Below are 57,671 nucleotides of genomic sequence, written 5' to 3'. Positions count from 1 at the left end.
TACCGAAGCGGCGCTGATCAATGCCGTGGCCATGACCAAGACCGAAGCCGGTACCGCCTTCGGCAACCCGGAAGTGTACATGGAGAAGTACCTGGAAAATCCGCGCCACGTGGAAATCCAGATCCTCGCCGACGAACACAAGAATGCCGTCTGGCTGGGCGAACGCGACTGCTCGATGCAGCGCCGCCACCAGAAGGTGATCGAAGAAGCGCCGGCGCCGGGCATCCCGCGCAAGCTGATCGAAAAGATCGGCGACCGCTGCGCCGAAGCCTGCCGCAAGATCGGCTACCGTGGCGCCGGCACTTTCGAGTTCCTGTATGAAAACGGCGAGTTCTACTTCATCGAGATGAACACCCGCGTCCAGGTCGAACACCCGGTCACCGAAATGATCACCGGCATCGACATCGTGCAGGAACAGATCCGCATCGCCTGCGGCGAGAAGCTGCGCTTCCGCCAGCGCGACGTCATGCTGTCGGGCCACGCCATCGAGTGCCGTATCAACGCCGAGGACGCCTTCAAGTTCACGCCGTCGCCGGGCCGCATCACGTCGTGGCACGTACCCGGTGGTCCTGGCATCCGCGTCGATTCGCACGCCTACGCCGGCTACTACGTGCCGCCACACTACGATTCGATGATCGGCAAGGTCATCTCGTACGGCGCCACCCGCGAGCAGGCGATCCGCCGCATGCAGATCGCGCTGTCGGAAATGGTTGTCGAAGGCATTTCGACCAACATCCCGCTGCACCGCGAGCTGATGATCGACGCCCGTTTCATCGAAGGCGGCACCAATATTCACTACCTCGAGCACAAGCTGGCCGACATGCCTGAATTGAACAAGCTGAGCCTGAACCCGAAAGCGCCACAATGAGCTGGACCGAAATCGTCATTGAAATCGCGCGCGAGCACGCCGAAGCCCTGTCCGAAGCACTGATGGACGTGGGTGCGCTGTCGGTGTCCGTCGAGGACGCCGATGAAGGCACCGACGCCGAGCGTCCGCTGTTTGGCGAACCGGGCATGGAACCGACCGAAGCGGCCTGGGACCACAGCCGCGTGGTGGCCCTGACCGACGAAGCCGACGACCAGGCCGTGATCGTGGCAGCTGCCGCCGGCCAGGCAGGCCTGGCCACGCTGCCCAAGTTCACCACCCGCAAGGTGGAAAACCAGGACTGGGTACGCCTGACGCAATCGCAGTTCGCGCCGATTCACATCGGCAAGAACATCTGGGTCGTGCCGAGCTGGCACGAAGCGCCGGACCCTGACGCACTGATCCTGGAACTCGATCCGGGCCTGGCGTTCGGCACCGGCAGTCACCCGACCACGCGCCTGTGCATGGAATGGCTGGAAGCGCATCCGGCGCCCGGCAAGACCGTGCTCGACTACGGCTGTGGTTCCGGCATCCTGGCCATGGTGGCCAAGAAGGTCGGCGCTGGCGAAGTGGTGGGCGTGGACATCGATCCGCAAGCGATCGAATCGGCGGCCGAGAACGCCCAGCGCAACCACTGCGAGATCACGTACTTCCTGCCCGACACCTTCGCGCAATCGCAGCATGCCGGGCAAAAGTTCGACATCGTGGTGGCCAACATCCTGTCGAGCCCGTTGAAATTGATGGCGCCGATGCTGTCGGGCCGGGTGGCGCCCGGTGGCGCACTAATCCTGTCGGGCGTGCTGGCACGCCAGGCCGAGGAAGTCGCTGCTGCCTACGCACCGTTCATCAAGCTCGGCGTATGGGCCGAACAGGATGGCTGGGTTGCCCTGCACGGTCGCCTCGGCAGTGACGTGGTTCCCGCCGCGCGCTAAGCTAGCCCATGGCGCTTGCCACCAAATGCCCCCACTGCAACACGATATTTCGGGTCGCTCATGACCAGTTGAAATTACGTGGGGGCATAGTGCGCTGTGGCTCCTGCAGTCAAGTCTTCGATGGCAACGCGGCGCTGCTCGAGCCGCTGGCGCCGCCCTCCCCGCCGGTTTTTCCCCAGACTGCGGAACCAAACGATCTCAACCTCGATTTCGACGATCTCGATGACGGTCCGCTGCCGCCATTGCCGGTGACCGCAGCGGCCAATTTACCGGACTCGGTGGCGTCGTTGAGCCTGGAGTTCGATGACGCGCCATTGGCGCCGACAGCGCCAGTGCCGGGGGTGGAATCCGAGCCCTGGCCGGAGCTCCAGCCAGATCCGCTGCCAGCGGTTGCGCAGATCACCGCGCCCGTTCCGGAGCCAACCGCACAAGACCTGCTCAGCGGCGACACCCTGTCCGACGAAGAACTGCAAGCAGCCATCGAAGCCGAACTGGCCGCGCTGGACGCCCGCATGGCTGCCGCCCAGCCGGCGCCGGCCTTGCCGCCCACTCCGGAACCAGCCACGCCACGTGGCGACGAGCGGCGCGAACCAACCCTCGACTTCACCCCGCCGCCGGACGAGCTCGACGAGGAAGACGAGCAGGCGCTGCTGCAACTGGCCGCCGGCGCCGCCAGGCCCTACGACGACATCCCCCCGAGCCACACGCTGCTGCGCACCGTTTCCGCCCCGCCCGCCGGCCACTACGACGAACCGCAATTCCACAGCACCGAGTCGCTGGCCGCCCAACCCGCGGCCGACCGCCATACGTTCGAGCCGGCCACGCCTGCGCCGGTGCAGCGCGACCAAGCCGAAAAAATCGAGGAAACCGACGACGAGCCCGGCTTCGTCAAGCGCGAACGCCACCGCGAGCGCTACGGCCGCACCACCACCATCGCCCTGTGCCTGGGCATCGTGCTGATGCTGGGTGCGCTGGCGGCGCAGGGCCTGACCACGTTCCGCAACCCGCTGGCAGCGGCCATGCCATCGCTGAAACCCACCCTGGTGGCTGCCTGCAACGCCCTCGGCTGCAAGGTCGAGCTGCCGTCGCAAATCGACGAGCTGGCCATCGAACAGGGTGAGCTGCAGGCCCTGAGCGAGAACACGTTCTCGTTTGCCACCGCCCTCAAGAACAGCAGCGGCAGCGCCCAGGCCTGGCCGCACATCGAACTGGTGCTGGACGACGCCAACGACAAGACAGTGTTGCGCCGCGTGTTCGCGCCACGCGATTATCTCGACCGCGAAGTCGATATCGCCCAGGGATTCCCCTCACGCAGCGAACAACCTGTCAAACTCTACTTTGAACTGAAACAGCCCAAGGTATCGGGTTATCACATCGCAGTCTTCTATCCATAAAGAACCATCATGACCCAGACCTCCCTGATTTGCGGCTCGCTCGCGATCGACACCATCCTGCAATTCCCGGGCCGCTTCGACAGCATCCTGCTGGCCGACCAGCTGCACAAGGTTAATGTGTCGTTCCTGGCGCCGACCATGCGCACCGAGTTCGGCGGCTGCGCCGGCAACATCGCCTACAACCTCAAGATGCTCGGTGGCGAGGCCCGCATCGTCGGCGTGATGGGCCAGGACAACGCGGCTTACATGGCACGCTTTGCCAAGCTGGGCATCCCGACCGACAACATCCTGGTCAAGGATGACGCCTACAACGCCCAGTGCTTCGTCACGGCCGACCAGGACGGCAACCAGATCAACGCCTTCCACCCGGGCGCGATGTCGTACGCGCACGAGAACGAGATCGCCAAGGCCGGTCCTGCCGCGCTGGCCATCATCTCGCCGGACGGCCACCTGGGCATGCAAAAGCACGCGGCCGACCTGGTCAAGCTGGAAATTCCGTTCATCTTCGATCCGGGCCAGCAACTGCCGATGTTCAACGGCGAGGAGCTGACCACCTTCATCGACCAGGCCACCTACGTCACCACCAACGATTACGAAATCGAACTGCTGACCGAGCGCACCGGCCTGAGCGTGGCTGACATCGCCAGCCGCGTGGACGCGCTGATCATCACCCGTGGCGAACAGGGTTCGGAAATCTATACCAAGGGCGAGCGCATCGAGATCCCGGCGGTACCCGCCACCGAAGTGCTGGACCCGACCGGTTGCGGCGACGCCTACCGCGCCGGCCTGCTGTTCGGCATCACCAACGGCTGGAAGTGGGACACCACGGGCCGCCTGGCCAGCCTGCTCGGCGCGATCAAGATCGCCAGCAGGGGTGCGCAGAACCACAGCCTGACCGCTGCCGAGATCGCCGACAAGTTCGAGGCGGCGTTCGGTTACCGTTACTAAGCTTTCAGCCAGACGTTAAAAAGCCCGCGCCGGTGGCAAACCGGTCGCGGGCTTTTTTGCGTGCAGTCGGGTCAGCGGCCGTTGAAGGCCAGGCCCAGCATCAACTGCGCGATCTGCAGCAATATCAGCGCCACCAGCACCGACAGATCGAGATTGCCGATCAGCGGCACCACCTTGCGGATCGGACGCAGCAGCGGCTCGTTGAGCGCCCGGATGAACGGCGCCAGCGGCGCATTCGGATTGATCCAGCTGAAGATGACCTCGATCACCAGCAGCGCCATGAAACCGTACAGTATCCAGGACAGGAAGCGCTCGAGCGCCACCAGCAGCACCATTTGCACATTCCAGCCCGCCAGGAAGTACACGCAGGAGGCCAGCAGCACCACCAGGAAAGCGCCGATCAGGCTGGCCCAATCGTAGCCGCCCATGCCCGGCACCACGCGCCGCAGCGGCCGCACCAGCCAGTCCGACAACTGGAACGTAAATTGCGCCACCTGGGCCGGTGGCCGCACCCGGATTGCCTGCATCCAGAAACGCAGCAGTAAAGCCGAACCGAGCAGAACTGCAATGGCGTCGACAATCAACTTCAGTATTGTTACAAGCACGGAGTCCCTCCAATAAAAAAGCCGCTGTGTGATTGTCTCACACAGCGGCTCGATTGCCTCAGCGAACCTTCGGTCAGGAAGGACGGGTGCTGGTTGGGAACGGCCATGCGGCGGCAGGCGACGGCACGGTTTTGGCGGCAGGTGCAGGCGTGGCGACCGGAGCGGCAGCTGGCTTGACGGCAGCTTCCTTCGGTGCCGCAGGCTTTTTAGGCGCTGCTGCTTTTTTCACTGCTGGTGCCGGTGCGGCTGCCGGCGCTGCTGGTGCAGCTACGGCTGGTGCTGGAGCTGCCGTGACAGGCGCTGGTGCTGCTGCCGGTTTGGCGGCTGCTTTGGCGGCTGGCTTGGCTGCTGGTTTGGCGGCGACAGGTTTTGCAGCGGCTGGCTTGGCTTCAACTTTCGCTGCCGGTTTGGCGGCGGCGGTTTTTGCGGCAGGCTTGGCAGCTGGTTTCGCTGCAGCCTTAACCGGCTTTTTTGCTGCTGGCTTAGCCGCGGCCTTTGCAGCCGGTTTGGCTGCTGCTTTTACTGCTGGTTTAGCGGCGACAGCTTTTTTGGCTGCTGGTTTGGCGGCGGCTTTTGGAGCGGCTTTGGCGGCTGGCTTGGCAGAGGCTTTGGCGGCTGGTTTGGCTGCTGCTTTAGGAGCGGCTTTGGCTGCTGGTTTGGCGGCGGCTTTTGGAGCGGCTTTCGCTGCTGGCTTGGCGGCAGCTTTTGGAGCGGCTTTCGCTGCTGGCTTGGCGGCGGCTTTAGGCGCGGCTTTGGCTGCTGGCTTGGCGGCTGCTTTTTTCGCTACTGGTTTGGCTGCTGCCTTAGGGGCGGCTTTTGTAGCGGCTTTCGCTGCTGGCTTGGCAGCGGCTTTCGGAGCGGCTTTCGCTGCTGGCTTGGCGGCGGCTTTTTTCGCTACCGGTTTGGCGGCGACAGCTTTCTTCGCTACTGGCTTGGCTGCTGCCTTAGGTGCTGCCTTAGGTGCTGCCTTAGCTGCTGTTTTAGCTGCTGGCTTGGCGGCTGCTTTTGGAGCTGCCTTCGCTGCTGCTTTTGGAGCTGCCTTCGGTGCTGCTTTAGCTGCTGGCTTGGCGGCTGCCTTCGGTGCTGCTTTCGCTGCTGGCTTGGCGGCTGCCTTCGGTGCGGCTTTCGCTGCCGGCTTGGCGGCAACAGCTTTTTTCGCTACTGGCTTCGCTGCCGGTTTGGCGGCTGCTGCTTTGGCGGCGACAGGCTTTTTGGCTGCGGTGGTGGTCGCGGCGGCTTTAGTAGCCGGCTTTTTTGCTGCTGGTTTTTTTGCGGCGGTTGCCATAACTAGTTCTCCTTCATCGGGGATGGGAAAATTCACATACAAGATTTAAAACCCGTCCGACCCCGGATTGGGCCAGGCGAATTATTCATCGGCGCAAACGATGTCGGTTGCGCTAATGAATTCGGCACTAGCTGAACTGCTGCAACCCCTCACGAGTGCAGCGCTTCAGCCATCGAGCTGTGCGCCGTCCGTGGCCGGCGCGGCGTACAGCATAAAATCTTGTTGCGACGTGTGCGACAGGTCGGGCGTATCCTCAGCTCCATGACCTTCGTCGCAGCCACCATCGCTTTCGCTTCAAACAAAAAACCGCCCGGCCTGAACCCGGTCAGGCAAGACGGCTATTCGAAAACGGTGTGGTCTTGTGCATAGGTGTGAATCAGTGTCCCGGTATTCTGTCTCGCGGTCAGTGTTTACATACACGCTTTTTCATGTTCGTAAAGTACACGAAAACCTTATCGGTGCGCAACCAGCACAGCAGCGAATCGCCGGCTTTTTTACTTCATATGCTCGGCATTTCACATACGTGCCGCGCCGCGCTTCCATCGCGCCGCGCCGTCGCACCGCATCGCGTGCGCTCGACCGCGTGGAGAAGCGCGTCTGCCACGCCGCACGAAACTTGACCGCTTCAAAGCGCACCAGTCTCCGCCTGGGTGTCTGCGTTTGCGACGCGCTCCGCGCACATCGCTCGCCACCCGCTTCCACATCCGCAGCCGCGCGCGCATCGCTTGCGCGCTGTCGCCACATACCGTTTTCAAATTCGTCGCGATTATGAGACAGAGTCCGGCGAATGGCAAGCACAAAGCAGTGGTGCACCGCATGTCTACTGCGTTTGGGAGGTACGCACCGCGCGGCCGCATCATGTAAAACCGCGTTAAGCGATTCGGCGCCGACGACGAAAACCCTTGCAGGCATTGGCGCGCTTCGATGCGGCGTCAACGCCGAACCGCATCGCGAGGGACGTGCGCTTACGCTATGGGTGCACGCCGAATCCATGGTGCTCGGCTATCGCACGATGCGGCCATCTCCACCACGAGAACAAGCCGGCGCCGTCGGGACGAAAAAAAACCCGGCGCAGCTGGCCGGGTTTTTGGTGGAGCGTGGCGGAAGCTTAATCCCAGTTCAGCGCGCCGCCGGTCTGGTATTCGATCACGCGCGTCTCGAAGAAGTTGCGTTCTTTTTTCAGGTCGATCATCTCGCTCATCCACGGGAATGGATTTTCTTCCTGGTCGAACAGCGTCTCGAGGCCGATCTGGGTGGCGCGGCGGTTGGCGATGAAGCGCAGGTAGCCCTTGAACATGGTGGCGTTCAGACCGAGCACGCCGCGTGGCATGGTGTCTTCGGCGTACGCGTATTCGAGGTCCACGGCCTGCAGGAACAGCTGCTTGATCTCTTCCTTGAAGGCCGGAGTCCACAGCAGCGGATTTTCCATCTTGATGGTGTTGATCAGGTCGATGCCGAAATTGCAGTGCATCGATTCGTCGCGCAGGATGTACTGGTACTGCTCGGCGGCGCCCATCATCTTGTTCTGGCGACCCAGCGCCAGGATCTGGGTGAAGCCGACGTAGAAGAACAGGCCTTCCATCAGGCAGGCGAACACGATCAGCGACTTGAGCAGCTTCTGGTCGCTTTCCACGGTGCCGGTGGTGAAGGCGGGGTCGGTCAGGGTCTCGATGAACGGGATCAGGAATTCATCCTTGTCGCGGATCGATTTGACTTCGTTGTAGGCGTTGAAAATCTCGGCTTCGTCCAGGCCCAGCGACTCCACGATGTACTGGTAGGCGTGGGTGTGGATCGCTTCCTCGAAGGCCTGGCGCAGCAGGTACTGGCGGCACTCGGGCGCCGTGATGTGGCGGTAGGTGCCCAGCACGATGTTGTTGGCGGCCAGCGAGTCGGCGGTGACGAAAAAGCCGAGGTTGCGCTTGACCAGGCGACGCTCGTCGTCGGTCAGGCCGTTCGGGTTCTTCCACAGTTCGATGTCGCGCTGCATGTTCACTTCCTGCGGCATCCAGTGGTTGGCGCAGCCGGCCAGGTACTTGTCCCACGCCCACTTGTACTTGAACGGTACCAGCTGGTTGACGTCGGTTTTGCCGTTGATGATGCGTTTATCGTCGGCGTTCACGCGGCGCGCCACCTGCTCGGCGGTGGTGCCTTCGCCTTCCAGCGCGGCAGGGTTGATGGCCGCTGGTGCGGCCGGTGCGGTGTCTTCGTCCCAGGAGAGCGACATGATGTAGTTCCTTGTATATATATGTATGGTCCCGGCAGCCCGGGACGGCGCTTGGGCTAGCGGTGCGCGGTTACGGCGGCGATGGCTTAGCAGTGGCTATAGCGTTCACCGTCACGGCACCGTGGCAAATTATTGGCAGGCTTCGCATTCCTCGAAACCGTCGTCGCCAGGACGCAGGTAGCAGGCTTCGCCATCGGCGTCGTCGGCGGTGGCAGCGACGGCGGACACCGCCGCCACCGTCACACCGGCCGATACCGGCGCGACCGGAGCCGCAGCCTTGGCGCTGGCCGACATGCCGCCATCGACTGCCACAGCGTTCAGGGCGCCGGTCTTGGAGGTCGATTTCTCGGTATGGGTGGCCGAGGTGGTGCGCAGGTAGTACGTGGTTTTCAGGCCGCGCAGCCATGCCAGCTTGTAGGTCTCGTCCAGCTTTTTACCCGAGGCGCCAGCCATGTAGATGTTGAGCGACTGGGCCTGATCGATCCACTTCTGACGACGCGAAGCCGCTTCCACCAGCCAGCTTGGCGACACTTCGAAGGCGGTGGCGTAGATGTCACGCAGGTCGTCCGGGATGCGGTCGATCTTGGTCAGCGAACCGTCGAAGTATTTCAGGTCGGCGATCATGACTTCGTCCCACAGCTCGCGGGCCTTCAGGTCACGCACGAGGTACCCGTTGATCTCGGTGAACTCGCCCGACAGGTTGGACTTCACGTACAGGTTCTGGAAGGTCGGCTCGATGCAGGCCGACACGCCGATGATGTTCGAGATGGTGGCGGTCGGGGCGATCGCCACGCAGTTCGAGTTGCGCATGCCGAACTTGGCGATGCGCTGGCGCACCGGGGTCCAGTCCATGGCCGCCGACAGGTCCTGCTCGAGGTAACCGCCGCGCTCTTCGGCCAGCAGCTTGATCGAGTCTTGCGGCAGGATGCCACGGTCCCACAGCGAACCTTTGTACGACGCGTAGTGGCCGCGCTCTTCGGCCAGCTCGGTCGAGGCCAGGTAGGCGTAGTAGCACACCGCTTCCATCGAGGTATCGGCGAAAGTGACGCACTCCTGCGAGGCGAACGGCACACGCATCATGTGCAGGCAGTCCTGGAAGCCCATCACGCCCAGGCCCACCGGACGGTGGCGCATATTGGCGTTGCGGGCCTTATCGACGGCGTAGTAGTTGATATCGATGACGTTGTCGAGCATGCGCATCGCGGTGCGGATGGTCTTTTGCAGCTTGACATGATCGAGCTTGCCTTCTTTCATGTGCGCCGGCAGGTTGACCGAGCCGAGGTTGCAGACGGCGATTTCGTCCGGACCGGTGTTCAGGGTGATCTCGGTGCACAGGTTGGAGCTGTGGACCATGCCCACGTGCGACTGTGGCGAACGGATGTTGCATGGGTCCTTGAAGGTGATCCATGGGTGGCCGGTTTCGAACAGCATCGACAGCATCTTGCGCCACAGGTCGAGCGCGGCGATTTTCTTGAACACGCGGATTTCGCCGGCGGCAGCTTTGGCTTCGTAAGCGACGTACGCTTTTTCGAAGGCCTTGCCGACCAGGTCGTGCAGGTCCGGAGTGTCCGATGGCGAGAACAGGGTCCAGTCGCCCTTTTCCATCACGCGCTTCATGAACAGGTCGGGAATCCAGTTGGCCGTGTTCATGTCGTGGGTGCGGCGGCGGTCGTCGCCGGTGTTCTTGCGCAGGTCGAGGAATTCTTCGATGTCCATGTGCCAAGTTTCCAGGTAGGCGCAGACCGCGCCCTTGCGCTTGCCGCCCTGGTTGACCGCCACGGCGGTGTCGTTGACCACTTTGAGGAACGGCACCACGCCTTGCGACTTGCCGTTGGTGCCCTTGATGTGGGCGCCCAGGGCGCGCACTGGCGTCCAGTCGTTACCGAGGCCGCCGGCAAACTTGGCCAGCAGCGCGTTTTCCTTGATGGCGTCGTAGATGCCTTCGAGGTCGTCCGACACGGTGGTCAGGTAGCACGACGACAGCTGCGAGCGCAGCGTGCCCGAGTTGAACAGGGTTGGCGTGGACGACATGAAGTCGAACGACGACAGCAGCTGGTAGAACTCGATGGCGCGCGCTTCACGGTCTTGTTCGTTGAGCGACAGGCCCATGGCCACGCGCATGTAGAACGCCTGCGGCATTTCGATGCGCACGTCGCGCACGTGCAGGAAGTAGCGGTCGTACAGGGTTTGCAGGCCGATGTAACCGAATTGCAGGTCGCGGTCGGCGACCAGCGCCTTGGCCAGGCGCTCCAGGTCGAACTCGGCCAGCTTGGCGTCGAGCAGTTCGTTCTTGATGCCGTTGGCGATGTATTGCGGGAAGTACGTGATGTACTCGGCGGCAGCGGCGCCTTGCGCGACTTCCTTGCCGAAGACTTCCTTGCGAATCGTGTGCAGCAGGATGCGGGCCGTCACTTGCGAGTAGGCCGGGTCTTTTTCCATCAGCGCGCGCGCTGCCAGGATGGCCGACTTGTGCAGTTCTTCGACCGGCACGCCGTCGTACAGGTTTTTCAGGGTTTCGGCGACGATGGCGTCGGCATCGACGTGCTTTTCCAGGCCGATGCAGGCGGCGTTGATCAGGCTCGTGACGCGGCTCATTTCCAGCGGCTTGCGTTCGCCGTTTTCCAGCACGTGGATTTGCGGCGCGGTGATGGCGGCGGCGCCACCTTGGGCTTCCTTGGCCAGGCGGCGCTCTTCCATGTGCTTGGCGCGGTACAGCACGTAGGCGCGGGCCACGTCATGCTCGCCCGAGCGCATCAGCGCCAGTTCCACCTGGTCTTGCACGTCTTCGATGTGGAAGGTGCCGCCCGAAGGCTGGCGGCGCACCAGGGCCGAGACCACGCTGGCGGTGAGCTGCTCTACCAATTCGCGGATGCGGGCCGAGGCGGCGCCCTGGCCACCGTTCACGGCCAAAAAGGCCTTGGTCACGGCGATCGCGATTTTCGACGGTTCAAACGCGACGACCGCGCCGTTACGGCGGATGATGCGGTAGTCACCGAGGTCGCTGGCGGCCGTGGACGGGCTGCTGGCGGCGCTCGCAGCGGCTGCTGGGACCAGCGCTGGATTGAAGGTGGTGTCTTGAGTAGATTGCATTAAAGCTCCCCGGTAACAGCGTGCAGCCGATGCTGCGCGATGTATGTTGTAAATAAAAATGGCAAAAATAAAGCATGCAGCCGGGCGAACCAGGCTGGCCGTTGGTGCTCAATGTGTTGCTGAATGTATTACTGAATGTATTACTGAATATAGGGCTGATCAGATGTTGCCCTGGCCCCGAGCCGTACAATTAGGTGAAGAACCAGTGCCTTGAGAACTACTACATCTAGTGGCAAAGCGAATTCCATGCACTGATTGTAGTAGCCGCCAAGTACCCATGCAAGGGTATTTTTTGGCGGTTAAGGCAATTTTTCGATTGACTTTACGGAAGCCCTTTCACCACGCGCAATCCGGGGTTAGCGGGTACTAACGATTCACATGATTCACTATATTTTTGCCAATCAAAAAACGCGCCGGGGTCGGTTTTACGGCCCGGCGCGACGTGTTCGTGCCCTTGTACATCGGTCACCGGGTAGCGCGCCAGCAAGGCCGCAGTCAGGTCCCCCAGCGCCGCGTACTGCGCCGCCTCGAACGGCGTATGGTCGTTGCCTTCGAGCTCGATGCCGATCGAAAAATCGTTGCATTTTGCCCGCCCCCGGAACTGCGAGAAGCCGGCATGCCAGGCCCGGGCGCCGGCCGGGGCGTACTGCACCACGCGGCCGTCGCGCCGGATAAAGAAGTGGCTCGACACCCGCACCCCGCGCAGGTCGGCCAGCGAGGGGTCAACATTATAATCGAGGCGGCCGGTAAACAGGTCCGACACCTGCGGACCGCCGAAGCGCCCGCCGGGCAGACCGATGTTGTGGATGACCAGCAGGGAGATGTCGTCGGGGTCGGGCCGCGCGTCGATGAACGGGCTGTCATAGCGCGCGGCCGCCGGCCACCAGCCGTCGGCGTCGATGGCAGCTACCGCTACTGCTACTGCTTGCTTCATGCTTCAGGTTCCTGGATATTGAGTTTTTGCATTTGATAGCGCAACTGGCGGAAGCTGATGCCCAGCAGTTGCGCGGCCTGGGTGCGGTTGAACTGCGTCTGCGCCAGTGCCCGCACGATGATATCGCGCTCGATGGCGCTCAGGTAGTCGGGCAGGTTGGCCGGCAAGGCGCCGGGCGCTGGCGATGAGGATGACGCAGCGGCAGCAGACGACGGCGCGGCCGGCGCCGCATCATCGCTTGCCGCTCCGCTCAGGCCAGATTTGAGCCCCAGGTCGGCCACTTCGATCACGCCGTCATTGGCAAATGCCAGCGCCCGTTCGAGAATGTTTTCCAGCTCGCGCACATTGCCGGGAAAGCGGTAGCCGGCCAGCGCTTCGAGCACGCCCGGCGCCAGCGCCGCCTTGTGCTGGCCACCGAGGCGCTCCAGGATGGCGTCGGTCAGCGCCGGCAAATCGCCCTGGCGTTCGCGCAGCGACGGCACCGCCAGCTCGATCACGTTGAGGCGGTAGAACAGGTCCTGGCGAAACGCGCCCTGCTCCACGCAGCGCGCCAGGTTTTTATGGGTGGCGCTGATCAGGCGCACATCGACCGGCTCTTCCGACGTGGCGCCGATCTTGCGCACGCGCCGCTCCTGGATCGCCCGCAGCAATTTCACCTGCATCGCCAGCGGCAAATCGGCCACCTCGTCGAGCAGCAGGGTGCCGCCGCTGGCGGCCTGGAAAAAGCCGTCGCGGTCATCGGCGGCGCCCGTGAAAGCTCCTTTGCGATAGCCGAAAAACTCGGCTTCCATCAGCGCCTCGGGGATCGCGCCGCAGTTCACCGCGATGAAGGGCTGGCCGGCGCGCGGACTGCGGGCGTGGATTTCGCGCGCGGCCAATTCCTTGCCGCTGCCCGATTCGCCGTGGATGGCGATCGGCGCCATCGACCGCGCCAGCCGGGCGATCTGCGCACGCAGCGCCACCATCACGGCCGACCCGCCTTTCAGGGGGCCATCGACGTCGTCGACATCGACCGCGCGCGCACCGGGCGCGGCGTCGTGCACGCGCAGCGCCGAGCGCACCAGCAAGCGTAGCTGGTCGAGGGCGACCGGCTTGGCGATGTAATCGAAGGCGCCGGCCTTGAGCGCCACCACCGCGTTGTCGGCGCTGCCAAAGGCGGTGACCACGGCGATCGGCGTGTTCTTGTACGTGGCAGCGACTTCACGCACCAGTTCGAGCCCGAGGCCATCGGGCAGGCGCATGTCGGTGAGGACCAGCTGATAGGGGTGGCGGGCCAGCAGCGCACGCGCCTCGGCCACGGTGGCGGCGCTGTCGACATCGAGCCCCATTTTAACCAGGGTCAGTTCGAGCAGTTCGCGCAGGTCGGCTTCATCGTCGACGACGAGCACGCGGGGAGACCTCACGCCCATGGGCAGCCTTTCGATTACTTTTGCGGTGGTGCGAAAGTGATGACAAAGCGACCGCCGGACCGGCGAGCTGCGCGATGCGTATCGTGGCTGTCCTCGAGACCATCATCGATAGCGGCACTATCGAGGCGGTATTCATAATCGAGCCGCGCTTCATTATTCAAACACATTTCGCGCGCCAGATACAGCCCCAGCCCGGTTCCTTTGCTCGATGTGGTGTAAAACGGTTCAAACAGATGCGCGCGCACCTCGCCGCTGATGCCGGGACCATCGTCCTGCACGTGCAATTCGAGCCAGTTCGGCTGCCGCACCAGGTCCAGCCGCACCGACGCCGGCGCGCCGCTGGCATAGCGCAAGGCATTGCCGACCAGGTTGGCGATCACCTCGCGCAGGTGCAGCGGGTCGAAATGCACGGTGGTCCCGGGCGCCACCGAGAGTGCGATGACGTCGGGCGGCAGGCCGTCGGTCTCGATGAATTCGTCGCGCAGTTCGGCCAGGAAGCTGTCCAGCGCCAGCGGCTCGTACCGGACGTGGGATTTGCGCGACAGCTGCAGGATGTCCTCGACGATGCGGTTGACCCGCTTGACGTTGTCGCCGACGATGCGCAGCAGGCGCCGCTGGCCGGGATCGTCGATGTCTTCTTCCAGCAGCGCGTTGGCGTGGCCGATCGCCGACAGCGGATTGCGCACCTCGTGGGCGATGCTGGCGGTGAGCCGGCCCATCGAGGCCAATTTCAGCTGCTGCGCGCGCTCCTCGATCTCGCTCACCTCCTGCAGGAAGATCACGCTGCGCGACTGGCCGGGACCGTCCCCGCCCTCACTCACGCCGTCCAGGTCCACGCCCGCAAACCGGGCCTTGAGGCGGATGCTGAAATACGGCTTCAAGGTGATGAAGGCGGTATCGAGCGCGGGATCGGCGCGCCACTCGGCGTAGGCCAGCGCCAGCGGCGCATGATCTTCCGATGCCGACAGCTCAGTCCCCGTCAACCCCAGCATGCGCTGGGCGGCCGGGTTGCCGGCCCGGATGCGGCCGTCGGCATCGACCACCAGCACGCCGTCGGCCACGTTGGCCATCACCAGCCGGTTCACCGCCTGCTGCACGCCGATCTCCACCCCGCGCCGGATCGCCAGTTCCTCCTGGCCGATCAGCCGCGCCGCCATGCGGTTCACCACCAGCACGGCGGCAAAATAGGCGGCGCCGTACAGGCCCGATTGCAGCACCGGGCTGCCATCGTTGGCCGCCATCTCCAGCACCTCGATCAAGCCCACGCCCAGCATGAACAGGGCGACCAACGCGGTGCAGAACAGCGCCAGCACCAGCGGCGCCAGGATGGCCGTGCCGGCCAGCGGAAACAGGTACAGGATGGCCAGGCCGCTGCGCAAGCCGCCGCCGTCAACATATAAAAGAGAGATGATGGCCAGGTCGCAGGCGATTTGCGTGAGCACCTGCACCAGGAAGCGGCGCTGCAGGTACACCGCCGTCAAAGCGAAGACGATGGCCAGCACCAGGTAGGCCACGCAGATCCACAAATACAGGTAGTGGCCGGAGGCGCGCAGGCCGCGGCCGTCAAAGCTCAGGTAGACCAGCAGCACCAGCGCGATGACGATGCGGGTGACGTTGAGGGTTTGCAGCGAGCGCCAGAAGGTGGCGCGGGTGGTCCCCGAAGCACTGGAGTCGCCGGGCGAAGCCGAAAGGGCTTGCAGGCGCTCCATGGCGTCAGTTCGGTGGCAGGGCGGCGTGCGCCTTGCTGCAGTAGATGGCGCCGTCGAAACGCACCGCTTCGCTGGCCGGGAAGAACACGCCGCAATGCGCGCATTCGAGCATGGTTTCGGCCTCGATCGCGGCCTGCGAGGTTGCGCGCGGGGTTGCGTGCGGCGCGTAGCCACTGGACGCTTGCGCTTGCTGCCGCTGCTGCGCTTCGCGCATCTGTTGTTCGGCGCGCTTTTGCGCGCCGCGTATCTTGCTGCGGATCGCGAAGACGACCAGGCAGATCAAAGCTGTCCAAAACAAAATGCGGCTCATGCCCATCCCTTATGCAATACCACTTCAAACACGAAACGGCTGCCGACATACGCCAGCAGCAAGGTGGCGAACCCCGCCAGGGTAAAACTGAGCGCCGTCTTGCCGCGCCAGCCACGCAGGCGCCGGCCCGCCAGCAGCGCCGCGAACAGCAGCCACGACAACATGGTAAACGCCGATTTATGGTCCCACTTGAGCGCCTGGCCGAACAGTTGTTCGGAAAACACGATGCCCGACAACACGGTCAGGGTGAGCAAGGTAAAGCCGATGCCGATCATGCGGAACAGCAGTTTTTCCATCGTCAGCAGCGCCGGCAACTGGTCGAGCGCGCCCGACAGAAAAGTCTTGCGGTCGGTGGCCGCGTGCAGGCGCGCCTCCTGCAGCGCCATCAGCACGGCGTGGAAAGCGGCAATCGTCAGGGTGCTGTAGGCCAGCGTGGCCACCGCGATGTGCCAGCCGAACAGCGGGGTCTTGTCACCGAGCGGGATCAGGGCGCCCGGATAGATCGCTTGCAACGCGACCGTGAGCGCGGCGGCCGGCATCACCAGGCGGCGCAGGCCGTCGAGGCCGAAATTGCGGTTTTCGATCCAGTACGCGGCCACCGACACCCACAGCGCCGACGACAGCATGGCGGCAAAACCGAGCCGCAGCGAGCCGTCGGCCGCGACGTCGGTCCACAACCCGGCGCCATGCACCAGCCAGGCCACGACCGTCACCGCCGACACCAGCGTGCCACGGCGCGACGGCAATGCGGCGCAAAGGAGATACAGCGCGATGGCTGCGATGAACAAATAGGTCTGCATGCACCCAGTTTACACTATCGCTCACTCGGCGGCAGCCATCCGTTCGCCCCAGTTCTGCCTAATCGACCGCCGCCATGCGCAGTTCGTCGTGGTGGTGGCGTTGTTGTTCCTCCATCACCAGCTGGCCCAGCTCGCGCTTGAGGGCATTGAATGCAGCATCGGCCGGGTCGCGCAGGCGCGGCAGGTCCACCAGCACATCGCGCTTGACGGTGCCGGGACGGTACGTCATGACCACGATGCGGTCGGCCAGGTAGATCGCTTCCTCGATGCTGTGGGTAACGAACAGGATGGTCTTGTTCAGCGCCGCCCACAGCCGCAGCAGTTCGTCCTGCAAATTGCGGCGGGTGAGCGCGTCGAGCGCGCCGAACGGCTCGTCCATCAGCATGATCGGCGAATCGAGCGCCAGCACGCGCGCGATCGCCACCCGCTGGCGCATGCCGCCCGACAGGTCCTTGGGATAGCGGTGGCGAAAGTCGGCCAGCGCCAGCATGGCCAGCAATTCATCCACCCGGGCGGCTGTCGCCGCCGCGCTTCTCCCCTGGATGCGCAGGCCGAAACCGATGTTGTCGGCCACCGTCATCCACGGGAACAGTGCATATTCCTGGAACACCATGCCGCGCTCGGGACCGGGGCCGGTCACCAGCCGGCCGCCGGCGGTGATCTGGCCGGACGTGGGCGGCGCGAAGCCGGCCACCGCGTTGAGCAAAGTGGACTTGCCGCAGCCCGAAGGCCCGAGCAGGCAGACGAACTGCCCTTGCGGGATGGCCAGGTCGATGCCCTGCAAGGCCACCATGTCGCGCCCGGCCGCGTGAAACACCTTGCCGACGTTGTCAATCAAGATATGTGGATTCATTGCTGCTCCAGGCCGCGGTGCCAGCGCAGCAAATGGTTGTTCAAGCGGTTCATCGCCACGTCGATCGCCAGGCCCAGCAGGCCAATGGTGACCATGCCGGCGATGATCTTGTCCGACCAGAAGTACTCGCGCGCTTCCAGGATGCGGAAACCGAGGCCGTTGTTTACCGCGATCATCTCGGAGACGATCACCACGATGAAGGCGGTGCCGATGCCGATCCGTACGCCCGACAGGATGTACGGCACGGCAGCGGGCAGGATCACGCGCAGGAACAGGGTGGCGCCGCTGGCGCCGAGGTTGCGCGCGGCGCGCAGGTAGATGCCATCGACCTGGCGCACGCCGGCGATGGTGTTCATCAGCACCGGGAAGAACGCCCCCAGCGCGATCAGGAACACGGCCGGCGGATTGCCGAGCCCGAACCACAGGATGGACAGCGGTATATAGGCGATCGGCGGAATCGGCCGCAGCAGCTGCATCATGGGGTTGAGCCAGCGGTAGGCGCGGGCGTTGGCGCCCATCGCCAGGCCGAGCGGCAGCGCCAGCCCGGCGCCGATGGCAAAGCCGACCGCCACGCGGTACAGGCTGCCGAGCGAATCGACGACCAGCTCACCCGAAACGGCCCAGGCCAGCCATCCGCCCTGGCTGGCATCGTACGGCTGCAGCGGCAGCAGGTACTCGAGCAACTTGTGCAACACCGCCAGCGGCGACGGCAGCACCTGCGGGTTGACCCAGCCCAGCGCGGCGGCGGCCTGCCACAGCACGATCACCAGCGCCGGCACGATGGCGCCGACCAGGCTGGCGCCGGCGCGCTGCAGGAGCAACGGAGCGGCGGCCATCTATTTCACCCCCAGGGTTTTCTTGGCCGCCGCCAGCAGGTCGGTGCGCACCCACTCGTGGGCGGTGGGCGCGTGGCGCAGGCGGCCCACGCCGGTCTTGAGCATGGTCTCGGCGGTGACCTGGATATGCTCGGCCGTGATGTCGTAACTGAACGGCGAATTGCCGATGGCGTCAACAAAATCGGCGCGACTGAGCTGGCCCTTGAACAGTACCTCGCGCACGTATTTCTCGGCGGTGGCCGGCTGCTCGATGAAGGTCTTGGTGGCCTGCACGAAGCAGCGCATGAATTTTTCGGCCAGCGGGCGCTGCTGCGTATAAAACTTCTCCGTCATCACCATGGTGCGCACCGGTTCGCCGATCGGGGTGTCGTACGGTTTCAGGATTTCGCTGCCAAAACCCTGGCTCAGCGCCTGCGACGACTGCGGCTCGGACTGCATCATGGCGTCGATGTTACGGCCCAGCAGTGCGTGGTTGAGGTCGGGATAAGCGAGGAACACCAGTCGCACATCCTTGCCCGGCTGGTCGGACGCGGTCATGCCGTGCTTGTGCAACTCGGCCAGCAGCAGCACGTCCTGGATGGCGCCACGGGTGACGCCCACGCGCTTGCCCTTCAGATCGCGCACGCTCTTGAGCTGCAGGTCGCTGCGGCCCACCAACCGCGCCCCGCCCCGGGCAAAGCCGGCCACGACAAAAATCGGCGCGCCGCCGGCACGGCCGAGAATGGCGGCCTCCGATGCCGTGGTGCCAACGTCGAGCTCGCCGGCGATGATGGCCTGCATCACGTCCAGGCCCTTGGCGAAGACGTGTTCTTGCACCTTGAAGCCGCACTGCGGGGCGATTTCCTTGATATACGAGACGGCGCCGAAATGGGCCAGTTTGATATTGCCGAGCCGGACCACCTGCTGGGCACCGGCGCTGTGACAAACGGAAACGAGGGCCAGCAGGCAGCCCAGTGCTTTGAGGTTCATCCGATACTCCTGTTAGTTGTCTATCGGTAAGATATACCTTGAGGCAACCAATCAGGCTTTGCGGCGGGTCAACCCGGCGTGTGCTGGTGGAAAGGTGCTAGCGGGCGGCGCGGATACGGGCGATGCGCTCGCCGGTGGCCGGGTGGCTCGACAGGTAAGACGCATCCTGGCCGCCGCTGGCCTGGCCCAGCTTGACGAACGCCTGTGCCATGTGCTCGGGGTCGATGCCGTTATGGCGCAACATCGCCACCGCGTAGTCGTCGGCTTCGTACTCGGCCTCGCGCGAGTATTTCATATCCAGCGCCACCGTCGGCAGCGCCGTCAGCATGGCCGAGAGATCGCCGAAGATCACCCAGGTACCCGCTGCCACGGCCGAGCTTTGCACCAGCCGCCGTGTCAGGTGGCGCCGGTGCAGGTGGCCCAGTTCGTGCGCCAGCACGGCCATCACCGCCTGGTCGTCCTTGAGCAGGTTCACCAGCTGGTCAGTCATCACGATGTCGCCCGACGGCAGCGCCAGCGCGTTGGGGCCGATGCGGCTGCTGCGAAACACCAGCGTCCAGGTCGGCGCATCGGGCTCGGGCGCGACCAGCGCGGCGAATTGCCGGCGCAGCTGCTCCTGGCGCGCGGCCGGCAACCTTGTCGGGCCCAGCACGCGCCGGTCGAGTACCTCCAGCACGCCCTGCCCCATCTGGCGCTCCACGCTGACCGGCAGGGTGTTGGCCACCCAGCCGGCGGCAGCCGGCAGCAAATATACATACGACACCACCACCACGCCCACTGTCACCCCCAGCGCAACCAGCACGCCGCGCCAGCTTTGCTGGGCGCGCACCACGCCGGTATCGCGGTGGCCGGTGCCGGCCAGCAGCTGCGCAAAAGCGGCGCGGTCGTCCACCTCGAGCCAGGCGCCGTCCTCGAAGCTGACCTTGCGCGCGGCATGGCGCGCGCGCTCGGACACCCGCAAGCTGGCCAGTGGCGCGCTGCGCTCGACGTCGCCGGACAGGTGCGCCACGCCGTCCGTCACAGTCAAGGTCACGCGGTGCAGGCGCGAGGTCTTGCCGTCGAAATAGCGGCCGGTGACGCCGGTGCTGGCATTGCTGGTGTCCATACCGGTCACAGCGAGAAGTCGAAGTCCATGAAGTCGGACACGCCCTCGCCGGCGGCGTTGACGTCGGCGCTGGTGCTGGCGACGAATTCGTCCAGGCTGCCCGCAGGGATGATCATCAGCGATTCGATCCGGTAGCGCATCATGCGCACCTGGGCGAACGGCAGGAACAGGCCCAGCGTGAAAATCACGCCCAGGATATTGGTGACGATGATGAACAGCATGCGGCCGGTGCGCACCTCGGAGCGGAATTCGTGCTGGTCCAGGCTGGCGTTATTCCACACCAGGTTCTGGATCAGCGCGATCAGCAGCGGCGCCATCGACAGGATCAGCAAATAGAACAAGGCGATGCCGATGAACATGCCCGGACCGAAGCCCTGGGCGAGCGCCTCGGCCTCGTTGCGCCCGGCGAAGGTGCTCGCCGCTTGCGCTGCAAACAGCACCATGAAGACCACAAAGGCGACGATGCTCACCAGCAGGAAAGCGCCGAACAGCTTGTAGAAACTGCCCACGCTGGCGCGCGTGGCGAACCGCGCCTGGCCGAAGCGGCTTTCATTGAACTGCCAGGCCTTCAGGCGCTGGTAGATATACGGCGTGGCCAGGCCGAACGTGACGATGTTGAGCAAGGGGCGCAGCAGGCAGTTGATGTAGGCGTCGCGCAGCTGGCCGTCGAAGCGGAAGCGGATGCCGCGCCAGGCCGAGTTATGCAGCTGGAACTGCAGGCTGCGCCAGATAAACCACGGCACCACCGCCGCCATCACCAGGAACATCACCACGGCCAGCAGCGGCGACACCTTGCCGGCCAGCGCGTAGGCGCCCACCACCACGGCAGCGACGATGCGGCCCTTGAGGATGGCGATCGGGTTGCCGTGGTATTCGAAGCTGCTGCCGGCCAGCTCGGTGCTGGAGTAGAAATACTGGTTGCGGCGCACCTTGGCCCAGGCCGAATAAATGCCGAGGGTGACAATGCTGAGCAGCAGGTTGACGATCCAGATGCGGAAATACTCGCTGCCGCTGGCGTGGAATTTCAGGTGCTGGGGCGGCGTTGCCGGTGCGGGTGCGGGCGCAAACGCCGCCCCCGGTTTTTCGAAGTCAACCATGTTGTTGATCACCTTGTTATCAAAACAGGAACCATGCGCCATTACCAATATATTGTCAATAAGAAATTGACAGCCAGTCGTGGTGGCCGTTGTTGTCCGCGCGTCCTGAGGTAAAATGACGGCCATTGTCCGTCCGGACCCTGCCCTATCACCGCTTCCACAGGTTCATCATGCTAGATAATCTTACCCAACGCCTTGCCAAGGTGGTCAAAACCATGCGCGGCGAGGCGCGTCTGACCGAGGCCAACACCGCCGAGATGCTGCGCGAAGTGCGCATGGCGCTGCTGGAGGCCGACGTCGCCCTGCCGGCGGTGCGCGAGTTCATCGCCCGCGTCAAGGAAAAAGCCATGGGCGAGGAAGTCATTTCCTCGCTCTCGCCAGGCCAGGCGCTGGTGGGCGTAGTGCAGCGCGAGCTGGCCAGCCTGATGGGCGCCGACCTCGGCCCCGAAGCGACGCAGTTGAGCTTTGCCCAGCAGCCGCCCGCCATCATCCTGATGGCCGGCCTGCAGGGTGTGGGCAAGACCACCACCGTCGGCAAGCTGGCCAAGTACCTGAAAGAAGAGAAGAAAAAGAAAGTGCTGACCGTCTCGGCCGACGTCTATCGTCCCGCCGCGATCGCCCAGCTGCAATCGGTCACCGCGCAAGTGGGCGCCGACTTCTTCCCGTCCACCGCGCAGGACAAGCCGGTCGATATCGCGCTGGCCGCGCTGGACTGGGCCAAGAAGCACTACCACGACGTGCTGATCATCGATACCGCCGGCCGTCTCGGTATCGACGAAGAAATGATGAAAGAGATCGCTGCCGTGCACAGCGCGGTCAAGCCGATCGAAACCCTGTTCGTGGTCGACGCCATGCTGGGCCAGGATGCGATCAACACCGCCAAGGCCTTCAACGACGCGCTGCCGCTGACCGGTATCGTGCTGACCAAGCTCGATGGCGATTCGCGCGGTGGCGCGGCGCTGTCGGTGCGTCACATCACCGGCAAGCCGATCAAGTTTGCCGGCGTGTCGGAAAAGCTCGATGGCCTCGAAGCGTTCGATCCGGCCCGCATGGCCAGCCGCGTGCTGGGCATGGGCGACATCATGGCGCTGGTGGAAGAAGCGCGCAAAGGCGTGGACAGCAAGGCCGCCGCCGACCTGGCCAACAAGATGAAGAGCGGCGCCAAGTTCGACATGAACGACTTCAAGGCGCAGCTGGGCCAGATGAAAAAGATGGGCGGCATGGCCAGCCTGGTCGATAAACTGCCAGCGCAGTTCCAGCAGGCCGCCGGCAACGCCAACATGGGGCAGGCCGACAAGCAGGTGCGGCGCATGGTCGGCATCATCGACTCGATGACGCCGCAGGAACGCGCCAAGCCGGAACTGATCAAGGCCACCCGCAAGCGCCGCATCGCGGCCGGCGCCGGCGTGCAGGTGCAGGAAGTGAACCGCATGCTCAACCAGTTCGAGCAGATGCAAACCATGATGAAAAAGCTGTCCGGCGGCGGCATGGCGAAGATGATGCGGTCGATGAAAGGCATGATGCCGGGGATGCGCTAAGGCGCACTGCAAACGGGCCGGAAACCGCGCCAATACAGGGAAAACAGCCGGTGCATGCCCCTGCGGGGTGCACTGGCGCGCATAGCCACAGAATTACGTGGTGTTTCCAGGCCAAAACGCGAAAAACGCTTGCATAAGGCATAAATCCCCACCAATATTAGCCGGTGCGATCAATTGCGCAATTTTCCATGTGTTCGTTAAGGAGGCTCGAATATGGCAACAGCCAAAAAAACCCCAGCAGCACCCGCCAAGAAGGCCACGGCAGCAGCCGCAGCCGCTGCCGATAAACCGGCCGCTGCCAAAAAAGCAGCCGCTCCCAAAGCAGCAGCCCCAAAAGCAGACAAGCCAGCAGCAAAGCCCGCAGCAAAAAAAGCCGCAGCCCCTGCAGCACCGCGCAAGCCGAACGCCGCTTTCATGAAAGCGCTGACGCCGTCCGCATCGCTGGCCGCCGTGGTCGGCGAAGCACCGCTGCCGCGTACCGAAGTGACCAAGAAAGTCTGGGATTACATCAAGAAGCTGGACCTGCAAGATCCGGCCAACCGCCGCATGATCAATGCCGACGACAAGCTCAAAGCTGTCTTCGGTGGCAAAGCCCAAGTTTCGATGTTTGAAATGACCAAGCTCATTTCGGACCACCTGAAGTAATTCTCAGTGCTGCGGCCCCGCGCCGCGCCGGGATGCCCCCACCGCTCACGCGCTGGGGGCATTTCTTTTTTGGGAACCTCAAAAAACCTGCTGCGCGATCCGCTATCGCCGCTCCGTTGCTCCGTTGCTCAGCGTACCTCCGTACGCTTGCGCTACTCGCGACGATAACGAACCGCTCGCTACGGTTTTTTTCGAGGTTCTCCCCCTTCGGGGTCAGTGCCGACATTTAGACACGAACCCATCACTACAACGACCAATACCGTGCGGTTAAGTTCAATAATGTCCGAATGTCGGCACTGACCCCGAAGCTTACGTTCGATACCGCTTGACGAAGGACATAGGGACACCCCCCGCGGGGGGAAATTCCGCTATTTCCAGTTATTCCACGCCTTGAGCACCGCGTTCGGGTAGTCGGGCCTGCCGCGGCTGCCGTTGTAGCGACCGAGCGCCAGGTACAGGTTGCCGCCTTCCATGTCGAGGTACATGCGCAGGATGGCGCAGCCGTAGCGCAGATTGGTTTGCATGTGGAACAGCGCGCTGCGGTTGCGGTCGCCGATCACGTTGGTCCAGAACGGCATCACCTGCATGTAGCCACGTGCGCCGGCAATCGACACCGCGTACTTGCGATAGGCCGACTCCACCTGGATCAGCCCCAGCACCAGGCCGGGATCGAGCCCGGCGCGGCGCGCCTCGTACCAGGCGGTGGCGAGAAATTCGTTGCGGGTCTGGTCGTCGGGCAGCTTGCGCTGCAGCCGGGCCGACATGGTGGCCAGCCACAGTTGGTAGCGCTGGCGGTCGGCGTCGTTGCGGAAAGTGGGACTCGGTGGCGCCGGGTCCTTGATGGCGTTGGCCAGCGCCAGTCGCACCGAGTCGGCAAGGGCTTCTTCCTTCTGGTTGCCGGCAATGGCAGCGCCGGGCAATGCCAGCATCACGATAAACGCCACAAGACACCGCCAAGCACCAAGCCGTCGTTCTCGCGTAAGCGGGAACCCATAGACCGCCTCCTCGGAGGCAAAGTATGGATTCCCGCGTTCGCGGCGTTTCGCCGCCGCGAAATGACGGATTAAAGTTCCGCTCACTGCGCCAGTTTGCCTTGCACGAAACCGAGGATCTCGGCCACTGGAACAGCCGTCGCTTCGGCATCACGACGGCCCTGGTACTCGAGATTACCCTCCTTCAAGCCACGGTCGCCGATCACCACGCGGTGCGGCACGCCGATCAGTTCCCAGTCGGCAAACATCTGGCCCGGACGCAGGCCACGGTCGTCGACAATCACGTCGATGCCGGCCGCGACCGCCTCGGCATACAGCTGCTCGGTCGCTTGCTTGACCGCTTCGCTGCGGTCCATGCCCATCGGGCACAGCACCAGTTCGAACGGCGCCAGCGAGGTTGGCCAGATGATGCCCTTGTCGTCGAAGTTCTGCTCGATCGCCGCGCCCAGGATGCGGGTGATGCCGATGCCGTAGCAACCCATCTGCAGCGGCGCCGGTTTGCCGTTTTCGTCGAGGAACGTGGCCTTCATGGCGGCCGAGTAGGCAGTGCCGAGCTGGAACACGTGACCGACTTCGATGCCGCGCTCGATGGTCAGCACGCCTTGGCCGTCTGGCGACGCATCGCCTTCGACCACGTTGCGCAGGTCGGCGACGATGGCCGGTTCGGCCACGTCGCGCCCCCAGTTGGCGCCCGAGTAGTGGTAGCCGGCGTCGTTGGCGCCGCAAATGAAGTCGGCCATGTTGGCGACGGTGCGGTCGGCCACCACGGTCACTGGCGCCTTGGTGCCGATCGGACCCAGGTAGCCAGGCACGCAACCATAGACTTCGGCGATTTCTTCTTCGGTCGAGAAGCGGTGGTCGGCCAGGCCGGCCACCTTGGCCACCTTGATCTCATTGAGTTCATGGTCGCCGCGCAGCAGCAACATGAAATACTGTTTGGCTGTTTTGCCGTCCTTTTCGGTTTCCACGGTCAGCGCCAGGGTTTTGACCGTCTGCGACAGCGGCAGGCCCAGCTGGGCCGCCACCAGTTCGCACTTGGTGGCGTCGGGCGTGGCGACCTTGGTCAGCGCCTGGGCGGCTGCGGCGCGCTCGGCGGTGGCTGGCAGCGCCTCGGCCGCTTCCATGTTGGCGGCGTAATCGGACGTGGGGCAATACACCAGCGCGTCTTCGCCGGTATGGGCGATCACGTGGAATTCGTGCGAACCGCTGCCGCCGATAGCGCCGTTATCGGCCGCTACCGCACGGAACTTCAAACCGAAACGGTTGAAAATACGCGTATAGGCGTCATACATGATCTGGTACGAAGCCTGCATGCCGGCCAGGTCGCGGTCGAACGAGTACGCATCCTTCATGGTGAACTCGCGGCCGCGCATCAGGCCGAAGCGTGGGCGGCGTTCGTCGCGGAACTTGGTCTGGATGTGGTAAAAATTCAACGGTAACTGGCGGTAGGATTTGATCTCCGAACGCACGACGTCGGTGATCACTTCCTCGGCGGTAGGCTGGAACGCGAACTCGCGGCCGTGGCGGTCCTTGATGCGCAGCAATTCGGCGCCCATCTTGTCCCAGCGGCCGGTTTCCTGCCACAGCTCGGCCGGCTGAATCAGCGGCATCAGCAGTTCGACGGCGGCGGAACGGTTCATCTCTTCGCGCACGATGGCTTCGACCTTGCGGATCACCCGCAGGCCGATCGGCATGTACGTGTAGATGCCCGAACCGAGGCGCTTGATCATGCCTGCGCGCATCATTAACTGGTGGGAGACGATCTCTGCATCGGCTGGTGCTTCTTTAAGCGTGGAAATAAAAAAACGTGAGGCGCGCATACGGTGAATTCTTTTTAAAAAGAGAGAGTTATAATCAACCTAATTTTAAAGGATTAGCTGGCTGATGCGTCCATACTTTATACAAATGCGTTCAATACATGGCCCTTCGACCGATTTCGTACCGCGGAATTCCCGCCGAAGCGTCTTTTTGTGGGCAAAAATATAAGCAGGGAGCTCAGTCGCAGAAAGTTTGAGGTGCAATATGCTGGATCGTGAAGGGTTTCGGCCCAACGTCGGCATCATCCTGCTCAACGCCCAGAACGAGGTGTGGTGGGGCAAGCGGGTGCGCGAGCATTCATGGCAGTTTCCACAAGGAGGCATCAAGTACGGAGAAACGCCTGAGCAGGCGATGTATCGGGAGCTGGAAGAGGAAATCGGTTTGCGGGCCGAGCACGTCAAAATCGTCGGTCGCACCCGCGACTGGTTGCGTTACGAGGTGCCCGACCACTTTATCAAGCGGGAAATCCGCGGCCATTACCGTGGTCAGAAACAGATCTGGTTCCTGTTGCGCATGTGTGCGCGCGACAACGACGTCAATCTGCGCCTGACCGACCACCCCGAGTTCGATGCCTGGCGGTGGCACGAGTACTGGGTGCCGCTCGATGTCGTGATCGAATTCAAGCGCGATGTCTACCAGCGCGCGTTGCAGGAACTGTCGCGGTTCCTCACCTGGCCGCCCAACGGCCAGGAGCGCCGCCACGGTTCGCGCTACCTGCGCCAACCGCGTGCGGGTGCGGGCGCCGGCGCCGGCGCGGAACTGGAACGGCGCGTGCAGGTGGCCGACCCTGCGGCCATCATCACGCCACCCACGGCAATCAAGACCGGCAGCTGAGGTCCTGACGAATGTACCCGCCCCGGCATGACAATGCCGTGGCGGGTACAATGTCGCCATCATGTTCAATCCCTCTTCCGACGATGTACGCCGCTTCTTTTGCGAGGTTTTCCGCAAGCAGCGCGCCAATGACATCCTGACCCCGCTCGAAGCGATGGCGTCCGACTGGGTGCGCCACCACCCCGAATACCACGACGTGCTCACCGACGTCGAGTCCGCGCTGGGCCGCAATTACTCGGTCGAAGGCGCGCAGGCCAACCCGTTCCTGCACCTGTCGATGCACCTGTCGATCGACGAACAGATCTCGATCGACCAGCCGCCCGGCATCCGCGACGCCGCCACCGCCCTCACCCTCAAGCTCGACGACGCCCACGCGGCGCAGCACGAAATCATGGAATGCCTGGGCGAGATGATCTGGAACGCCCAGCGCAACGGCACGCCGCCTGACGGTGCTGCTTACGTGGAAGCAATCCGTCGCCGCCTCCGATAACAGCCACCAGCCGTCGCGCCGCCGCTGCCGTCATCCTCGCGAACGCGGGGATCCATGGAACGGCTGATCCGTTTCAACTCAGATCGTAGCGAGTTCGACTCACAGGTTCCATGGATCCCCGCCTGCGCGGCGATGACGGATTAACGGTCCCCGAATGTAAAAAGGCCACGCATCGCGTGGCCTTTCAGTTTCAGTACGACAGAGTTACTTCACAACCGGCGCCGCCAGCGCTGCCGCCGGCACCACGGCTGGCGCAGGCTGCGCGCTGCCGGTTTCGTCCAGCGTGAACGCTTTCAGGCCCAGCACCGAGCTGCTGTACTGGCGAATCTGGTTGGCCAGCACGGGATCGCTATTGAGCTTGTGACCATACGAGGGCACCATGGCCTTCATCTTGGCATCCCATTCCGGCGTGGCCAGCTTGGCCTTGAACGCGGTTTGCAATACCTTGATCATGATCGGTGGCGCGGTCGAAGCGCCTGGCGAGGCACCGAGCAGAGCGACGATGCTGCCGTCAGCCGAGCCGACCACTTCGGTACCGAACTGCAGTACGCCGCCTTTTTCCGGCAGATCCTTGACGATCTGCACGCGCTGGCCGGCGTTTTGCAGGGTCCAGTCTTCCATCTTCGCTTCCGGCAGGTATTCGCGCAGGGTAGCCAGGCGGTCTTCCGGCGAGTTCAGCACCTGTTCGATCAGGTACTTGGTCAGCGGAATGTTGTCCCAGCCAGCTTGCAGCATCGGACGCACGTTGCCGGTGCCGATCGACGCTGGCAGGTCCACCCACGAACCGTTTTTCAGGAACTTGGTCGAGAACGTTGCGAACGGTCCGAACAGCAGGGCTTTCTTGCCGTCAATGATGCGGGTGTCCAGGTGCGGTACCGACATCGGTGGCGAACCGACCGATGCCTTGCCGTACACCTTGGCGGCATGCTTTTCCACCAGCGCCTGGTTGGTGGTGACCAGCCATTGGCCGCCGACCGGTACACCGCCGTAGCCCTTGGCTTCCGGGATGCCCGATTTTTCCAGCAGCGGCAGCGAACCGCCGCCAGCGCCCACGAACACGAACTTGGCGCGCACGGTTTTCACGGCATTGGTGTCGAGGTTCTTGACGGTGACGTTCCAGTTGCCGTCGGTGCCGCGCTTGATGTCTTCCACTTGCGTGCGCAGGTTGACGGTGGCGCCGTGCGAGTCGGTCAGGTGCTTGACCAGCGCGCGGGTCAGGTTGCCGAAGTTGACGTCGGTACCGATTTCCATGCGGGTGGCGGCGATCTTTTGCGACGGGTCACGGCCGGTCATCACCAGCGGCGCCCATTCGGCGATCTTGGCCGGGTCTTCCGAGTACAACATGCCCTTGAACAGGTTTTCCTTTTGCAGTGCAGCATAGCGCTTGCGCAGGAAATTGATGTTGTCATCGCCCCAGACAAAGGCCATGTGCGGCACATTGTTGATGAACGTAGTCGGCGCACCGAGGTAACCATTCTTGACCTGGTAGGCCCAGAACTGCTTCGACACTTCGAACTGCTCGTTGATTTCAACGGCTTTCTTGGTTTCGATGTGGCCGTCAGCCGCTTCCGGGGTGTAGTTCAGTTCGGCGAATGCCGAGTGGCCGGTGCCGGCGTTGTTCATCGCGTCCGAGCTCTCGGCCGCCACTTTGTCCATGCGCTCGTAGAAAGCCATGGTGAGGGTGGGATCGAGTTCCTTGAGCATGGTGCCCAGGGTGGCGCTCATGGTGCCGGCGCCGATCAACAGGACGTCGACCGGTTTGTCGTCGGTGGGTGCCGGCGGTTTGCTGCATGCGGCCAGGATCAGGCACGACATCAGGATAACAATTGACTTACGCATACGTAACTCCGTGGTGGTGATCGTGATGGGACAGTGCGGCCGGGCCATTGCCAGGAACGATGACTAGGTATCGAAGGTGGCTGTCTGCCGCTGAATCGAGGCGGATGAGGGGGTGACGGCTGCCGGCGCAAGCACGCATAAAGTTGCGCGCGTGTCCATAGTTAAAATCAAGGATATCGATTTTATCAGTGTACTCCTGGCGCCAAAATGGGGATAACACTTACGCAAACGTGCTCAAACTACGTAGTTACTAACCGCAGAACGATGTAAAAAAGCCACGACAACCGGAGATTGGCGTGGCTTTGATGAGTGGGAGAAACGATCAGCGATGCACGGCCATCGTCCCCGGCAAGCTGTGCAGGTAAGCGGCCAGGTCCTTGATGTCCTGGTTGCTCAGCGGCTTGACCTGGCCGGTCATGATGGCGTTGTTGCGGCCGTAAGCGCCGTCACCGCGCTTGTAGGCGGTGAGCGCATGCTCGAGGTAGTCGCGGTGCTGGCCGGCCAGCTTCGGATAGCTGGGGTCGAGCGGCGTGTTGTAGTCCTTGCCGTGGCAGGTAAAACAGTTGTACTTGTCGGCCAGCGCCTTGCCATTGGCCACGTTGCCGGCGGCCTGGGCCGTCATGGAGATTGCGGCGCACGCGAAGGCGGCAACCAATGTTTTGATAGTGAGGTGGTTCATTTTGCGCTCCCGGCCCTGGTTTGCTGCGCATAGAATGCGGCGACGTCGGCAATGTCCTGGTCCGACAGGCTGGCGGCGATGCCCCGCATGCTCGGATGCTTGCGGTCGCCTTTCTTGTAGGCTTGCAGCGCAGCCTCGATGTACTTGGCGCCCTGGCCGCCGATCATCGGCACTTGGTAGACTTCCGGGAACGTGGCCTTGTAGCCGGGGATGCCATGACAGCCGATGCACATTTCGATCTTCGCTTTGGCGGCCTGGGCATTGCCCACGATTTCCGCCGCCGTTCCCGCCTGGGTAAAGCCGACTAAAAGAAGAAATGGAAGTGCTGTGATTTTTTTCATGGTCTTTGCTAGGTGGGTAATCGACGCCGGCTACTGAACACTTGACTTTTGCACTACCAGTGCAGGGATTCTAACCTAACAAATTTGACAAAGCTACACAGTAACGTCGCTGGAAACAACACCGGCGGCGCCGTCTTTTGCAGTGCAGCGTAAAGCGTCCACGCCCCTTCTCCACTATACTTGGTGCCATCGTCCACGCTCCGAGACCCACGCATGCAAGCTACTGTCCGCTTTGAAGGTTCCGATCAATACGTCGCCACCGCCGACCTCAAGCTGGCGGTCAACGCCGCCCTCACCCTGCAGCGTCCGTTGCTGATCAAGGGCGAGCCCGGCACCGGCAAAACCATGCTGGCCGAGGAAGTGGCCGCGGCACTGAACATGCCGCTGATGCAATGGCACATCAAGTCCACCACCAAGGCCCAGCAGGGCCTGTACGAATACGACGCCGTCTCGCGCCTGCGCGATTCGCAACTGGGCGACGAGCGCGTGCGCGACATCCAGAACTACATCGTCAAGGGCGTGCTGTGGCAGGCGTTCACCGCGCCGGCGCCGGTCGTGCTGCTGATCGACGAGATCGACAAGGCCGACATCGAATTCCCCAACGACCTGCTGCGCGAACTCGACCGCATGGAGTTCTACGTGTACGAAACGCGCGAGATGGTGCGCGCCGTGCACCGGCCGCTGGTGATCATCACGTCCAACAACGAAAAGGAGCTGCCCGACGCCTTCCTGCGCCGCTGCTTCTTCCACTACATCCAGTTCCCCGACCGCGAGACGATGGCGCGCATCGTCGAAGTGCACTACCCGCATTTGAAACGCGAACTGCTGGCCCAGGCCCTGCAAACCTTTTACGCCGTGCGCGACGTGCCCGGCCTGAAGAAAAAGCCATCGACCTCCGAATTCCTCGACTGGCTCAAACTGCTGATGGCCGAGGACATCGGCCCCGAAGCGCTGCACGGCGTGGACCACAAGGCCATCGTGCCGCCGCTGCACGGCGCCCTGCTGAAAAACGAGCAGGACGTGCACTTGTTCGAACGGCTGGTGCAGATGGCAAGGGCCAACCGTTGACCGGGCGCTGAGATGCTGATCGATTTCTTTTTCACCCTGAAAGACGCCAAAATCCCGGTGTCGATCAAGGAATTCCTGACGCTGCTGGAAGCGTTGCAAAAGAACGTGATCGACACGTCGCTCGACGACTTTTACTACCTGGCGCGCCTGACGCTGGTCAAAGACGAAGCCCACTACGACAAGTTCGACCGCGCCTTTGGCCTGTACTTCAAGGGCATCGCCGCCCACTTCGACGAAAAGAGCGAGATCCCTCTCGACTGGCTGCTGCAAAAGATGAAGCGCGAGCTCACCGACGAACAAAAGGCGCAGCTGGAAAAATTCGGCTACGACAAGCTGATGGACCGCCTGGCCGAGCTGTTAAAAGAGCAGAAGGAGCGCCACGAGGGCGGCAGCAAGTGGATCGGCACCGGCGGCACGTCGCCGTTCGGCCACGGCGGCACCAACCCGGAGGGCATCCGCATCGGCGGCAAGGGCGGCAACCGCACGGCGGTCAAGGTGTGGGAAGAGCGCGCGTTCAAGGACTACGACGGCGAGCGCGAAATCGGCACACGCAACATCAAGGTGGCGCTGCGCCGGCTGCGCAAGTTCGCCCGCGAAGGCGCCCACGAAGAACTGGCGCTCGACGCCACCATCCACGCTACCGCCAGCAACGCCGGCTTCCTCGATTTAAAAATGCAGCCCGAGCGCAAGAACAACATCAAGGTGCTGATGCTGTTCGACGTCGGCGGTTCGATGGACGACCATATCGAGCGCACCGAGGAACTGTTCGCCGCCTCGCGCACCGAATTCAAGAACATGGAGTTCTACTACTTCCACAATTGCGTGTACGACTTCGTGTGGAAGAACAACCGCCGCCGCCAGTCCGAGCGCTTCAATACCTGGGACATCCTGCGCAAGTACCCGCCCGACACCAAGCTCATTTTCGTCGGCGACGCCACCATGAGCCCCTACGAGGTGCTGCACCCGGGCGGCTCGGTCGAGTACAACAACAGGGAAGCGGGTAGCGAGTGGCTCACGCGCTTTACCAATGCGTTTCCGAAGTTCGCGTGGTTGAATCCCGAGCCGGAAGGCTCGTGGCAGTATCGGCAGTCGATTGCCATCATCCGCCAGTTGATGAACAACCGCATGTATCCGATCACGATCGATGGGCTGGAGCGGGCGATGCGCGCGCTCAGCAAATAGAGGGGCCGCTCACGAGCAGCCTGCTAGCCAGGCAACTGCAAGCGGTAACCAACCGCCGTCTCGGTCAGCAAAAACTTCGGCTGGGCCGGATCGGCTTCGAGCTTGTGGCGCAGGTGGCCCATGTAGATGCGCAGGTAGTGGCCGTTTTCCGACTGCGACGGCCCCCACACGGCGCGCAGCAGCTGCGGGTTGGTCATCACCCGGCCCGCATTGGCCACCAGCACCGCCAGCAGCCGGTACTCGGTGGGCGTGAGGTGCACATTCTCGCCGCCGCGCGTCACGCGGCGGTTCTGCAAGTCCACCGCCACGTCGCCGAAGTTGATCAGGCCTTCCTTGCTGGCCGCCGGCTGACGCTGGCGGCGCAAGGTCGCGCGCACGCGGGCCAGCAGCTCCCCTACCCCGAACGGCTTGGTCAGGTAGTCGTCGGCGCCAGCATCGAGCGCGCGGATCTTGTCCGCTTCATTGACCCGGGCCGAGAGCACGATCACCGGCGCCGACGACCACTTGCGCAGGTCGAGCACGAAGTCGATGCCGTCGCCATCGGGCAGGCCCAGGTCCAGCACGATCAGGTCGGGCTTGCGGGTGCCGGCGTCGATCAGGCCCCGTTGCAGCGTGGCCGCTTCGAACACCTGCCAGCCCTCCTCTTCCAGCGCGGCGCGCACGAAGCGGCGGATTTGCGGCTCGTCTTCCACCAGCAAGGCGGTAGGCGCGGTGGCGAGATGGTCATGCTCGGTCATGGTGTCTCCGGTTCGGCTTCCAGCTCGGGCATGGCCGGTGGGGTGCCCAGTGGCAGGGTGAAGGTAAAGGCGGCGCCACCGAGCGGCGCCGCGTGAGCGGTGGCGCTGATACGGCCGCCATGCGCTTCGACGATGGCGCGGCAAATTGCCAGCCCCAGGCCGACGCCGGGCTTGGCCGATTCGCGCTCGCCCCGCGTGAATTTTTCGAAGATCGCTTCCTCGCGCCCTGGCGGCAGACCGGGGCCGTCGTCCGCCACGGTGATATTGATCCACTGGCCGTGCAGCGCGGCGCCAATGGCGATGGTCGATCCGGGCGGCGTGTACTTGGCGGCGTTTTCCACCAGGTTGGCCAGCACCCGCTCGATCAGCACGGCGTCGTAGCGCAGCAGCGGCAGGTGATGGGGCAGCTCGGTGCGCACGTGGTGGCTTTGCAGTTGCGAGCCGCTGGCGCGCAAGGCGCTGCCCACCACTTCCTCGAGCGGCTGCCATTGCAGGTTGAATTTCACTTCGCCGCTCTGGATGCGCGCCATGTCGAGCAGGTTGGTCACCATGGCGCTCATGCGCAGCGCCTCGTCGTGCAACGCTACCGCCACGTCGTGCTGGGCGTCGGGCAGCGGCGGTTTGGCGCCGGCCAGCGCTTCCGACAAGCCGACGAGCGACGTCAGCGGCGTGCGCACGTCGTGCGACAGTGCCGCCAGGAGTGAATTGCGCAATCGCTCCGACTCCATGTTCACCAGCGCGTTCTGCGCCACCTCGATGTAATGCACGCGCTCGAGCGCAATCGCGGCCAGCGCGGCAAAGGTATCGAGCTGCTGGCGTTGTTCGGGAATCAGGAGCCAGCGCTGGCGCAGCGGCTCGATCGCCAGCACGCCCCGGGTGCGCATCGGCGCGACCAGCGGCAGGTAGAACAGCGCACTGGCCGGCAGCGTATCGGTGCCCAGGCCCGCACTCTCGGCATTGTCGAACGCCCACTGGGCAATGCCCACGTCGAGCGTGACGCCGGCGGGCGCCGGCAGCAGGCGGCCATCGGCGTCGGGCAGCAGCAAGGTGGCGCGGGCGCGGAAGGCGTTTTCGATGAACAGGCGGGTGGTGTCGAAGATTTGCTCGGTTTGCAGCGCGCCCGACAGCTCGCGGGCGAACTCGTACAGGGAGCGCGAGCGCTTCTCGCGCTGCGCCGCCACCCGCGCCTGGAAGCGCAGACCGGACGTCAGGTGGCCGGTGATCAGGCCCACGGCCAGCATCACCATGAAGGTGATCACGTACTGGAAGTCGGAAACGGCAAAGTCGAAGCGCGGCGTGACGAAGAAAAAGTCGAAGCAGGCCACGCTCACGCAGGTGGCCACCACCGACGGGCCGCGCCCGAAGCGCACGGCCGTGAGCAGCACGCCGAGCAGGAACAACATGGCGATATTGGCCAGGTCCAGCCATGCCAGCAGCGGCATGGCGGCCAGTGCGATGGCGATGCTCGAGACAACCGCCACGGCGTAGCCGGTGGCGCGTTGCTGTTGCCACGGCAGGCGCACGCCGGAGGCTCCCGGCGCTCCGCGCCCATCATTGCCACGTTCGCCATAGCCGTCCGCGTGGTCGGCGTCGGCAGCGGCATCGGCGCCCCAGGCGGTACCCGTGCTGTTTTTGCCCGGGTTGGCCGGCGCCTCGATGCTGGCCGCGCCGATTTCCACCAGGTCCAGGTCTGGCGCATAGCGGGCCAGGCGCTTGATGTGCGGCGTTTGCCACGGCCAGGATGAGCGTGAGCGTCCCAGCACGAACTTCGACAGGTTGTGGCTGCGCGCATACTCCACCGCCGCCAGCGCCACGTCGCGGCCCGGCACCACGGCCGTGGTGGCGCCCAGGTCTTCGGCCAGTTTCAAGGTGCGCAGGATCTGCTCGCGGCGCGCGGCGGGCAGCTTTTGCAGCGCCGGCGTCTCCACGTAGATCGCGTGCCAGTCAGTGCCCAGCTGGCCGGCCAGGCGCGCCGTGCTGCGCACCGTGTGCTCGGCGCCGGGATTCGGACCCACGCACGCCAGCAGCGCGGCGCCAGTTTTCCAGATGTCGGCAATCGACTGCTCCACGCGGTAAGCGCGCACATCGTCCTCGATACGGTCGGCGGTGCGGCGCAGCGCCAACTCGCGCAGCGCGATCAAATTCCCCTTGCGGAAGAAGTTTTTCGAGGCCCGCTCGGCCTGCGGCGCCTGGTACACCTTGCCGCTTTTCAGGCGCGCCAGCAGTTCGTCGGCCGGCAGATCGACCAGCACCACCTCGTCGGCCTGGTCGAACACGGTATCGGGTACCGTCTCGCCCACGCGGATGCCGGTGATGCCGCCCACCACGTCGTTGAGGCTTTCCAGGTGCTGGACGTTGACGGTGGTGAGCACGTCGATTCCGGCGTCGCGCAGTTCTTCGACGTCCTGCCAGCGCTTGGGGTGGCGCGAACCGGGCGCGTTCGAGTGCGCCAGTTCGTCCATCAGGATCAGCGGTGGATGGCGCTCGAGCGCGGCATCGAGGTCGAATTCGGCCAGGGTGCGGCCACGGTGCTCGACCGCGCGCGGCGGCAGGACCTCCAGCCCGGCCAGCATGGCGGCGGTCTCGCTGCGTCCGTGGGTTTCCACCACGCCGACCAGGACCTCGTTGCCCTCAAGCTGAAGCTTGCGGGCGGCAGCGAGCATGGCGTAGGTTTTGCCCACCCCGGCCGACGCGCCAAAATAAATGCGCAGCTTGCCGCGCGCGGCGCGCCGCTCCCGGGCCTGGACTTGCGCCAGCAAGGCGTCGGGATCGGGGCGCTGGCTATCGTGGGGAATGGACATGCGGCGATTCTACCTGAGCGGATAAATCAGCGGCCAGTCTGGTCGAGCGCCAGGTTGAGCGCCAGGACGTTGACGCGCGGCTCGCCGAAAAAGCCCAGGTACTGCGGACGCGTGTGCTGCTCGATCAGCGCCAGCACCTGGTTGGTGTTGAACTGGCGGGCGGCGGCCACGCGGGCGGCCTGGTAGCGGGCGGCGGCCGGGCTGATCTCGGGATCGAGGCCACTGGCCGAGGCGGTCACCAGGTCCACCGGAATGGGCAGGGTGTTGGAGGGATCAAGCGCCTTGAGGGCGTCGATACGGCCTTTCACGGCGTCGATCTGGGCCGCGTTGGTGGGGCCGAGGTTGGTGCCGGAAGAACCGGCGCCGTTATTGGGCATCGGACCGGTGCCCGACGGGCGGCCCCAGAAGTATTTCGGTGAACTGAACGACTGGCCGATCAGCGACGAGCCGACGGTTTTGCCGTCGACCTGTACCAGGCTGCCCGCCGCTTCGGCAGGAAAGGCGGCGGAGGCAACCCCGGAGACGGCCAGCGGGTACAGCACGCCGCAGAGAATGGTGAGGGCGCCGAAGATGACCAGGGCGGGACGGAAGTGGGATGTCATATGGACTCCAGAGAATTAAGTTAGCCAGCAATCCGTCATCCCCGCGCAGGCGGGGACCCAATGTGCGGGCGTTATCGACGCGCTCACAGAATTGGATTCCCGCCGGCGCGGGAATGACGGATTGAAGGCAGGTGGTTGTTATACGAGGTGCAAGGCAGCGAGCACCATGTCAATCAGCTTGATGCCCACGAACGGCAGCACGATCCCGCCCAGGCCATACAGCAGCAGGTTGCGGCGCAGCAGCGCTACCGCGCCAATGGCCCGGTACTTCACGCCCTTGAGCGCCAGCGGTATCAAGACCACGATGATCAGCGCATTGAAAATCACCGCCGACATGATCGCCGACGACGGGCTGGCAAGTTGCATCACGTCGAGCGCCTTCAGTTGCGGATAAGTGCCCACGAATGCCGCCGGGATGATGGCGAAATACTTGGCGATGTCGTTCGAGATCGAGAACGTGGTCAGCGCGCCGCGCGTCATCAGCATCTGCTTGCCGATTTCGACGATTTCCAGCAGCTTGGTCGGATTCGAGTCCAGGTCCACCATGTTGCCGGCTTCCTTGGCCGCTTGCGTGCCCGAGTTCATCGCCACCGCCACGTCGGCCTGGGCCAGCGCCGGGGCGTCGTTGGTGCCGTCGCCGGTCATCGCCACCAGGCGGCCTTCGGCCTGGTACTTGCGGATCAGTTTCAGCTTGTCTTCCGGCGTGGCTTCGGCCAGGAAGTCGTCCACGCCCGCTTCGGCAGCGATGGCGGCAGCGGTCAGCTGGTTGTCGCCGGTGATCATCACGGTCTTGATGCCCATGCGGCGCAGCTCGCCGAAACGCTCCTTGATGCCGCCCTTGACGATGTCCTTCAGTTCCACCACGCCCATCACGCGGCCACCATCGGTGACCACCAGCGGCGTGCTGCCACGGCGCGAGATGTCGTCCACCGCACGGCCCACTTCGGCCGGGTAAGCATTGGGCTGGCCCAGCGACTCCACGTAGCGGCGCACGCTGTCGGCGGCGCCCTTGCGCACGGCGCGTTCGCCGATATCGACACCGCTCATGCGGGTTTGCGCGGTGAACGGCACGAACACGGCGTTCAGGGACGCCATTTCGCGTTCGCGGATGTTGAACTTCTGCTTGGCCAGCACCACGATGCTGCGCCCTTCCGGGGTTTCGTCGGCCAGCGAGGCCAGTTGCGCCACGTCGGCCAACTGCTGCTCGGTCACGCCGGGCGCCGGCACGAAACTCGACGCCTGGCGGTTACCGAGCGTGATGGTGCCGGTTTTATCGAGCATCAGCACGTCGACGTCGCCCGCCGCTTCCACGGCGCGGCCGGAGGTAGCGATCACGTTGGCCTGCATCATGCGGCTCATGCCAGCCACGCCGATGGCCGACAGCAGGCCGCCAATCGTGGTCGGAATCAGGCACACCAGCAGCGCGATCAGCACCGTGATGGTGACAGGCGTGCCCGATTGGGCAGCCTGCACCGAGAACAGCGAGAACGGCAGCAAGGTGATGGTCACGATCAGGAACACGATGGTCAAAGCGACCAGCAAGATGGTGAGCGCGATCTCGTTCGGAGTTTTCTGGCGCTTGGCGCCTTCCACCATCGAGATCATGCGGTCGAGGAAGGTCTCGCCAGGATTGACGGTGACCTTCACCACCAGCCAGTCCGACAGCACGCGGGTGCCGCCGGTGACGGACGAAAAGTCGCCGCCCGACTCGCGGATCACGGGGGCCGATTCGCCGGTGATCGCGCTTTCGTCCACCGAGGCTACGCCTTCGATCACTTCACCGTCGATCGGGATGACATCGCCCGCTTCCACCAGGATGTAGTGTCCCTTGACCAGATCGGTGGCCGGCTGCGGCAGCCAGGTGGTGCCGTACTTGGGCGTGGCCAGCTTTTTCGCACTGACGGTTTGCTTGAGGTTGCGCAGCGACGCCGCTTGCGCCTTGCTGCGGCCTTCGGCCAGCGCCTCGGCAAAGTTCGCGAACAGCACCGTGAACCACAGCCAGACCGAGATCGCCAGGATAAAGCCGGCCGGCGCCTCGCCCTGGCCGAACAGCGCCTGCAGGTACAACAAGGTGGTGATGATGCTGCCGACGTACACGACAAACATCACCGGGCTGCGCACCTGGGTGGCAGGGCTGAGTTTTTTGAACGAGTCGGCAATCGCCGGCAGCAGCAGTTCGGCGTCGAACAGGCGCAGCTTTTTAGGCGCCGGATTGGCGGGGCTGGCGGGGTTGGTAAACACCGTCATTTCTTTTGGAGTCGTTGACATGATGGGATCCTGCGAATTAATGAGCAAACATCTGCAAGTGTTCAACCACGGGACCGAGCGCCAGCGCCGGCACGTAATTGAGCACGCCTACCAGCACCACCACGCCGATCAGCAGGCCGATGAACATCGGGCCGTGGGTGGGCATGGTGCCGGCGTTGGCGGCCAGGCGCTGCTTGCCCGCCAGCGAACCGGCCACCGCCAGGATCGGCACGATCACCGCAAAGCGGCCGAACCAGATCGCCACCGCCAGCAGGGTGTTGTAGAACGGCGTGTTGGCGGAGATGCCGGCAAACGCGCTGCCGTTGTTGTTGGCGGCCGAACTCAACGCATACAACACCTCCGAGAAACCGTGGGCGCCGGGGTTGAGGATGCCGGCGCGACCAAGATCGGTCATCACCGCCAGCGCGGTACCGGCCAGCACCAGGGTCGGCGTAACCAGGATGGCGATCGACGTCATCTTCATTTCATACGCCTGGATTTTCTTGCCCAGGTATTCAGGCGTGCGGCCGATCATCAAACCGGCGATGAACACGGCCAGGATGGCGAAGATCAGCATGCCGTACAGGCCCGAACCGACGCCGCCGAAGATCACTTCACCGAACTGCATCAGCACCATCGGGATCATGCCGCCGATCGGGGTAAACGAGTCGTGCATGGAGTTGACCGCACCGCAAGACGCTGCGGTCGTGACAGCGGCGAACAGCGTGGAAGCGCTGATGCCGAAGCGCGTTTCCTTGCCTTCCATATTGCCGCCCGATTGCAGGCTGCTGGCCGTCTGGTCGATGTGCAACGCCTGCAGCGCCGGGTGGACCTGCTGTTCGGCGCTCATCACCACCAGCGTGGCGGCGACAAACAGCACCGTCATGGCGCCCAGCACCGCCCAGCCCTGGCGGCGGTCGCCGACCATGCGGCCGAACGCGAAGCACAGGCCGGCCGGGATCAGGAAGATCGCCAGCATCTGCACGAAGTTGGTCAGCGCGGTCGGGTTTTCATACGGGTGGGCCGAGTTGGCGTTGAAGAAGCCGCCGCCATTGGTACCCAGCATCTTGATCGCTTCCTGCGACGCCACCGGCCCCATGGCCAGGGTTTGCGTCCTGGTGGTCAGCGTTTCGGTCACCGGCTGGCCCTTGGCGTCCTTGATCGGCTGGTTGTCGGCGTCCACTTTCGGCTGGGTGTAGGTGACTGCGTCGATCAGCTGCACCTCTTTATAGGCCGAGAAGTTCTGGATCACGCCCTGGCCGGCCAGGAAAATCGCCAGGATCAGCGACAGCGGCAGCAGCACGTACAGGGTCGAACGGGTGACGTCGGCCCAGAAATTGCCGATCGATTTGCTCGTGCGCGACGAGAAGCCGCGGATCAGCGCAAAGCACACGGCCATGCCAGTGGCGGCCGAGAAGAAGTTCTGGCCGGTGAGCACCAGCATCTGGGTCAGGTAGCTCATGGTCTGTTCGCCGCTGTAGCCCTGCCAGTTGGTGTTGGCGACAAAGCTCACTGCCGTGTTGAACGAGGAGTCGGGGCTGATATTGGCCAGGCCCTGGGGGTTCAGCGGTAAAAATGCCTGCAGGCGCTGCAGGCCGTAGACCGCAAATGCGCCCAGGGCGTTGAACGACAGCAGTGCAATGGCGTAGGTTTTCCAGCCCTGGCCCTGCGCCTGGCCGTCCTGGTCGGCGATGCCGGCGGCGCGGTACAGCAGGCGTTCGAGCTTGCCCAGCCAGCCAAGGCCGGGAATCGCGGCGACGGTGCCATCGCCCACCCGGGCCAGCACCACGCCCAGCGGCCAGGCCAGCGCCAGCAGCACGACCAGGAACACCACCAGCAGCACGATCGATTGGGTGGTCATCACAGTTCCTCCGCTTTTAGGAGCGCGAGCACCAGGTACACCAGCAAGCCGGCGGACGCGATACCACCGATCACGTAGAAGATGCTCATGGCTGGCCTCCCAGCTTGTCGCAGCCGACGGCCATCGCCCAGATCGCGACGGTGAAGGCCGCGATCACACCAATAAATATAAAATCCATCACACCCTCGAAGGTCTTGTTTTGATGGATGAGAGGTTAGCGGCAGGGGTCTAAAGATTTTGTAAAGACTTGGCTGGCGGGTGTAAACAAACTGTAAACGCGCCGTAAAAACCCGCCCCTTTTACGTTTTGTTTACGCGGGCCTGGGTACTATTTAGAACATTTTTACAGGCGCAGGCATAGGCTGGACCTCTCTTCCACCACTTGTACTCATCATGAATACTTCGTTTCGCGGCATCTGGGTGCCGCTGGCCACGCCCATGGACCACGGCGAGATCGACCTGGCCCGCCTGCAAACGCTGGCCGACCGCCTGATCGCCGAAGGCGCGCACGGCCTGGTCGTCTGCGGCACCACCGGCGAGGCGCCGCAGCTGGACCTGGCCGAGCAATCGGCCGTGCTCTCGGCCGTGCTGGAAACCGCGCACCGCCGCTGCCCGGTGCTGATGGGCGTGGGCGGCAGCGACACCTATGCCGCTGCCGCGAAGGTTCGCGAGTTCGACGACACTGAACTGGCCGGCTACTTGGTGGCCACCCCGGCCTACGTGCGGCCGTCGCAGGAAGGCCTGCTGCGCCACTTCGAAACGATTGCCGACGCCACCGACCGTCCCATCGTGCTGTACAACGTACCGGCGCGCACCGGCGTGAACCTGGAACTGGCCACCGCGCGCACGCTGGCGCAGCACCCGCAATTTGCCGCCATCAAGGAAGCGGGCGGCAGCCTGCAAAGAATGGAAGAACTGGTGCGCCACACGCCGCTGGCCATGTTGTGCGGCGACGACGCGCTGCTGTTCGCCGCCCTGTGCGCCGGCGGCCACGGCGCCATCTCGGCCGCAGCCCATATCCGCGTGGACCCGTTCGTGCAAGTCTACGACCTGGTGCACGCCGGCCACCTGGCCGAGGCCATGACCCTGTTCGACCACCTGCTGCCGGTGATCCGTTTGCTGTTTTCGGAACCGAATCCGGCACCCTTGAAGGCCGCGCTGGCGATGCAGGGCCTGCTGCGCGACGAACTGCGCCTGCCCATGACGCCGGCCAGCAGCACCTGCCGCACCCGGTTGGCGGCCGCGCTGGCGGCGCTCGATGCCATACCGCCGTATGTATCGGTGTATCATCGTCACGAGGAGGTAACAGCATGATCGTCGCACTCACCGGTAACAACGAACACGATGGCAACCACGCCGTCTCCGACCTGGCCGAAGAACTGGCGCTGCTGCGGGTAGCCGCCGGCAACCGCGTGCTGCTGGTCTGCCCCGAACCCTGCGCCTACGATCCCCAGCTCTACGACGACCTGGTGATCGACGCCTCGCATAATCAGGCGCGCGATGCGGCCTCGCTGGCCGGTGCCGCCGTCATCGTCGCGCTGCTGCGCCGCGCCGACCTCGAACACCAGGACCACGCCGCGCTGCTGGCGCGCCTGCGTGAGGCCAGCGCCGCCAATCCCGGCGCCAGGCTGCTGGTCACCGTGGCCCACGGCAGCGAACCGCTCACGCCGCACCAGACCGGATGCCTGCTGGTATTCGTGGCCCAGCTGCCGGGCGCGCGCCTGGCCGACACCCTGGTGCTCGACCACGACACCTATCACTCGCACCACAGCGCCTTCGAGGCAGATGCCTACAAGACCGCCAACGTGCTGTGCGCGCCCGAAGTGCGCCACCTGTATCGCCAGGTGTTCAGCGGCAGGTAACGAAATCGAGCCGGGCGGGATGAATCCCGGCCGGCTCGATCAGAACAGCTAAAAAATGATCAGAAGGTCTTGCTGACGGTGAGCACCAGCGCGGTCTTGCCGGTGAACTTGCCGTTCACTGGCGACGCGTACGCGGTCTTGCTGGCGTTGGTCCCTACCACGGCCAGCGCGCCGGAGACGATGCCGAAGTCGCGGGTGACGCCCACTTTCCAGTCGGTGTAGTTCGATACGTCGTTGTTCTTCACCTTCTGGTGGCCGGCGTGCAGGTTGATGGTGTTGCCCTCGCCTGCCTCGATATTGGCGCCAACATCGAGGTAGCCGCTGTTCTTGCTATCGACGAAGCCGAACAGGTTGGTCACCGAATGCGAGTACTTCACGTAGGCGGGACCGAAGCCCAGCTGACCATACACCTCGGTGGTATTGGCATTGGCAAAGCCGGCGACGTTTTTCAGGCCGTTCGACGGGTACACATAAGTGAGCACACCGACGTCGTAGGAGACCGCATCGCTCAGCTGTCCGCGCTTGCCACCATAGATGTCGAGTTCCACGTCGCCATCGCCCCCGGCATCCTTGGTCCACTTGATCGACGATGCCCAAGCGCCGATATACAGGCCGGTGGGGTTGTTGACGTAATCGGCACCGCCCTGCACGGCCGGCTGCAAACGGGTTTGCGAGATGCCGCGGAAGCGGTAGTCGGAGACCACGGCGGCGTTGAAGCTTACTTCGTTATCAGGCTTGGCAGCGACCGCAGCTTCCTGGGCATGCACCGCACCGGTGGCAAAAGCGGCGCCGAGCGCGGCGGCCAGTAGTAATTTGTTCATGTTGCGCTTTCTATTAGTAGTGGGATGTCTGAGTAAATCGCCCGAACTCCGCGCCGGGCAGCGACTGCATCACCGCATCCATCACCGGCGTGACCATCGCAGCGCCCACGCACAGCCACACCTTCATGCGGGTGCCTTGTTCGCAGATTTCGATGCGGATGAATTCGAGCGAATCGCCGCATATCCGCGTGACCATGCGGCGCAACTGGGTGACCGCTGCCGTGTCGACCTTGAGCGTCATTACGCAAGGGAACTGGTTCATAACGACTCCGATGAGGGTTGTGCGATGGAGTCAGCTTATCGGGCGGCCCGTAAAAACGGTCTAAAAAGACGGGGGCCTCCTGTAAACATCGTGTATAAATTGCCGCTGTTTGCTCCGGTTGAGGATAGAATACGCAAACACGCACAATTGACTGTACATAAACCCAGTACATAGTCCCAGTACTCAGTTCAGCACCTAAACCAGCATCGACATTATCAGCTTGATCACGTATGGCCACTAAAAAACCAGTTTCCGACTATAGCGAATCCTCCATCCGGGTCCTCAAGGGCCTGGAACCAGTCAAGCAGCGCCCGGGCATGTACACCCGCACCGAGAACCCGCTGCACATCATCCAGGAAGTCATCGACAACGCCTCGGACGAAGCACTGGGCGGCCATTGCAAGAACATTATCGTCACCCAGAACGCCGACGGCAGCATCACGGTGGAAGATGACGGCCGTGGCATTCCGGTCGGCCTGCACCCCGAAGAAGGCGTGCCCACGGTGGAAATCGTGTTTACGCGCCTGCACGCGGGCGGCAAATTCGACAAGGGTTCGGGCGGCGCCTACGCATTCTCGGGCGGCTTGCACGGCGTGGGCGTCTCGGTCACCAACGCGCTGTCCAAGCGCCTGGAGATCACGGTCTGGCGCAAGGAACCCAATGGCACCGGCCTGCACCACCTGGTGTTCGAGCATGGCGACGTGGTCGAACCGCTGACGTCCGTGGTCGCGCCGCGCGACGGCAAGAAGAGCGGCACGCGCGTGACCGCCTGGCCCGATGCGAAATACTTCGACTCGCCGGCGATCTCGCAAACCGAGCTGCAACGCCTGCTGCGCTCCAAGGCCGTGCTGCTGCCGGGTGTGACCGTCACGCTCACCAACGCCAAGACTGGCGAATCGCAGACCTGGCAGTACAACGACGGCCTGCGCGGCTACCTGACCGAGGCGCTGGCGCAGGCGACCGACGGCGAAACCCTGATTCCGCTGTTCGAAGGCGCGCAGTTTGCCGGCCCCGACACCGAAGGCTTTGCCGAAGGCGAAGGCGCGGCGTGGGTGGTGGCATGGACCGAGCAAGGCGCCGTGGTGCGCGAATCGTATGTGAACCTGATCCCCACGCCCAACGGCGGCACCCACGAATCGGGCCTGCGCGACGGCCTGTATGGCGCCGTCAAAAACTTCGTCGAGATGCACTCGCTGCTGCCAAAAGGCGTCAAGCTGCTGCCCGAAGACGTGTTTGCGCGCGTGTCGTTCGTGTTGTCGGCCAAGGTGCTGGACCCGCAATTCCAGGGCCAGATCAAGGAGCGCCTCAATTCGCGCGATGCGGTGCGGCTGGTGTCCACGTATTCCAAGCCGGCGCTCGAGCTGTGGCTCAATCACCACGTCGACTACGGCAAGAAGCTGGCCGAACTGGTGATCAAACAGGCGCAATCGCGTCTGCGCTCGCTGCAAAAAGTGGAAAAGAAAAAATCCTCGGGTGTGGCGGTTTTGCCCGGCAAGCTGACCGACTGCGAATCGACCGATGTCACCCGCACCGAATTGTTCCTGGTCGAGGGCGACTCGGCGGGCGGTTCGGCCAAGATGGGCCGCGACAAGGAATTCCAGGCCATCCTGCCACTGCGCGGCAAGGTGCTCAACTCGTGGGAAACCGATCGTGACCGCCTGTTCGCCAACAACGAGATCCACGATATCTCGGTGGCGATCGGCGTCGATCCGCACAGCGCCACCGACACGCCGGATTTGTCCGGTCTGCGCTACGGAAAAATCTGCATCCTGTCCGATGCGGACGTCGATGGATCGCACATCCAGGTGCTGCTGCTCACCCTCTTCTTCCGCCACTTCCCGGGCCTGATCGCCAACGGCAATATCTGCATCGCCCGCCCGCCGCTCTATCGCGTCGATGCGCCGGCGCGCGGCAAGAAGCCGATCCAGAAGCTGTACGCGCTCGACCCGGGTGAACTGGTGGCCATCGAGGACAAGCTGCGCAAGGATGGCCTGAAGGAAGGCGCCTGGTCGATCTCGCGCTTCAAGGGCCTGGGCGAGATGAACGCAGAACAGCTGTGGGAAACCACGATGAACCCGGACACGCGCCGCCTGCTGCCAGTGGCCCTGGGCGAGTACGAACACGGCGCCTCGGCCGCACGCTTCAATATGCTGATGGGTAAAGGCGAAGCTGCCGCCCGCCGCGCCTGGATCGAAGAACACGGCAACGAAGCCGAAGCAGATATCTAATAGAAACACTGACATGACTCAAGCAAATCTCTTTGACGAATCGCTGCCCGACCCGGACGGCGCCCTGCCGCCCGGCGGCCCCACCGACGGCGGCGAAACGCTCACGCTGTCCACCTTTGCCGAACGCGCCTACCTCGATTACGCCATCTCGGTGGTCAAGGGCCGCGCCCTGCCCGATGTGTGCGACGGCCAGAAGCCGGTGCAGCGCCGCATCCTGTATGCGATGAACGAAATGGGCCTCAACTCCACCGCCAAGCCGCGCAAATCGGCCACGGTGGTGGGCGACGTGCTCGGTAAATTGCACCCGCACGGCGACCAGTCGGTGTACGACGCCATGGTGCGCATGGCGCAGGACTTCTCGCTGCGCTATCCGCTGGTCGATGGCCAGGGTAACTTTGGCTCGCGCGACGGCGACGGCGCCGCTGCCATGCGTTACACCGAAGCGCGCCTGACGCCAATTGCCAAGGTGCTGATGGACGAGATCAATCTCGGCACCGTCGACTTCCAGGCCAACTACGACGGCTCCACCGAGGAACCGAGCCTGCTGCCGGCACGCCTGCCGATGGTGCTGCTCAACGGCGCCTCCGGCATCGCGGTGGGCCTGGCTACCGAAATCCCGTCGCACAACCTGACCGAAGTGGCGCAGGCAGCGGTGGCAATGATCAGGAATCCCAAGATCACTCACGGCGAGTTGATGGCGCTGATCCCCGGCCCGGACTTCCCGGGCGGCGGCCAGATCATCACCACGGCCACGCAGATCAGCGACATGTACGCCAATGGGCGCGGCAGCATGAAGGTGCGCGCGCGCTGGAAGATCGAAGAGCTGGCGCGCGGCCAGTGGCAGGCAGTCGTCAACGAACTGCCGCCCGGTACCTCGTCGCAGAAGGTGCTCGAGGAAATCGAGGAGCTGACCAATCCCAAGGTCAAGATGGGCAAGAAGGCGCTGTCGCCGGAACAGCTGGCGTTGAAATCCCTGATCTTGAATTCGCTCGACACCATCCGCGACGAATCTGGCCGCGCGGCGCCGGTGCGCCTGGTGTTCGAACCGAAGTCGAAAAACCAGGACCAGACCGAATTCATGCTGATGCTGCTCGCGCACACGTCGCTCGAGTCGTCGGCATCGATCAACCTGGTGATGATCGGCGGCGATGGCCGTCCGCGTCAAAAAGGGCTGACCGAGATTTTGCAGGAATGGATCGAGTTCCGCTTTACCACTGTCACCCGCCGCACCCAGTTCAAACTGGGCAAGGTCGATGCGCGCATCCATATCCTGGAAGGCCGCGAGACCATCCTGCTCAATATCGATGAAGTGATCCACATCATCCGTAACTCGGACGAGCCCAAGTCCGCGCTGATGGAGCGCTTCCGCCTGTCGGAAATCCAGGCCGAAGACATCCTGGAAATTCGCCTGCGCCAGCTGGCGCGCCTGGAAGCGATCAAGATCCAGCAGGAGCTGGCCGAACTGCGCAAGGAGCGCGGCACGCTGCAAGACCTGCTCGACAACCCGACGTCGATGAAGCGGCTGATCATCAAGGAAATCGAAACCGACGCCAAGACCTACGGCGACGCGCGCCGTACCGTGATCGAGGAAGCGCAGAAAGCGGTGGTCGAACAGAAGGTGGTGGACGAGCCGGTCACCGTGATCATCTCGGAAAAAGGCTGGATCCGCGCCCGCACCGGCGTGGGCCACGACGCCAGCCAGTTCACCTTCAAAGCTGGCGACGCGCTGTATGGCGCGTTCGAATGCCGCACGGTGGACAACCTGCTGGCCTTTGGCAGCAATGGCAAGGTGTATTCGGTACCGGTGGCTGCATTGCCGAACGCCCGTGGCGACGGCGTGCCGGTCACCACGCTGGTGGACCTGGCCACCGGTGCGCGCATCCTGCACTATTTTGCCGGTAGCGGCGCCACCCAGCTGATGCTCACCACCAGCGCCGGCTTCGGCTTCATCGCCAAGGCCGCCGACATGGTCAGCCGCATCCGTGGCGGCAAATCGTTCATCACCCTGGATGATGGCGACGTGCCGCTGCCGCCATCGGTGGTCGGTCCCGAAGCCAATGCCGTGGCAGCGCTGTCGGCCAATGCGCGGGTGCTGGTATTCGGCCTCGATGAGATGAAGGTGCTGACCAATGGCGGTCGCGGCGTGATCGTGATGGAGCTCGAGGACAAGGAAACCCTGGTCTCGGCCAAGCCGATCAGCCAGAAAGGTGTGATCGTCAGCGGCATCGGTCGTGGCGCCAAGCCGCAGGATGTGAGGCTGTCGGCATCCGCCCTGGCCGAGCACATCGGCAAGCGCGCCCGCAAGGGCAAGGCGTTGGCCACCCGCATCAAGCCGAGCGGACTGACGCCGATCGTGTGACGTCAACCAGCAGGCAGCAAGAAGCCGTCATCCCGCAGCAGCGGCATGACGGCTTTTTTACGGCGATGGATTACTTTGACGCCGCCAGCAGCCAATCCCGCCCCCGCCCCTCCAGCGCCGCCGCCACCACTTCTGGCGGCAGACTGTAGACGGTCGCCCACGTAGCCCGGCCGTCGGGACCATTCGATGGAAAGCTGGCCGTTTCGATCGGCCAGTGGTACTTGCGCTTCAAGGCGCGCACGATGGCTGCCAGCGTGACGCGGCCGCGCAGCGGTTCGGCGCCGGTCTGGTCGGCGTTGGAGAGCAGGACGGCCAGTACGGCGCCGCGCGCTGTGCGCGGGCCGGGGAAGACGGGAGTGAGTTTGCGTGTCATGCCTGCATTCTAAATAAAAAAACGGGCACACCCTCGCAGGTGCGCCCGTCTTTACATCAGCTCAGCAGATTAGTGCTTGGCTGCGGCTTCTTTGACGTCAGCAGCGGCTTTGGCGCGCACTGCGTCGGTCTTGTTGGCGGCCAGCGCTTTGTCTTCGGTGGCGTCAACGGTTTTCTTGATCGCTTTGGCGTCCGCTTTCACGGTTTTCTTTTCAGCTTTTTCAACTGCCTTGGCGACGTCTTTCTGACCTTCGGCGGCTGCTTTGGCTTTGTCTTCCGGGTCAGCTTTGGCTACTTTTTCGTTGGCTTTGGCAGCTTCGGTGTTTACCTTGGCTTGCTGTTCAGCGTGTACCTGGTCAGCTTTGTTGACAGCTTTGTTGGCTTTTTTGTCGGCCTTGGCTTCAACCTTGGCTTCTTTTTGCTGGGCCTTGGCGATGTCCTTGTTGGCTTCGGTCTGGGCGCGGGTTACTTCCGGCGTTTGGGCGAAGGCGGCGGTAGCGAACAGGCCGGCGATCAGGGTAGCGACGATTTTGCTCATGATAGTTCCTCTCAATTATGTTTGGATACGTTCTTATTTAGTGGGCCGGACCGTTCAGTTAAGTTAAACGGTCCCGCCTCTAAACGCTTTCCGCTTTTTTGGTAGAAGCGCTAGGTCACGTAATCAGAATATCCAAAAGCACAAAAGTTGACTGTTCGGTACCGTACGTAACCCCCTATTTGATTGCAGGACGGGAATACAGATCGATGATGGTAGTGACGGCGTCAGCGCACACCGCGCAGAATTTATCGCTGCGATCGAACATCAGGCACTGCATCTCGGGCCGGTAATAGCCCTTCGCTTCATAGTTGGCGCCCTCGAACGCGCCCACCGTGTACAGGTGCGGATCGCGCGAGAACAGCGCCTTGGTCTGCTCTAGATCCCTCTGGAACAGCGCGCTCATTTCCGACTCGGGACGGTTGGCGGCACGCAGCGCCGCGCGTTCTTTCTGATAAGCGCGCGACGCGGTTTCATACGCTTCCTTCGGCCACGGCGTGGGCAGCGGCGTGCCGTCCTTGACGAATTTTTTCCATTTCAGCTTGGCCGGGTCGCGCAGCGCGGTGGCGTTGGGTTCCCAAGGTTCGCGGCGGACGCCGCCGGTGGCGTAGGCGACGGGCGACGTGTAGTACTCGTCGGCCAGGCCGGCGAAGTGGTGGCCGAATTCGTGCACGAACAGGTAATTGGCCCAGTCGTTGTTGGCCGCCGCCGTGCTGAACTGGCCGAAGATGCCGCCGCCACCGTAGGTGTCGTTGTTGACCAGGATTTCGATGAACTCGTACGAGGCGTTCTGCGCCAGTTCGCGCAGCGCACGGTTGTCGGTGGTGAGCACATAGCGCTCGCTGCCGAAAATGTCGTAGCGCGTGCCCAGCGGCGAGGCGTGATGGACACCGGTCGAGGGCCGCGACACGCCCGATTCGGCAGTGGGCACTGCCAGCGCCCACACGTTGAAGTCCTTGGCCCGCTCCTTGAATGGCGAGACGCTGAACAGGTGGTCGGCCAGCTTGCGCGCGGTCGCCTCGAATTTCTTCATCTCGCCGGCGGTGTAGCCGTCGCCGAGTATCAAGAGATCGACTTTGTCTTTCGGCGCGCCGTTGACGCGGATGGCGATCGGCTTGACTGGCGCAGCGGCCTGCTTGCGCACCACGTCCATGGCGTCGGCGTCCACCCGAGTGGTCCACACCACCGAGAACGCACCGCGCTCGTCACGCTTCAGGATGCGCACGCGCACCGGCTTGTCATGCTTGGGGAAGCGTACCGATTCCTGGAAGCCGCGGTTGGTGTGGGCCGCTTCTTCGGTACTGGCCCATTCCGCGAACACGGTGGAAAAGCCGCGCGAATACAGCAACTCGCCGCTTTCGGCATCGACCACTTCCACCAGGTTGTTGCCGCGGTTGGTGTCGTCGATGGTGCGGCTCATGTCGCCGGGCCACGGCAGCGGCTCGATCACCACGCGATCGACCGCGTATTGTTCGGAAAGAGCGTTGCCGCTGTGGAGGTAGTCGAGGCGGACGGTGGCCGGTTGCGGCGCTGGCGCGGCCATAACGTTGGCACAGGTGGCCGCCAGCAGCAGCGCACCGATCAGGGATTTACAGGACATGCAGGCCTCGCGTAGGTCGAAACGACCATTCTAGTGCCTGCATCCGCAACCGCACAGTACTCTGTGCTCAGTTGGACAGCACCGGCACCGGCTCTGACGCGGCGTCGAGCTGGCGGATATCGAGCCGCAGATTGAGGATCGAGTAGTTGTGCGTCTCCGGTTTTAAATAGGCGACGCTGTCGGGCGTCTTGCGGAAGGTGAACTGGAACGCCGGCGGCTGCACGCCCTCCCCCATCTCGCGCCCGCTGGTGGCAATCCCGATCGCTTCGTTCTCGTGGTTGTTGACCAGGTTTTCCATCAGCTCCACCACCGCGTTGCGGCCCAGGATATCGCTCGAATACACGGGCTGGCGCGCCAGTTCCCGGCCATCGGCCAGACGGCCGCCGGCCTTCTCGGGGGCCGGCGTGAAGGTGTGCGTGGCCAGGTCGTAGCGGTCGCCCCGGTCCAGGTAGCTGAGCACGGCGTTGGAGACGTTGAAACCGGCTCGGGCACTGTCGGTGGTGGCGTGCGTCAGGTCGATCAGCAGCGCGCCCTTGACGCCGATGATTTCCACCTGGCGGCGCCGGTCCACCACCATGGCCGTGTTCTCGTCGATGCCGAGGCCGACCTTGTAGCCCTTCTTGAGCATGGCGGGAATCATGCGCGCAAAGCGGCCGCGCACCAGCAGGTGCTGATCGACGAAGACGTCGTCGCCGATGAAACCCAGGCCGGGGGCGATGTCGCGGCCATCGGCCACGCCGGAGCGCAGGGTGGCCAGCACCGAGTTGGGCGCGTAAAACATGGTGCTGCTCATGATGGCGGCGCCGGCGCTGTCGCCGGCCACCACGCCGCCGCGCCGGTACACGTCCCATACGGCGTCGAGCATGGCGGTGCGGCTGCCGTCGGCGCGCACCAGCGCTTCGGTGATGCGCGACTGGTCGCCGCCAGGGAAGAACACGCCGCCGGCGCTGCGCACGGCGCTGGCCAGTTCGGCGTCTTCGGCCACCTTGCGAAAATCGGTATCGGCCAGGCGCACCGACAGCGGCACCACGAAGGCGGCCGCGCCATAGCTGTTCAAGCGTTCGGAAATCCACTGGCCGGCGCGCTCGGGATTGGCGCTGGCCGACGGCAGCACGGCGATGCGCGCGCCGGGGCCGCCGGCCAGGGTGACGATGCGTTGCCAGATTTCGGCGTTATCGGCTTTCAGACCGCCGCCGACGATCACCAGCGATCCCTGTGGTGCCACCGCAGGGGCGGCTTGCGCCAGCGGCAGCGCCGCCAGCAGCGCGGCCTGGAACAGGGTTCGCAATCGCAGGGAGAACATGCGCATGGGCTTGAGTTCGATTTACCTGTAGCGATAGAGCGGCTGTTGCAGCTGGATCGGCCGGATATCCATGCGCAGCTTCAGCACCGAATAGGCCTCCACCTCGGTCGAGCTGTAGCCCACGCTGTTGACGGTCTTGCTGAAGCGGAATTCAAAACCCATGTCCGGGTACGAATCGCGCGGATTGCCGAAGGCGATGCCGATGGCGTCCTGCTGGGCGTTGTCGATCAGGTTGACCATCAGGTCGAGCACCGCGTTATTGCCGAGGATATCGTTGGTATAGACCACGCCCCGGGTGTCGGGCTGGTTGGGGTCGAGCTTGTTGTCGGCCTTGTCGGGCGATGGCGTGAAGTCGCGCGTGACCAGGTTGAACTTGTCGCCCCGGTCCAGGTAGCTGATGGTGGCGTTGCTGATATTAAAACCCTTGATGGCGCGGTCGGTGATGGCCGCCGACAGGTCGAGCAGCAGCGCGCCGCTGTAACCGATGATTTCCACGTCGCGCTTGGCGTTGACCACCATGGCCGTGTTCTCGTCGATACCGAGGCCGATCTGGTAGCCTTTTTTCAGCATCACCGGGATCATGCGGGCAAAGCGGCCGCGCACCAGCAAGTGCTGGTCGATGAAAACATCGTCGCCCACGAAGCCGAGGCCCGGTGCGATTTCGTTGCCGTCCGTCACACCTTGCTTGAGCATGTCGAGCGTGGACTTGGCGTCGTAAAACATGGTGGTGCTCATGATGGCGGCGCCGGCCGAAGAACCTGCCACTACGCCGCCTTCGCGGTACACGTCCCACACCGCTTCGAGCGCGGCGGTACGGGTGCCGTCCTGGCGCACCAGCGCCTTGGTGATGCGGGCCTGGTCGCCGCCGGTGAAATAGATGCCGGTGGCCGAATGGATCAGGGCGACCACTTCCGGGTCTTCGGCGGCCTTGCGGTAGTCGCTATTGGGCAGCGTGACGCCCAGCGGGATGAAAAACGCCTGGGCGCCATATTGGTTGAGCTTGTTGACCGTGTTCTGGGCGGCGTTTTCAGGATTGATCGAGGCCGAGCCGAACACGCCGATGCGCGCGCCCTTGCCACCGGCCAAGAGCACGATCCGTTGCCAGACCTCCGCATTGTCGGCGCGCAAACCGCCACCGATAATCACCAGGTTGCCCGCCGGCGGCGCCACCACCGGCTTGGGCGGGGGCACCGCCTTGGCAGGTTTGACCGCCTTGCCGGTGGCTTGGGCCTTGGCTGCCGCGCCTTGCGCCGCGTGTACGCCGAAGCTGGCAAACACCAGCAGCCAGAGCACGAACAGGCGCTGGCACGTAAAACCTGAAAAATTCATGTTGCCCTTCCAAAGTGAAACCGGCGCCGGGGCTTGCGCGCGGCGCCGTCATAGTCCTGATGATACCAATCAATTACCTAAGGCTATATTACATTGTTGAGCGGAAGTAGAAACCATGAATTTAATCGTGCTCACTTGAAAGCGTAGTTAGCGGAAGCAAAGAAACGGCGGCCGCGCGGATCGGTATAGGTGGGATCGTAGCCGGACAGGAAGTAATACGCCTGGTTGGAGAACGGTGGCGTGCGATTGAACATGTTCTGCATACCGGCGCGCAGCTTGAAGTTCTTGTTGATTTGCCACGCGCCGGTCAGGTCCCACAACGAGTACGAGGTGACCTTGTTCGGCGCCACCACCGAGCCATCGTCGAGATTGATGGCCGAATTCTGGTCGTGGTAACCACTCGAGAACGTGTTCGACAGGGTGGCCGACAAGGGACCATTGTCCCAGTCCATCGAAATCGTATGGCGCCAGCGCTGCACCACGCCGTCGGTGACGAAGCGGCCCAGGTTGCTCACGAACGGGTCGCCCTTGGCGTTCTGGATCTTGGAATCGAGCACATAGGTGCCGGACAGGCGGCCGCCGAAACGGCCGGCAAAGGTCTTCACGCCACTGTAGTCGAGCACCAGGTCCAGGCCCGAGGCGATCTGGGCGCCACGGTTCTCCTTGCGCAGTTCGATGTAGTCGATCTCGTTGTCTTCGTCGCGGATCACCAGGTTGCCGTACTTGGCCGGATTGTTGAGGATGATGTCGTCACCGATTTCGCTGATCAGGTCGGTACGCTTGATGCGCCAGTAGTCGAGCGTCATCGAGGCATTGCGCGATGGCTGGATCACCATGCCGATCGAGGCCTGCTTGCTCTTCTCCGGCTTCAGGTTGGCGTTGGAATAGCGGCGCGTGTCCCAGTTGAACGCGCACTCGGCGTAGTCGTTGTTGACCGTGGCGCAATAGACCGGATCGGGCAAGGTAGCGGTAGCGCTGTAAACAGTAGGACGGTACAGCTCGTTCATCGACGGTGCGCGGAAGCCGCGGCCGGCCGAGGCACGGAACAGCATGGTCTTGGTCGGCGTGTACGTGAGGCCTACCTTGGGGCTGGCCGCGCCGCCCACCACCTGGTAGTGGTCGTAACGGGCCGACACTTGCGCTTCCCATTGCTTGCTGAACGGCAGCAGCAGCTCGCCGAAGATGGCTTTCACCTTGCGGCTGTTGGCGGTCGCCCCGCCGCCTTCCGGCGCGAAGTCGTCATTGATGTTGTCGCTCATGAGGAGCGCGGATGGCGTAAACGTGTTGCGCTCGCGGCGCCATTCGCCGCCGATGGCCAGGCCGGCATCGCCCCCGGCCAGGGTGCCCACCGAGTGCGACACCTTGAAGTCGATCGAATCCATGGTGCCCTTGGCGCGGCGCACCTCGTCGTTGACCTGGATGCTGTCGAGCAGGGCCACGCCGGCCGGGCTGGACGGGCCGAACGGGTTGATCAGGCCGTCGATGATGCCCTGGCGCACTTCGTTGTACAACACGTAGCCGTGGGTATCGCGGTCCTTGATGGTGTTGACGCTGTGGTTGAAGCCCAGGTCGTAGTCCCAGCCGTTGGCGCTGCCGGTCAGGCCGACCACGTAGCGCTGGCTTTCGCTGGTAAGTTCGCTGGTGCGGCGGCCGGCTTCGTTCAGGCGCACGCGCAATTCCACTTCGCCGGGCACGTCGTCGTCGGCGCTCGCTTCGGGCGAGAGCATGTTGTAGCCGGCCAGCGCCGGGATCACGCTGTAGTCCACGTAGGCGCGCACCCGTGCCGACGAACCGACATACGACGTGCGCGAACGGCTCAGCGCCACTTCGGCGTACAGCTGCGTGCTAGGGGTAATCTGGAACACGCCGCGCGTGAGCGAATTGAGCTTGTTCGATTTCGGGAACAGCTCGGTGTCGCCCATGTAATCGTAGGTGCAGGCCTCGGAGCCACCGGTGCCGCTTGGCAAATACAGATTGGCTGGCGGCGCGCAGTTGGGCACCGACGGGTTGATCGTGGTCCTGGTGATCGGCTGGCCGTTGATGGAAAAGCCTTGCGAGTTCAGGTAGTCGCGCTGGGCGCCGGTCAGGCGGATATTGGCGGGCGACGTAAAGCCCGACAGCAAGTGCGGCAGGCGCTCGGGTACGCGCAGGTCGCCGACGAACTTGCGCTGCGACGTGGACAGCGCGCTGGTGGCCTGGATATCGGCCACGGTGAAGATGTTGAAACCATTCGTGTCGAGGTCGCCGAAACCGGCGGTGATGGTGGCGGTACGCTTGCCGGCGCCGCCTTCCTGGGTCTTGTTGCCGTAGGTGCTCAGCTCGATACCCTTGAAGTCCTTGCGGGTGATGAAGTTGATCACGCCGCCAATGGCGTCGGTGCCGTACAGGGCCGAGGCGCCGTCGAGCAGGACTTCCACGCGCTGGATGGCCGAGGCGGGAATATTGTTGAGATCGACGCCGGTATCGTCGCCGGGCGAGGCGAAGTTGGCCATGCGGCGGCCGTTGAGCAGCACCAGCGTGGACGACGTGCCGATGCCGCGCAGGTTGGCGCTGTTGAAGCCGCGCTGGTCGCCGCCGACGTTGATGCTGGCGCCGTCGGTCAGGCCGCCCACGTTGGATGACAGCCGGGCCAGGATTTCGGAGGCGGTGGTCACACCCACTTTTTCGATCTCGGCGCGGGTGATCACCTGCACCGGCAGCGCGGTTTCCGATTCGATGCGCTTGATGGCCGAGCCGGTGATTTCCACGCGCTGCACCGGCTTGGCGACCTGGGTTTCGCTATCGGCAGTGGCGGCTGCGGTGACCGGCGCCTGCTGCGCCAGCGCCTGCTGACCGGCCAACCCCATCAACCCGACCATCCCCAGGCCCAGCGTGCGGCTTACCGCGTGAGCCATCGTCGAAATTCGCATGCCGTGCAGGTCAGCCATAGTATTCTCTTCTTAGGTGGTAATGTTATAAACAAATACATCGTTAAAATCGACTGTACGCATAAGCAGCCAAAAACTCAAGGAAGCGCGGTCCGATACATGCACTATGATTTACTTTGTGAAAATAGTGCTACATACTCAAGCGTTTTGCACCATTTCTGCCCACCTTCAGCCCACTTTTTTACCAGTCGCCCGCCACCATGCAAGCACAAAAACATCCCCTTTCCGGCCTGCACAGCGCCAATACCTACGAGCTGACCAGTTTTCACTTCGGCACGCCCGGCGCCGGCAAAAAAGTCTATATCCAGGCCTCGCTGCATGCCGACGAGGTGCCCGGCATGCTGGTGGCGCAATGCCTGCGCAAGCAATTGACCGCGCTGGAACAGGCGGGCCGCATCACCGGCGAGATCATCCTGGTGCCGGCCGCCAACCCGATCGGGCTGGCGCAGGCGATCCAGGGCGCCGCCTTCGGCCGCTTCGATCTGACCACCGGCATCAACTTCAACCGCAATTACAAGCACGTCTTCGACGACCTCAAGGTGTCGCTCGACGGCCAGCTGGGCCAGGACGCCCAGCAGAACGTGCGCCTGGTCCGCGAACACGCGCGCGCCTCGATCGCCACCTGGCAGCCGAAGACCGACGCCGAAACCCTCAAAAAAGTGCTGATGACCCTGGCGGTGGACGCCGACATCGTGCTCGACCTGCACTGCGACAACGAGGCCGTGATGCACCTGTACGCCGGCACGCCGCTGGCCGAGGCGGTGGCGCCGCTGTCTGCCCTGCTTGGCGCACACGCGCTGCTGCTGGCGCTGGAAGCGGGCGGCGAACCGTTCGACGAAGCGTGCAGCCGCCTGTGGTGGGATCTCGACAATCACTTCAAGGGCGCCTACCCGATTCCGCCGGCCTGCGTGGCGGTCACGGTGGAGCTGCGCGGCGAAGCCGAGGTGAGCTACGACCTGGCCGAGCGCGACGCCAACGCGCTGCTGCGCTACCTGGCCCTCAACGGCGTGCTGACAGACGATGATACGGCCGCCG

The 57,671-nt window shown here is 63.7% G+C and carries 48 protein-coding genes (2 of these 48 only partly in view); 15 read left to right on the top strand and 33 right to left on the bottom strand.

Annotated elements, in window-relative coordinates:
- The 4 genes in view from accC to J2X54_RS14265 are tightly spaced (at most 9 nt apart) and all read left to right on the top strand, a layout consistent with a single transcriptional unit that may run on beyond the window.
- Window positions 1–868, top strand: the 3' portion of a protein-coding gene (gene accC / locus J2X54_RS14280) for an acetyl-CoA carboxylase biotin carboxylase subunit (protein ID WP_070250288.1). Its footprint begins 518 nt before the window's first position; only the last 868 of its 1,386 coding nucleotides appear in the window; its start codon lies beyond the left edge, outside the window; it ends in the stop codon at window positions 866–868.
- Window positions 865–1,797 (top strand): 50S ribosomal protein L11 methyltransferase, encoded by a 933-nt coding sequence (gene prmA / locus J2X54_RS14275; RefSeq protein WP_310181507.1) that lies wholly within the window; start codon window positions 865–867, stop codon window positions 1,795–1,797. Before accC ends, prmA begins: the two co-directional genes overlap by 4 nt.
- 8 nt (window positions 1,798–1,805) lie before the next feature.
- Window positions 1,806–3,191 (top strand): DUF3426 domain-containing protein, encoded by a 1,386-nt coding sequence (locus J2X54_RS14270; protein ID WP_310181506.1) that lies wholly within the window; start codon window positions 1,806–1,808, stop codon window positions 3,189–3,191.
- A gap of 9 nt (window positions 3,192–3,200) precedes the next feature.
- Complete coding sequence (locus tag J2X54_RS14265; protein ID WP_070250282.1) at window positions 3,201–4,139, top strand: carbohydrate kinase family protein; 939 nt, start codon at window positions 3,201–3,203, stop codon at window positions 4,137–4,139.
- Window positions 4,140–4,210: 71 nt separating this feature from the next.
- Here J2X54_RS14265 and J2X54_RS14260 read toward each other — a convergent pair whose 3' ends face one another.
- The 14 genes from J2X54_RS14260 to J2X54_RS14195 all read right to left on the bottom strand — a co-directional run bounded on the left by J2X54_RS14260 (window position 4,211) and on the right by J2X54_RS14195 (window position 21,365).
- Window positions 4,211–4,744 (bottom strand): YggT family protein, encoded by a 534-nt coding sequence (locus tag J2X54_RS14260; protein WP_310181504.1) that lies wholly within the window; start codon window positions 4,742–4,744, stop codon window positions 4,211–4,213.
- A gap of 73 nt (window positions 4,745–4,817) precedes the next feature.
- Window positions 4,818–6,029, bottom strand: a complete 1,212-nt coding sequence (locus tag J2X54_RS14255) for a hypothetical protein (RefSeq protein ID WP_310181503.1) — start codon at window positions 6,027–6,029, stop codon at window positions 4,818–4,820.
- Window positions 6,030–7,137: 1,108 nt separating this feature from the next.
- Complete coding sequence (locus J2X54_RS14250) at window positions 7,138–8,253, bottom strand: ribonucleotide-diphosphate reductase subunit beta (protein ID WP_070251389.1); 1,116 nt, start codon at window positions 8,251–8,253, stop codon at window positions 7,138–7,140.
- 129 nt (window positions 8,254–8,382) lie between these two features.
- Complete coding sequence (locus J2X54_RS14245) at window positions 8,383–11,343, bottom strand: ribonucleoside-diphosphate reductase subunit alpha (RefSeq protein WP_070251387.1); 2,961 nt, start codon at window positions 11,341–11,343, stop codon at window positions 8,383–8,385.
- A 322-nt stretch (window positions 11,344–11,665) separates the two neighbouring features.
- Window positions 11,666–12,277 (bottom strand): 1,6-anhydro-N-acetylmuramyl-L-alanine amidase AmpD, encoded by a 612-nt coding sequence (ampD, locus tag J2X54_RS14240; protein WP_310181502.1) that lies wholly within the window; start codon window positions 12,275–12,277, stop codon window positions 11,666–11,668.
- The gene (locus J2X54_RS14235; protein WP_310182072.1) at window positions 12,274–13,680 is read right to left on the bottom strand and encodes a sigma-54 dependent transcriptional regulator; all 1,407 of its coding nucleotides are present in this window, start codon (window positions 13,678–13,680) and stop codon (window positions 12,274–12,276) included. Before J2X54_RS14235 ends, ampD begins: the two co-directional genes overlap by 4 nt.
- A 20-nt stretch (window positions 13,681–13,700) precedes the next feature.
- Window positions 13,701–15,395: an ATP-binding protein gene (locus J2X54_RS14230; protein WP_310181500.1), complete on the bottom strand. Its 1,695-nt coding sequence runs from the start codon at window positions 15,393–15,395 to the stop codon at window positions 13,701–13,703.
- 4 nt (window positions 15,396–15,399) lie between these two features.
- Window positions 15,400–15,705, bottom strand: a complete 306-nt coding sequence (locus J2X54_RS14225) for a PP0621 family protein (protein WP_310181499.1) — start codon at window positions 15,703–15,705, stop codon at window positions 15,400–15,402.
- Entirely contained in the window at window positions 15,702–16,505 is an 804-nt protein-coding gene (locus tag J2X54_RS14220; protein ID WP_310181497.1) for a cytochrome c biogenesis protein CcsA, read from the bottom strand. The genes J2X54_RS14225 and J2X54_RS14220 overlap by 4 nt, the downstream gene beginning before the upstream one ends.
- 58 nt (window positions 16,506–16,563) lie before the next feature.
- Window positions 16,564–17,358: an ABC transporter ATP-binding protein gene (locus tag J2X54_RS14215; protein ID WP_310181496.1), complete on the bottom strand. Its 795-nt coding sequence runs from the start codon at window positions 17,356–17,358 to the stop codon at window positions 16,564–16,566.
- Entirely contained in the window at window positions 17,355–18,194 is an 840-nt protein-coding gene (locus tag J2X54_RS14210) for an ABC transporter permease (RefSeq protein ID WP_310181495.1), read from the bottom strand. The genes J2X54_RS14215 and J2X54_RS14210 overlap by 4 nt, the downstream gene beginning before the upstream one ends.
- Entirely contained in the window at window positions 18,195–19,163 is a 969-nt protein-coding gene (locus tag J2X54_RS14205; protein WP_310181494.1) for an ABC transporter substrate-binding protein, read from the bottom strand.
- Between the two features lie 97 nt (window positions 19,164–19,260).
- The gene (locus J2X54_RS14200) at window positions 19,261–20,268 is read right to left on the bottom strand and encodes a M48 family metallopeptidase (RefSeq protein ID WP_310181493.1); all 1,008 of its coding nucleotides are present in this window, start codon (window positions 20,266–20,268) and stop codon (window positions 19,261–19,263) included.
- A 5-nt stretch (window positions 20,269–20,273) separates the two neighbouring features.
- Window positions 20,274–21,365: a YjgN family protein gene (locus J2X54_RS14195; RefSeq protein WP_310181492.1), complete on the bottom strand. Its 1,092-nt coding sequence runs from the start codon at window positions 21,363–21,365 to the stop codon at window positions 20,274–20,276.
- 170 nt (window positions 21,366–21,535) lie between these two features.
- On the opposite strand from J2X54_RS14195, the gene ffh reads away from it, so the two are divergent.
- Together ffh and J2X54_RS14185 are read left to right on the top strand one after the other, a co-directional pair.
- A complete protein-coding gene (gene ffh, locus J2X54_RS14190; RefSeq protein WP_026637523.1) occupies window positions 21,536–22,903 on the top strand; it encodes a signal recognition particle protein in 1,368 nt (455 codons plus the stop codon).
- A gap of 213 nt (window positions 22,904–23,116) precedes the next feature.
- Entirely contained in the window at window positions 23,117–23,548 is a 432-nt protein-coding gene (locus tag J2X54_RS14185) for an SWIB/MDM2 domain-containing protein (protein ID WP_310181491.1), read from the top strand.
- A gap of 368 nt (window positions 23,549–23,916) precedes the next feature.
- Here the strand turns inward: J2X54_RS14185 and J2X54_RS14180 are convergent, their stop codons facing one another.
- The gene (locus J2X54_RS14180) at window positions 23,917–24,477 is read right to left on the bottom strand and encodes a lytic transglycosylase domain-containing protein (RefSeq protein ID WP_070251402.1); all 561 of its coding nucleotides are present in this window, start codon (window positions 24,475–24,477) and stop codon (window positions 23,917–23,919) included.
- A gap of 146 nt (window positions 24,478–24,623) precedes the next feature.
- Window positions 24,624–26,360 carry a proline--tRNA ligase gene (locus J2X54_RS14175; protein WP_310181490.1) on the bottom strand — a complete coding sequence of 579 codons (1,737 nt, stop codon included), beginning with the start codon at window positions 26,358–26,360 and terminating at the stop codon, window positions 24,624–24,626.
- Between the two features lie 202 nt (window positions 26,361–26,562).
- Here J2X54_RS14175 and J2X54_RS14170 point away from each other — a divergent pair, with 202 nt between their 5' ends.
- Window positions 26,563–27,192 (top strand): RNA pyrophosphohydrolase, encoded by a 630-nt coding sequence (locus J2X54_RS14170; RefSeq protein WP_310181489.1) that lies wholly within the window; start codon window positions 26,563–26,565, stop codon window positions 27,190–27,192.
- Between the two features lie 61 nt (window positions 27,193–27,253).
- Window positions 27,254–27,682, top strand: a complete 429-nt coding sequence (locus tag J2X54_RS14165; protein ID WP_070251366.1) for a DUF1841 family protein — start codon at window positions 27,254–27,256, stop codon at window positions 27,680–27,682.
- A gap of 204 nt (window positions 27,683–27,886) precedes the next feature.
- On the opposite strand, the gene mqo is transcribed toward J2X54_RS14165, so the two are convergent.
- From mqo to J2X54_RS14150, 3 genes are all read right to left on the bottom strand, one after another.
- Window positions 27,887–29,521 (bottom strand): malate dehydrogenase (quinone), encoded by a 1,635-nt coding sequence (gene mqo, locus J2X54_RS14160; protein ID WP_310181488.1) that lies wholly within the window; start codon window positions 29,519–29,521, stop codon window positions 27,887–27,889.
- A 322-nt stretch (window positions 29,522–29,843) separates the two neighbouring features.
- Window positions 29,844–30,200: a cytochrome c gene (locus J2X54_RS14155; RefSeq protein ID WP_070251361.1), complete on the bottom strand. Its 357-nt coding sequence runs from the start codon at window positions 30,198–30,200 to the stop codon at window positions 29,844–29,846.
- Entirely contained in the window at window positions 30,197–30,541 is a 345-nt protein-coding gene (locus J2X54_RS14150) for a cytochrome c (RefSeq protein ID WP_070251359.1), read from the bottom strand. The genes J2X54_RS14155 and J2X54_RS14150 overlap by 4 nt, the downstream gene beginning before the upstream one ends.
- 213 nt (window positions 30,542–30,754) lie before the next feature.
- On the opposite strand from J2X54_RS14150, the gene J2X54_RS14145 reads away from it, so the two are divergent.
- Entirely contained in the window at window positions 30,755–31,609 is an 855-nt protein-coding gene (locus tag J2X54_RS14145) for a MoxR family ATPase (protein ID WP_310181487.1), read from the top strand.
- A gap of 12 nt (window positions 31,610–31,621) precedes the next feature.
- Entirely contained in the window at window positions 31,622–32,791 is a 1,170-nt protein-coding gene (locus J2X54_RS14140) for a hypothetical protein (protein ID WP_310181485.1), read from the top strand.
- A gap of 23 nt (window positions 32,792–32,814) precedes the next feature.
- On the opposite strand, the gene kdpE is transcribed toward J2X54_RS14140, so the two are convergent.
- The 6 genes from kdpE to J2X54_RS14110 all read right to left on the bottom strand — a co-directional run bounded on the left by kdpE (window position 32,815) and on the right by J2X54_RS14110 (window position 41,128).
- Window positions 32,815–33,528 carry a two-component system response regulator KdpE gene (gene kdpE / locus J2X54_RS14135; RefSeq protein WP_070251353.1) on the bottom strand — a complete coding sequence of 238 codons (714 nt, stop codon included), beginning with the start codon at window positions 33,526–33,528 and terminating at the stop codon, window positions 32,815–32,817.
- On the bottom strand, window positions 33,525–36,329 hold the full coding sequence (locus J2X54_RS14130; RefSeq protein WP_310181484.1) for a DUF4118 domain-containing protein: 2,805 nt from the start codon (window positions 36,327–36,329) through the stop codon (window positions 33,525–33,527). Before J2X54_RS14130 ends, kdpE begins: the two co-directional genes overlap by 4 nt.
- A 26-nt stretch (window positions 36,330–36,355) precedes the next feature.
- Window positions 36,356–36,931, bottom strand: a complete 576-nt coding sequence (kdpC, locus tag J2X54_RS14125) for a potassium-transporting ATPase subunit KdpC (RefSeq protein WP_310181483.1) — start codon at window positions 36,929–36,931, stop codon at window positions 36,356–36,358.
- A gap of 138 nt (window positions 36,932–37,069) precedes the next feature.
- Window positions 37,070–39,178, bottom strand: a complete 2,109-nt coding sequence (gene kdpB, locus J2X54_RS14120; RefSeq protein ID WP_310182071.1) for a potassium-transporting ATPase subunit KdpB — start codon at window positions 39,176–39,178, stop codon at window positions 37,070–37,072.
- A 37-nt stretch (window positions 39,179–39,215) separates the two neighbouring features.
- Window positions 39,216–41,039 (bottom strand): potassium-transporting ATPase subunit KdpA, encoded by a 1,824-nt coding sequence (kdpA, locus tag J2X54_RS14115; RefSeq protein ID WP_310181482.1) that lies wholly within the window; start codon window positions 41,037–41,039, stop codon window positions 39,216–39,218.
- The gene (locus tag J2X54_RS14110) at window positions 41,039–41,128 is read right to left on the bottom strand and encodes a potassium-transporting ATPase subunit F (RefSeq protein ID WP_070251340.1); all 90 of its coding nucleotides are present in this window, start codon (window positions 41,126–41,128) and stop codon (window positions 41,039–41,041) included. Before J2X54_RS14110 ends, kdpA begins: the two co-directional genes overlap by 1 nt.
- Window positions 41,129–41,431: 303 nt before the next feature.
- On the opposite strand from J2X54_RS14110, the gene dapA reads away from it, so the two are divergent.
- Together dapA and J2X54_RS14100 are read left to right on the top strand one after the other, a co-directional pair.
- Window positions 41,432–42,352 (top strand): 4-hydroxy-tetrahydrodipicolinate synthase, encoded by a 921-nt coding sequence (gene dapA / locus J2X54_RS14105; RefSeq protein WP_310181481.1) that lies wholly within the window; start codon window positions 41,432–41,434, stop codon window positions 42,350–42,352.
- Entirely contained in the window at window positions 42,349–42,900 is a 552-nt protein-coding gene (locus J2X54_RS14100; RefSeq protein ID WP_070251336.1) for a hypothetical protein, read from the top strand. Before dapA ends, J2X54_RS14100 begins: the two co-directional genes overlap by 4 nt.
- A gap of 59 nt (window positions 42,901–42,959) precedes the next feature.
- On the opposite strand, the gene J2X54_RS14095 is transcribed toward J2X54_RS14100, so the two are convergent.
- Together J2X54_RS14095 and J2X54_RS14090 are read right to left on the bottom strand one after the other, a co-directional pair.
- Entirely contained in the window at window positions 42,960–43,721 is a 762-nt protein-coding gene (locus J2X54_RS14095) for a TorF family putative porin (RefSeq protein ID WP_310181479.1), read from the bottom strand.
- 13 nt (window positions 43,722–43,734) lie between these two features.
- Window positions 43,735–43,983 carry a hypothetical protein gene (locus tag J2X54_RS14090; RefSeq protein WP_229255471.1) on the bottom strand — a complete coding sequence of 83 codons (249 nt, stop codon included), beginning with the start codon at window positions 43,981–43,983 and terminating at the stop codon, window positions 43,735–43,737.
- Window positions 43,984–44,213: 230 nt separating this feature from the next.
- Here J2X54_RS14090 and J2X54_RS14085 point away from each other — a divergent pair, with 230 nt between their 5' ends.
- The gene (locus J2X54_RS14085; RefSeq protein WP_070251331.1) at window positions 44,214–46,211 is read left to right on the top strand and encodes a DNA topoisomerase IV subunit B; all 1,998 of its coding nucleotides are present in this window, start codon (window positions 44,214–44,216) and stop codon (window positions 46,209–46,211) included.
- 13 nt (window positions 46,212–46,224) lie between these two features.
- Entirely contained in the window at window positions 46,225–48,570 is a 2,346-nt protein-coding gene (gene parC / locus J2X54_RS14080; protein ID WP_310181476.1) for a DNA topoisomerase IV subunit A, read from the top strand.
- A 70-nt stretch (window positions 48,571–48,640) separates the two neighbouring features.
- Here the strand turns inward: parC and J2X54_RS14075 are convergent, their stop codons facing one another.
- The 6 genes from J2X54_RS14075 to J2X54_RS14050 form a co-directional block, all read right to left on the bottom strand.
- Window positions 48,641–48,943, bottom strand: a complete 303-nt coding sequence (locus J2X54_RS14075; protein ID WP_310181475.1) for a hypothetical protein — start codon at window positions 48,941–48,943, stop codon at window positions 48,641–48,643.
- Between the two features lie 69 nt (window positions 48,944–49,012).
- Window positions 49,013–49,480 (bottom strand): hypothetical protein, encoded by a 468-nt coding sequence (locus J2X54_RS14070; protein ID WP_310181474.1) that lies wholly within the window; start codon window positions 49,478–49,480, stop codon window positions 49,013–49,015.
- 175 nt (window positions 49,481–49,655) lie between these two features.
- Window positions 49,656–51,077 carry a M64 family metallopeptidase gene (locus tag J2X54_RS14065; RefSeq protein WP_310181473.1) on the bottom strand — a complete coding sequence of 474 codons (1,422 nt, stop codon included), beginning with the start codon at window positions 51,075–51,077 and terminating at the stop codon, window positions 49,656–49,658.
- Window positions 51,078–51,144: 67 nt separating this feature from the next.
- Complete coding sequence (locus J2X54_RS14060) at window positions 51,145–52,386, bottom strand: cyanophycinase (protein ID WP_310181472.1); 1,242 nt, start codon at window positions 52,384–52,386, stop codon at window positions 51,145–51,147.
- 15 nt (window positions 52,387–52,401) lie between these two features.
- Entirely contained in the window at window positions 52,402–53,709 is a 1,308-nt protein-coding gene (locus J2X54_RS14055) for a cyanophycinase (RefSeq protein ID WP_070251317.1), read from the bottom strand.
- Window positions 53,710–53,840: 131 nt separating this feature from the next.
- Entirely contained in the window at window positions 53,841–56,636 is a 2,796-nt protein-coding gene (locus tag J2X54_RS14050) for a TonB-dependent receptor (protein ID WP_310181471.1), read from the bottom strand.
- Between the two features lie 200 nt (window positions 56,637–56,836).
- Here J2X54_RS14050 and J2X54_RS14045 point away from each other — a divergent pair, with 200 nt between their 5' ends.
- Window positions 56,837–57,671, top strand: the 5' portion of a protein-coding gene (locus tag J2X54_RS14045) for a M14 family metallopeptidase (protein WP_310181470.1). It continues 290 nt past the right edge of the window; only the first 835 of its 1,125 coding nucleotides appear in the window; its start codon is at window positions 56,837–56,839; its stop codon lies off the right edge, out of view.

Source organism: Duganella sp. 3397 (assembly GCF_031456625.1).
GTDB lineage: Bacteria > Pseudomonadota > Gammaproteobacteria > Burkholderiales > Burkholderiaceae_D > Rugamonas > Rugamonas phyllosphaerae.
The sequence above is the reverse complement of the archived record's forward strand: the minus strand, read 5'-3'. Positions and strand labels throughout refer to the sequence as shown.

Bases quoted from the DNA above. Each gene is read 5' to 3' on its own strand.
- prmA (WP_310181507.1), top strand. From the start codon at position 865: ATGAGCTGGACCGAAATCGTCATTGAAATCGCGCGCGAGCACGCCGAA.
- J2X54_RS14270 (WP_310181506.1), top strand. From the start codon at position 1,806: ATGGCGCTTGCCACCAAATGCCCCCACTGCAACACGATATTTCGGGTC.
- J2X54_RS14265 (WP_070250282.1), top strand. From the start codon at position 3,201: ATGACCCAGACCTCCCTGATTTGCGGCTCGCTCGCGATCGACACCATC.
- J2X54_RS14255 (WP_310181503.1), bottom strand. From the start codon at position 6,029: ATGGCAACCGCCGCAAAAAAACCAGCAGCAAAAAAGCCGGCTACTAAA.
- J2X54_RS14250 (WP_070251389.1), bottom strand. From the start codon at position 8,253: ATGTCGCTCTCCTGGGACGAAGACACCGCACCGGCCGCACCAGCGGCC.
- J2X54_RS14245 (WP_070251387.1), bottom strand. From the start codon at position 11,343: ATGCAATCTACTCAAGACACCACCTTCAATCCAGCGCTGGTCCCAGCA.
- ampD (WP_310181502.1), bottom strand. From the start codon at position 12,277: ATGAAGCAAGCAGTAGCAGTAGCGGTAGCTGCCATCGACGCCGACGGC.
- J2X54_RS14230 (WP_310181500.1), bottom strand. From the start codon at position 15,395: ATGGAGCGCCTGCAAGCCCTTTCGGCTTCGCCCGGCGACTCCAGTGCT.
- J2X54_RS14225 (WP_310181499.1), bottom strand. From the start codon at position 15,705: ATGAGCCGCATTTTGTTTTGGACAGCTTTGATCTGCCTGGTCGTCTTC.
- J2X54_RS14220 (WP_310181497.1), bottom strand. From the start codon at position 16,505: ATGCAGACCTATTTGTTCATCGCAGCCATCGCGCTGTATCTCCTTTGC.
- J2X54_RS14215 (WP_310181496.1), bottom strand. From the start codon at position 17,358: ATGAATCCACATATCTTGATTGACAACGTCGGCAAGGTGTTTCACGCG.
- J2X54_RS14210 (WP_310181495.1), bottom strand. From the start codon at position 18,194: ATGGCCGCCGCTCCGTTGCTCCTGCAGCGCGCCGGCGCCAGCCTGGTC.
- J2X54_RS14205 (WP_310181494.1), bottom strand. From the start codon at position 19,163: ATGAACCTCAAAGCACTGGGCTGCCTGCTGGCCCTCGTTTCCGTTTGT.
- J2X54_RS14200 (WP_310181493.1), bottom strand. From the start codon at position 20,268: ATGGACACCAGCAATGCCAGCACCGGCGTCACCGGCCGCTATTTCGAC.
- J2X54_RS14195 (WP_310181492.1), bottom strand. From the start codon at position 21,365: ATGGTTGACTTCGAAAAACCGGGGGCGGCGTTTGCGCCCGCACCCGCA.
- ffh (WP_026637523.1), top strand. From the start codon at position 21,536: ATGCTAGATAATCTTACCCAACGCCTTGCCAAGGTGGTCAAAACCATG.
- J2X54_RS14185 (WP_310181491.1), top strand. From the start codon at position 23,117: ATGGCAACAGCCAAAAAAACCCCAGCAGCACCCGCCAAGAAGGCCACG.
- J2X54_RS14180 (WP_070251402.1), bottom strand. From the start codon at position 24,477: ATGCTGGCATTGCCCGGCGCTGCCATTGCCGGCAACCAGAAGGAAGAA.
- J2X54_RS14175 (WP_310181490.1), bottom strand. From the start codon at position 26,360: ATGCGCGCCTCACGTTTTTTTATTTCCACGCTTAAAGAAGCACCAGCC.
- J2X54_RS14170 (WP_310181489.1), top strand. From the start codon at position 26,563: ATGCTGGATCGTGAAGGGTTTCGGCCCAACGTCGGCATCATCCTGCTC.
- J2X54_RS14165 (WP_070251366.1), top strand. From the start codon at position 27,254: ATGTTCAATCCCTCTTCCGACGATGTACGCCGCTTCTTTTGCGAGGTT.
- mqo (WP_310181488.1), bottom strand. From the start codon at position 29,521: ATGCGTAAGTCAATTGTTATCCTGATGTCGTGCCTGATCCTGGCCGCA.
- J2X54_RS14155 (WP_070251361.1), bottom strand. From the start codon at position 30,200: ATGAACCACCTCACTATCAAAACATTGGTTGCCGCCTTCGCGTGCGCC.
- J2X54_RS14150 (WP_070251359.1), bottom strand. From the start codon at position 30,541: ATGAAAAAAATCACAGCACTTCCATTTCTTCTTTTAGTCGGCTTTACC.
- J2X54_RS14145 (WP_310181487.1), top strand. From the start codon at position 30,755: ATGCAAGCTACTGTCCGCTTTGAAGGTTCCGATCAATACGTCGCCACC.
- J2X54_RS14140 (WP_310181485.1), top strand. From the start codon at position 31,622: ATGCTGATCGATTTCTTTTTCACCCTGAAAGACGCCAAAATCCCGGTG.
- kdpE (WP_070251353.1), bottom strand. From the start codon at position 33,528: ATGACCGAGCATGACCATCTCGCCACCGCGCCTACCGCCTTGCTGGTG.
- J2X54_RS14130 (WP_310181484.1), bottom strand. From the start codon at position 36,329: ATGTCCATTCCCCACGATAGCCAGCGCCCCGATCCCGACGCCTTGCTG.
- kdpC (WP_310181483.1), bottom strand. From the start codon at position 36,931: ATGACATCCCACTTCCGTCCCGCCCTGGTCATCTTCGGCGCCCTCACC.
- kdpB (WP_310182071.1), bottom strand. From the start codon at position 39,178: ATGACGGTGTTTACCAACCCCGCCAGCCCCGCCAATCCGGCGCCTAAA.
- kdpA (WP_310181482.1), bottom strand. From the start codon at position 41,039: ATGACCACCCAATCGATCGTGCTGCTGGTGGTGTTCCTGGTCGTGCTG.
- J2X54_RS14110 (WP_070251340.1), bottom strand. From the start codon at position 41,128: ATGAGCATCTTCTACGTGATCGGTGGTATCGCGTCCGCCGGCTTGCTG.
- dapA (WP_310181481.1), top strand. From the start codon at position 41,432: ATGAATACTTCGTTTCGCGGCATCTGGGTGCCGCTGGCCACGCCCATG.
- J2X54_RS14100 (WP_070251336.1), top strand. From the start codon at position 42,349: ATGATCGTCGCACTCACCGGTAACAACGAACACGATGGCAACCACGCC.
- J2X54_RS14095 (WP_310181479.1), bottom strand. From the start codon at position 43,721: ATGAACAAATTACTACTGGCCGCCGCGCTCGGCGCCGCTTTTGCCACC.
- J2X54_RS14090 (WP_229255471.1), bottom strand. From the start codon at position 43,983: ATGAACCAGTTCCCTTGCGTAATGACGCTCAAGGTCGACACGGCAGCG.
- J2X54_RS14085 (WP_070251331.1), top strand. From the start codon at position 44,214: ATGGCCACTAAAAAACCAGTTTCCGACTATAGCGAATCCTCCATCCGG.
- parC (WP_310181476.1), top strand. From the start codon at position 46,225: ATGACTCAAGCAAATCTCTTTGACGAATCGCTGCCCGACCCGGACGGC.
- J2X54_RS14075 (WP_310181475.1), bottom strand. From the start codon at position 48,943: ATGACACGCAAACTCACTCCCGTCTTCCCCGGCCCGCGCACAGCGCGC.
- J2X54_RS14070 (WP_310181474.1), bottom strand. From the start codon at position 49,480: ATGAGCAAAATCGTCGCTACCCTGATCGCCGGCCTGTTCGCTACCGCC.
- J2X54_RS14065 (WP_310181473.1), bottom strand. From the start codon at position 51,077: ATGTCCTGTAAATCCCTGATCGGTGCGCTGCTGCTGGCGGCCACCTGT.
- J2X54_RS14060 (WP_310181472.1), bottom strand. From the start codon at position 52,386: ATGCGCATGTTCTCCCTGCGATTGCGAACCCTGTTCCAGGCCGCGCTG.
- J2X54_RS14055 (WP_070251317.1), bottom strand. From the start codon at position 53,709: ATGAATTTTTCAGGTTTTACGTGCCAGCGCCTGTTCGTGCTCTGGCTG.
- J2X54_RS14050 (WP_310181471.1), bottom strand. From the start codon at position 56,636: ATGGCTGACCTGCACGGCATGCGAATTTCGACGATGGCTCACGCGGTA.